Source organism: Acidovorax sp. A1169 (assembly GCF_030704685.1).
Classification (GTDB): Bacteria; Pseudomonadota; Gammaproteobacteria; order Burkholderiales; family Burkholderiaceae_C; genus Acidovorax.
Genome location: NZ_JAUZDX010000008.1, coordinates 115,109 through 168,848, shown reverse-complemented (window position 1 = coordinate 168,848; position 53,740 = coordinate 115,109). Strand labels below are relative to the sequence as shown.

Genomic DNA, 53,740 nt, shown 5'->3' with positions numbered 1-53,740 from the left:
GATGGCGATCTCGTTGATGATCAGTGCATGGCTGGGCAGGGCTGCGGGCGCGGCAAAGGCCAGCAGCCACAACACAGGCTCCCAGGGCCGCATGCGGCGGCTGCGCAGCAGGACGTTGGTGGACGATGCATCCATCACTTGCCCCCCTTGCGCACGAACAGGCCCTGGGGCCGCCATATCAGGATCAGGATCATGAGGCTGTAGACGATGAAGGCTCCGAGCTTGGGGATGTAGTACTTGCCCGCCACGTCGGCAATGCCGAGCAGCAGCGCGGCCAGCAACGGCCCGGTGATGGAGGAGGTGCCACCCACGGCCACCACGATCAGGAAATAGATCATGAACTTGAGCGGAAAGCTCGGGTCCAGCCCCAGCACTTCGGCCCCGAGCGCACCGCCCAGGCCCGCCAGACCCGAGCCGAAGGCGAAGGTGGACAGGAACACGATGTTCACGTTGATGCCCATGCCGGCAGCCACGCGCTGGTCGTCTACCGAGGCGCGCAGGCGGCTGCCGAAACGCGTGCGTGTGAGCACGTACTGCAAACCCACGGTGAGCGCGGCGCACACCGCGATGATGAACAGGCGGTAGTGCCCCATGCCCAGCATGAAGGCCCCGCTGCCCAGCTCCGTGCGGCCCTTGAGCCAGGCGGGTAGCTGGATGATCTGGCCCGTGGAACCCACGAAATAGTCCACCGTGGCCACGGCCATGAACACCAGGCCGATGGAGAACAGCACCTGGTCCAGATGGGCCTTGTGGTACAGCGGGCGGTACAGCGTGCGCTCGAGCACCGCCCCCAGCAGCGCCGTGCCCACGAAGGCCAGCGGCAGGCACCACAGAAAGGGCACGTTCAGCCGCTGCATCAGCAGCACGGTGATGTAGCCGCCGGCCATGGCAAAGGCCCCGTGCGCGAGGTTGATGAAGTTCATCAGCCCCATGGTCACGGCCAGCCCCACCGCCAGGATGAACAGCAGCATGCCGTAGGCAACGCCGTCGAAAAGAATGGTCAGCATGCAATCACTTCAATAGAACACAGCACGGGCACGGCGCCGTCCGCTGGCCAGAGGAACACCCATCTTCGATACTGGCGTGCCCGACGCCAGCGCCACCGTGGAACTGGCTTCGCCAGGCCAGGGGTGACGTCCCCCTGTAGGGGAATGGCGCGCAGCGTCTCAGGGGGTTACTTGGTTTTTCCGGGATCCTTGACGTCCTTGATCACGTCGAACTCCACGTTGTAGAGCTGGCCGTTGACGCGCTCGACCTTGCGCAGGTACACGTTCTGCACGATGTCACGGGTCTGCGCGTCGATGAACACCGGGCCGCGCGGGCTCTCGAAGACCTGGCCCTTCATGGCGGCCAGCAGGGCGTCGCCGCCGCCCGCGCCCTTGGTGGTCTTGAGCGCTTCGTAGATCACGCGCATGCCGTCGTAGCCGCCCACGGCCATGAAGTTGGGGCGCAGGCCCTTGTTGGCCTTCTCGAAGGCCTCGACGAACTTCTTGTTCAGCGGCGAAGGGTGTGCGGCCGAGTAGTGGTGCGAGGTGACCACGCCCAGCGCGCCGTCGCCCATGTCGTTGAGCTGGTCGTCATCGGTCACGTCGCCGGTGGCGATGAGCTTGATGCCGGCCTTGTCCATGCCGCGCTCCAGGAACTGCTTCATCACCGCGGCGCCCGCGCCCGAGGGCACGAAGACGAACAGCGCATCGGGCTTGGCATCGCGCACCTTCTGCAGGAAAGGGGCGAAGTCGGGGTTGCGCAGCGGCACGCGCAGTGCCTCGGTGACCTGGCCACCGTTGAAGCTCAAACGCTGGTTGAAGAATTTTTCGGCGTCGATGCCTGGGCCGTAGTCGCTGACCAGGGTCACGACCTTCTTGATGCCGTTCTTGGGCGCCCAGTCGGCCAGGGCCACCGACACCTGGGGCAAGGTGAAGCTGGTGCGCACCACGTAGGGCGATGCCTCGGTGATGCTCGAAGTGGCCGCGGCCATCACCACCAGCGGGGTCTTGGCCTGCGTGGCCAGCGGCGCCGTGGCCATGGCCGAAGGCGTGATGCCCATGCCGGCGAGCACGTTGACCTTGTCGTTCACCACCAGCTCCTGGGCCAGGCGGCGCGTCACGTCGGGCAGGCTGGTGTCGTCCTTGACGATGAGCTGCACCTTCTTGCCACCGACCGTGTCGCCGTTTTGCGCCATGTACAGGCGCGCGGCGGCCTCGATCTGGCGGCCGGTAGTCGCCTGCTGGCCCGTCATGGGCAGGACCAGGCCGATTTTGAAGACGTTGTCCTGGGCCGCGGCCGGCAAGGCCGCCAGGCCGCCGGCCAGGGTCAGGGCGGCAGCGGCCGAGGCGCGCAGAAGGTGGCGTTTGTGCATGGTGCTTTGTCTCCTGTGGAATGTCGTTGTGAATGTCGTTGTATACAGCGTGTGCTGGCCGGAGTCTGGTACGGCGCAGGGCAACGCACAAGCGGGATTTCGGACTTTTAGATATCGCCGATTGTGATAACTTGCAACAGTTATAGGTCAGGCGCTTTCCCTGATGAGCTGCACCCCGGGCAAACCCTGACCCTGTGATGCCTGCACGGCCGCAAGCAGGTTGCGCCGCGTGATGCGCGAGTGCTCACGCATGATGGCCTCGGCCCGCGCGCCCTCGCGCCGATCTATGGCGTCCAGCACCTGTCGGTGCTGGTCCTGCGCCACCACCAGCATGTCGCGCGCGGCAGGCGAATGCGTCTGCACCACCACGAAGGCCGAGGGCGAGGCGAACGGCAGGCCCTTGACCCGGTCGAGCTCGCGCACGATGACATCGCTGCCCACCATGCGGCTGAGCAGGTGGTGAAAGCGCGCGTTGAGCGCCACATAGGCCGAAAAGCCCTCATCGTCGAGCGAGCGCGGCGCCAGCACGGCGTCGATCTCGTCCAGGCACTGCACGCTTTCGGCCATCACGCCCGCGTCCACGCCGCGCTCGGCCGCCAGCCGCGCGGCCAGCCCCTCCATGGTGCCGCGCAGTTCGATGGCATCGGCCACATCGGTCTCCGAAAAGGTGCGCACCGCATAGCCGCCGCCCGGCAGGCGGTGCAGCAAGCCCTCCTGCTCCAGCCGCATCAGTGCGGCCCGGATGGGTGTGCGCGAGACCCCGAGCATCTCCACCAGCGGCAACTCGGCAATGCGCGCACCACCGGCCAGCTCGCCGGCCAGGATCATCTCGCGCAGCCGCAACTGGGCCTTGACCGACTGCGAGGCGCCAGCTTCGGACGCATCGCCAAGGGCGGCAAGGGCCTGGGGTTCGGGATGGTTCATGGTCGATGCAGGGCAGGAGTTCTGGCGTAAAGCCGAATGTATACAGAAATCTACCAAACCTCCATCCCACAGATACCCCGCCCCATACAAAACAACACCTTATGGGATATGTCAGTGCGCTATAACTGAATTATGGCTTTTTTATGTATACAGAAATCAGGCTTTTTCGCACAATTCACCCACGAACACAGCGATCCGCAGGCTGCCTGTATACCAAACCTGCTGCGCAAGACATCCTTCCCCCACGGAGAGAGACAAGCATCATGTTTCCCAAGAACGCCTGGTACGTCGCCTGCACCCCCGACGAGATTGCCGACAAGCCCCTGGGCCGCACCATCTGCGGCGAGAAGATGGTCTTCTACCGCCCGGCACCCGACCAGGTCGCGGCGCTCGATGACTTCTGCCCCCACCGCGGCGCGCCTCTGTCGCTGGGCACGGTCTGCGATGGCCAATTGATGTGCGGCTACCACGGCCTGCGCGTAGGCTGCGATGGCAAGGCCGTTTCGATGCCTGGCCAGCGGGTGCAGGGCTTTCCGCGCACGCGCAGTTTTCCGGTGGTCGAGCGCTACGGCTTCATCTGGGTCTGGCCCGGCGATGCCGCACAGGCCGACCCCGCCAAGGTCCACCACCTCGCATGGGCCGAGAGCCCCGAGTGGGCCTACGGCGGCGGGCTGTACCACATCGCCTGCGACTACCGGCTGATGGTCGACAACCTGATGGACCTGACGCACGAGACCTATGTGCATTCCAACAGCATCGGCCAGAAGGAGATCGACGAGGTGCCATGCAAGACCCGCGTCGAGGGCGACGAGGTCATCACCAGCCGCTTCATGGAAGGCATCCAGGCACCACCGTTCTGGCAGATGGCGCTGCGCATGAACGGCCTGCCCGACGACCAACCCGTGGACCGCTGGCAGATCTGCCACTTCACGCCACCGAGCCACGTGCTGATCGAAGTGGGCGTGGCGCTCGCCGGCCACGGTGGCTACGAAGCCCCGGCCGACAAGAAGGCGTCGAGCATCGTGGTGGACTTCATCACGCCCGAAACCGAGACCTCGATCCACTACTTCTGGGGCATGGCGCGCCACTTCAAACCCGACGACCCGGCCCTCACCGCGCAGATCCGCGAAGGCCAGGGCAAGATCTTTTCCGAGGACCGCGAGATGCTGGAGCTGCAGCAACTGAACCTGCTGCGCCACCCCGAGCGCAAGCTGCTCATGCTCAACATCGACGCAGGCGGCGTGCAGTCGCGCAAGGTGATCGACCGCACCCTGGCGGCGGAGCAGGCAGCATGACGACCGCGCAGGAAACCTTGCAGGTGCGCGTGGTGCGCAAGCAGGCCGAGGCCGAGGGCATCGCCAGCTTCGAACTGGCCCGCACCGATGGCGCGCCGCTGCCGGCCTTCAGCGCCGGCTCGCACATCGACGTGCATGTGCCCGGCGGCCTCACACGCCAGTATTCGCTGTGCAACAGCGCAGGCGAGCAGCACCGCTACCGCATCGCCGTGCTGCGCGACGCAGCCTCGCGCGGCGGTTCTGCCGGCATGCACGATGCCGTGCACGAAGGCGACGTGATCACCATCAGCACGCCGCGCAACCATTTCGAACTGCACCCCGCGCAGCGCACGCTGCTGCTGGCGGGTGGCATCGGTGTGACACCGCTCTTGTGCATGGCAGAGCGCCTGGCCAACACCGGCGCCGACTTCACGCTGCACTACTGCACGCGTTCACTGGCACGCACGGCGTTCACCCAGGAGATTGCAGCATCCGCCATGGCGCCCCATGTGCAGGTGCACACCGACGAGGGCGGGCCCGAGCAGAAGCTCGACCTCATGGCCGTGCTGGCCGACGTCGCGCCGGACGCGCGCCTCTACGTCTGCGGCCCCGCCGGGTTCATCGACCATGTGGTGAACACCGCCAAGAACCTGGGCTGGCCGGCGGACCGCATTCACCTCGAATACTTCGGTGCGCCGGCACAGGACACCTCAGGCGACGGCGAGTTCGAGGTGCGCATCGCCAGCACCGGCAGCACTTACACCATACCGGCCGGTATCTCCATCGTCGATGCGCTGCGCCCCCAGGGCGTGGACATCATGACCTCGTGCGAACAGGGCGTGTGCGGCACCTGCCTCACGCGCGTGCTCGAAGGCGAGGTGGACCACCGCGACATGTACCTCACCGACGAGGAGCGGGCCAGCAACGAGCAGTGCATGCCCTGCTGCTCGCGGGCCAAGGGCAAGCTGTTGGTGCTGGATCTCTAGAAACTACTCAGCTTCGGCCGTGCGGATGGTATCGCGGCCATGGCGGTCCTTGGCGCGGCCCAGGTCCGTGTCGAGCGCGCGCGCCAGCTTGTCGGTGGCGCCGATGAAGGCGTTGGCCATCTTGTCGGCCTCGTCCGTCACGGTCACGGGCTGGCGGCCGGTCACACGTGCCTCTATGCGGCAGCGCTTGTCCTTGGCGCCGGATTTGCCGGCATCGACATCGGACAGGAATACCTCCAGCCGCGTCACATGGTCCTGGAAGCGCGCCAGGCGGGTCTTTGCTTCGTCTGTCACCCATTGGGCCAGGGATTCGCTGCCGTTGATGTGGTCGTCGGTGTTGACTTGTACTTGCATGCAGGGCTCCTTGGGGTGGTTGCGAGAAAAAGGCGGCGGCGACAGACCGCAGCCATGGCCCCATGGTGGCACCAAAGGCGCCACAGCGCGAATCGGCCGGGTAAGAACCTGTGAGACACAGGTTCTTACAACTTGTCCAACGCAACGGCAGTGGGCCAGGGTGCGCCCGCAGGCAGGGCCGCCGCTTCGGCCACGCGGGTACGCAGGCGCAGCGCGGCCGGGTCGCCGGGGCAGCGCTGCAGCAGTTGGTCGAGGTGTGCCGCAGCCGTGGCCGCATCGCCCGCCTGGAAGGCATCCAGAGCGGCCGCAGACAGCGCGCAGACCTCGCTGTCGGCACAGAGCGTGAAAACACGCACCGACTCGGCCCGGCCCTTGACGATGACCTCGTCGAGCACGCGAATCGGCAGGGTGGTCGGCAGTTGCCGCGCCGTGGCTTGCGACAGCAGGATGCCTGTGCCGAAGGCCTTGTTCGCGCCCTCCAGGCGCGCAGCAAGGTTCACCGCATCGCCGATCACCGTGTACGAAAAGCGCTGCTGCGAGCCCACGTTGCCCACCACCACCCGACCGGTGTGCAGGCCGATGCGCATCTGCAGCGGCGGCAGGCCGCGCGCGCGCAGGGCGGCCACCAGCGGCTCTATGGCCTGCTGCATCTCCAGCGCAGCACGCACCGCATGCTCGGCGTGCTGCGCATCGTCCAGCGGCGCGCCCCAGAAGGCCATCACGGCGTCGCCGATGAACTTGTCCACCGTGCCGCCGCTGCCGTGGATGATGGGCGTCATGGCGTCGAAGTAGCCCGAGAGCAGTTCCACCGTTTGCTCGGCGCTGAGCTGTTCCGACAGGGTGGTGAAGTTGGCCAGGTCGGTGAACATGATGGTCACCTCGCGCACCTCGCCGCCCAGGCGCATCAGCCCGGGCTCGGCCACCAGGCGTGCCACCACGGCGGGCGGCACGTACTGCGCGAACATGGCGCGGGTCTGCTGGGCTCTTTGGCGCACCGTGGCGAAGATGACCAGCGCGGTAGCGCTCGTCAACCCCAGGGCCGCAGCGATGGGCATCAACGGCGGCCACCACAGCCGTGCGTAGGCGAACAGCAGCCACGAAGCGAGCCCCATGGCCGCCACCAAGGCCGCCATCAGCACGATCGCCCAGCCCGTGTGCAGGCGTCGACCGGCCCATATCACCAGAGGGATCATCAGGAGCACCAGCACGGGCGTCCAATGGCCAGGTGCGCTGCGCAGGCCATCGCCCGCAAGCAGGTTGTCCAGTTGCGTGGCCTGCAGCTCCACGCCGGGAAAAAGGCGGTCGCCCCCGACAGAACCGAAGGGCGAATTGAACAGGTCCGCGCGCGCATTCTCAAGCTCCGAAGCGCTCAGCGCGGACCGCCCGACCAGCACGATCTTGCCCTTGAAAAAGCCAGGCGGCAGCAGCCCGGGCTCCAGCGCCTGGTAGTAAGAGCGCGTGTCAAAGGTGCCGCGCGGGCCTCGGTAGGCCAGCCACTCGGCGGGCCGCAGGTCGTGGGCCCCAGCGTCCGCCACCCGGCGCGCCAGCTGCATGGCCAGGCTGTCGGACTCGCCGAAGGCGCGGCGCACCACGAAGTCGTCGTCGGGCTGCACCAGCGCGCTGCCCGCCCGGCCGCCGGCGGCCAACAAACGCTGCAGCGGCGGCACATCGGTCCACAGCGTGGCATTGGCGCCGTCGACCTGTTCCCGCGCCGAAGCCAGCGCCACGGGCGCGGCAACGGCCACCGCGCGCTCCAGCGCTGCGTCCTCCTCTTCGCTGGTCGGGTCGGCAAACACCACGTCCATGCCGATCGCGGCAGCTCCGTCGGCGTGCACGCGCTCGATCAGGCGCGCATGCAGGCTGCGTGGAAAAGGCCAGTGCTGCTGCAGCTCCTGGAAGGTGGGCTCATCGATCGCGAGGATCACCACGGGATAGGTGCCCCGCTGGGGCGCCGAAAGCGCTGTGAGCACGTCGAAGGTCTTGAACTCCAGCGCATGCCAGGGCCGGGTGTACGTGGCAGCCCAGGCGAGCAGCAGCACCAGCGCGCTGGCGGCGAGCGCCAGGGCCGCTTCGCGCCATGCGCCCCTAGAAACGGTAGCGCGCATCGATCACGTACCGCACGGACTGGCGGTCGGAACGGTCTCCGAACAGGTTCAGCACCCCCGCGCCCACCACCCAGTGCTTGTCCTGCGTTTCCCAGTAGCCCGCGATGTCCAGGTTCCAGCCCGGCGGGCGGCGTGTGAGGTTCTGCTTGTCCTCGAAACGCTCGGACCGGTAGACCGCACGGGCGCTCAGGTACACGCGCTGCGCGCTGGCCCAGGTAGCCCCGATCACCGCCGTGTGGCGCGGTATGTAAGGGATGCGCAGGTCGCGCACCAGGCTGTTGCTTGTGCTGTCCAGGTACTGGCTGCGGCTGTGCTGGAACAGGTACTTGGCATAGCCCGACCACTGGCGGCTGAACATGCGGTTCACGCCAGCGCCCAGGGCCTGCAGGCTGCCCTCCTCGAATCCCGGGGTGCCTTCAAGCGCATCGGTGGTCGACAGGTTGATCATCTGCGCGTTGCGCATCTCCTCCAGGAAAGGCATGCTGGGCGTGCGCAGATCCACGCCGATCACGCCGGGGTTGCGCACGCGCAAATGGTCGGCGCGCAGGCTCACGAAGGTGCGCTCGTCGACCTCCATGCCCAGCTGCGCCGCCGTGCGCCGATGGCGCCCGCCCGCCTCCACCAGGCGGTCTTCGACCGGAATGCCGGCCGTCTCCACGCTGGTGAGCGTGGACGCACTCAGCGGGCGCAGCCAGTCCTGGTAGGCCATGCGCAGCGTGCTGCCCGCCGCCGGGGTGAACACCAGGCCCACGCGCGGGGTGACCACCCGCTCCGTGTCCGCGCGGCGCGCCTGACTCGATTCGCTGACGTCCCGCACCAGCAGGCCCACCGCATTGCCACCGCGCACCCGGTGGCGGATCTGCTGCAGCCCCAGCGCACCATCGAGCAGCAGGCCCGGCGTGAACTGCTGGCTGCCGGCCAGGGTGAGGCCGGTGTAGCGCCGGTCGATCTCGTTGACGCCGGCAAACACCATGATGTCGGGAGCCACGGCGCTGTCCCGGCGGATCAGGGGGCCGTAGCCGCTCACCACGCTGGATTGCTTTTCCGCCACATGCTCCAGCGTCACGCTCAGGCGCTGGCCGGGCTCCGGGTCCACCGTGTGGCGCAGCTGCAGATCGGTGAAGGCCTTGTCCGGCGAGGCCTTGAGGCCCATGAGGGCAGCCAGCGGCTGGAACAGGAACAGGGTGGGGTAGTTCTCGGAGCGCATGTGCTCCGTGCTGCGCCCCAGCTTGAGCCAGGTCTGCTGCACCGGGCTCCAGCGGTAGGACAGCCCCGCCATCCCCAGGCGCACCCGGTTGCTTCCTGTAGTCTGCAGCACGTCGGACCCATCGCCCCAGAGGTCCAGCCGGTTGCGCCCCTGCAGCGACACGTCGAACTGGTTGGCATACACGAACAGGTTCAGGCGCTCGGTGGGCTGCATGCCCAGGCCCAGCGTCAGCACGTCGGCCCCCACGTCGGCGCCTCCCGTGGAGTCGTGAAACGCCGGTACGTTGAACACCCCCACGTCGATCGGAAAGCGCTTGCCGCGGGCGTTCTGCGCCTTGAAGAACCAGGACACCGGCACCTGGCTGTTGTCCATGCCATTGAGCGTGAGCGAGGGCGCGCGCATGCGGTAGAACTCGCGGTCCAGCATCATGCCCATCGCCCCATGGCTGCCCGGCCGCTGCAGCAGCGAGGAATGCAGCTGGCTGGCGCCAAAAGCCATGGGGTCGGTCAGAAAGCCCTGGAACAGCGCCGAGTTCTTGTTGAACTCGCCACGGTAGCGGTCCGCCAGGAACAGGTGGCTGCCGCCCCAGTACGGCGAGAAGCTCTTTTGCGCCAGCTCCAGCGCCCAGTCCTCCATGCCGAAGAAGGCCAGCGAGGCACCCAGGTTGGCGCTGCCCTTCTGGTCATTGGCCACCTGGTTGAGCGACTTGAGGTAGGGCATGCGCTGCACGGCCGCGCGGGCGGACTCGACGGCATCGCCGGGCTGGAACAGATCGGTCTGGATCTGCGCCAGCAGCAGGTAGGGCAAGGGATCCTTGTCGTCCAGCGCACTGGCCTGGCGCAGCGTGGCCAGCGCATCGGGCGTGCGTCCGAGCTGGTAGTAGGCCACCGCAGTCCAGACCTTGGCACGCGCATAGCGCGGCTCCATCACGCCGGCGCGCAGGAAATCGCCGAGCGCAGCCTGCGGCCGGCCCTGCTTGAGGTGCATCAGTCCCTGCCCGGTGAGCGCAACATAGTCGGCAGGGTTGTCGCGCAGGGCGACTTCAAACGCCTGCCCTGCCTCGGTGAACTGGTTGACAAAGGTTTCGAGCGTGCCCCGCTCGCCCTGCGCCCCTGGCGTCTGCGCATCGAGTGCCAGCGCCTGGCCCAGTGCCTTGCGTGCAGGGCCGGTCTCCTCGCGCTCCACATGCGCGCTGCCCAGTCCCTGCCAGACCCGTGCGTCGCCGGGCATGCGCGCCGTGGCCTCGGTGTAGGCCGCAATGGCCGCCGGCCCATTGCCCTGGCGGCGCGCCAGCTCGGCGCGCACCAGCGCCAGGCCCCCGTCGCTTGCGTCGCTGGTTCCTGCCAGCGTGGCCTGCGCTTCTTCGACCCTGTCAGTGAGCAGTTGCACGCGCGCCAGCTGGGCCAACAGGGCCGGATGCGCGGGCCAGTGCCTTGCAAGTGCCGTGCGCAGGGTGTTCACGGCCGCAGGTCCATCGCCGTCGAGCAGTTGCAGATCCGACTGCATGAGCCAGGCGGCCAGCACGGGCGGCTCGCCCGCGCCGTCGACCTGCTGCGCAAGCTGGGCGCGGGCGGCCTGCAGGTCACCCGCCTGCAGCGCCGCGGCGGACTCCATGGCGGCTGCCCAGACGGCGGGCACCTGGCTGCGCACCTGGGCCAATGCGGCGGCTGCAGCGGCCGCATCGCGGGCAGCCAGCGCGCGCCGCACCGGGTCCAGCGCGGCAGGCATGCCACCATCGGTACTACCCTGCGCCGCGAGCGAAGGCAGCGGATCGGCGCGCAGCGCATTCACCCACTGGATGCGGTCGCGCGGCTGGCTCAGCACCATCTTCACTGGGGCCTGGCCCACATCGGCGTAGGCGGCCTCGTTGGCGGCCACCGACACCTGCCCCTGGGCATTGCCGAACTCCACCGTGCCCGAGAGCACGGTGATCAGCGTGCGGCCATCGCCACCGACTTCGATGTCCCAGTCCGTACCGCGTATCGCGGCCGTGGCGGCGGGCGTTTCCAGCATGAGGCGGCTGCCGTCGGCGCGGCGCGTATGCGTCCAGGCCCGGCCGGCGCTGAGCATCAGAGTGGTCACCGGCTGCGCAGGCGTGGCCACCGCCTTGACCTGCAGCACCGTGTTCTGGTGCAGGCGCAACTGGGTGTCGTCGGCAAACAGCAGGGCCATGCGTGCGGCTTCGCGCGTGCGCACGAAGTCGCCGGGCGCCAGCGCCTGGGCCTGGCGTGCCGGCTTCCAATCCGGCGTGGCCGCAGCGCGCTGGTCGCCCGGGCCTTGCAGGCCCACGATCTCGGCCGCCGCGCCCGGCGGCACGGCGGCATGGCCCGGGAGCCAGGCCAGGGCCAGGAACGCGGCCAGCGCGGAAAGCTGCATCGAAGGGTGGCGCATGGAGGTGCCTTGTTTTCCTATGGAGCGGGCAGCGGCCGACGCAGGTGCGGCCACGAACGGGCAGACCGCAGCCTGTCACACCCGGTTACCGAAATTATCGGGAGTGCGGGCGGGCCGCAGCACACCAGGCACCAACGGCAAGCTGCCATTTCATGAAGAAAGCCACATTTCATAGCACCGTGTGGCGCAGCCACAGGCGTGCACGGCCCTTTCCTACAGACGGCGCTGGGAGCGGGTGCTACAACGTAAATACCTATTGCCTTGCATGCACAGCCCTCTGTGAGCATGCCTATGGAGCTCCCACCCATGTCCGCCGCCCCCCGCCTCAAGATCGGCCTGTCCGCCTGTTTTCAGCATGCCGACCCCACCCGCTCCCTGTTCACCAACAAGACCCTGCAGTATGTCGAGCAGTCCATCGCGCACTGGCTGATGTCTGCCGGGGCCATGGTGGTGATGGTGCCCTGCCCCACGGGCGAGACCGCGCGCGGCGACGTGACACTGGCCCACTATGCCGATTGGCTCGATGGCGTGGTGATGCACGGCGGTGCGGACGTCTGGCCGGGCAATTACGGCGAGGAGCCCCTGCGCGAGGAATGGGTAGGCGACCGCGTGCGCGACCTGTACGACCTGGCCGTTGTCAAGGCGTTCGCCGAAGTGCGCAAGCCCATCTTCGGCGTTTGCCGGGGCCTGCAGTTGATCAATGTGGCCTTCGGCGGTGCGCTCTACCAAGACATCGAGTTCCAGCACCCCGGCGCGCAGCAGCACCGCAACGCCACCACCTACGACCAGCATTTTCATGACATCGAGATCGTGCCCGGCTCACGCCTTGCGCAGTTGTACCCCGACACCCCCCGCGCACGGGTCAACAGCATCCACCACCAAGGCATCAAGCGGGTGGCACCGGACTTCGAGGTGGAGGCCCTGAGCGAGCCGGATGGCGTGCCCGAAGCCATTCGCCTCAAACCCGCCCCAGGGCGCGGCTACATTGCTGCCACGCAATGGCACCCGGAGTTCCACAAAGTGGGCTCGGACACACTGGACGACACCGCCATCCTTGAGGATTTTCTGGCCGCATGCACCAAGGCCAAGGCGCAAGCGCCGGCGGAGCACCATGTCTCACCCTTGCGTGACCGCGCCACCCGGTTGCTGCAGCGGGCGTTGCGCAGGGACCGGCAGAAGGCCGGAGAGTAACGCCCGTGAGGCTGTGCCTTGCACGCGCGGTGGGACAGCACCGGTGGTCGCAACGGCAACACCGTCCCATCGCTACCAGCAGTAAAAAGTAGCCAAAGCGCCCAATTTTCCTCACTGGGCGAAGCTTGCGAAACGCCGGCATCTTCGGCCCCAGCCCAACATCCTGGATACTGGGAGCTTGTTGAGCCCTTATCCAGCGAGAAGCGAGCCCGCACCATGAGTATCTTTGACCGCTTTCTGGGCGGCATGCGCAAGACGACGGACCGTCCCGACGCACCCCTTGCACGTGCCGCAGACCCCCTGGAGCGGCGCAAGCACAGGCGTGTCAATGCGCGAAAAGGCACCAGGGTGCTGATCATCGACGACTCGCCGACCGTTGTCGCCGTCCTGCGCAAGACGCTGCTCTCGGCAGGCTATGAAACGCGCGAGGCGCTGGATGCCGAGCGGGGCCTGGCCCTGATCGCCGCGGAACCGCCCGATCTGGTCTTTCTCGACATCATCCTCCCGGGCATGAACGGGTTCAATGCGCTGCGCACCATTCGCAGGCTGCCCGCATCGCAGCACATCCCGGTGATCATGATCAGCGGCAACGAGCACGCTACCGAGCAGTTCTATGCCAATCGGATCGGTGCAGACGATTTCATGAAGAAGCCGTTCTCGCGCCATGAGATTTTCGCCCGCATCGAGGCCTTGCTCGACGCGCAGCTCACTCCCCGGCGCAGCGTTGGCGCGCCGGGCGGCGCCGCGGCCGACGTGCCACCCGCCCCTTTCTGATACCGCAGCAGCCCTGCGCGACCCCGCTTTGTGCTGGCCGGCTGACCACCCGCTACAGCCGGCCCAATAACCCTGCGCTGTTCAAAACACGCAAATCACTGTAAATTCATACAGTGATCTTGCAATCCAAACTGGCCATCTTGGCCGACGCCGCCAAGTACGACGCCTCCTGCGCGTCGAGCGGTGCTGCGCCGCGCGATTCCGTAGGCGGGCGCGGCATGGGGTCCACCGAAGGCATGGGCATCTGCCACAGCTATGCGCCCGACGGGCGCTGCATCTCGCTGCTCAAGATATTGCTCACCAACTTCTGCCAGTACGACTGCCTGTACTGCGTGAACCGGGTCAGCAGCAATGTGCCGCGCGCCCGCTTCACAGTGCAGGAGGTGGTGGACCTCACACTCGATTTCTACCGGCGCAACTGCATCGAGGGGCTGTTTCTCTCCAGCGGCATCATCCAGAGCCCCGACTACACCATGGAGCAGGTGGTGGAGGTGGCGCGCGTGCTGCGCGAGGAGCACGACTTTCGCGGCTACATCCACCTGAAGACCATCCCCGATGCCTCGCCCGAACTCATGGAGCGCGCCGGCCGCCATGCCGACCGGCTGAGCATCAACGTGGAGCTGCCCACGCCCGAAGGGCTCACGGCCCTGGCGCCGCAGAAGGACGGGGCGGCCATTGCGCGCTCGATGGCGCGCATGGCGGTGCACATCGAGGACGCGCGGCAGGCGCGCAAGGAGCAGACTGCCGCCAAGCTGGTGTCGATGCCCGCTTCGGTGCGCGCCCGCCGGGCCCCGGCACCGCACTTCGCGCCGGGCGGCCAGAGCACGCAGATGATCGTCGGCGCCGACGCCACCGACGACCGCACCATCCTGGCCACCAGCGCCGGGCTGTACGGCGTGCACCGGCTGAGGCGCGTGTACTACTCAGCCTTCAGCCCCATCCCCGATGCGGCGCGCGCGCTGCCGCTGATTGCACCGCCCACCGTGCGCGAGCACCGGCTGTACCAGGCCGACTGGTTGATGCGCTTTTACGGCTTTGCACACAACGAGATCGTGCCCGCAGGCCAGGACGGCATGCTGGCGCTGGACATGGACCCCAAGCTCGCCTGGGCGATTGCGCACCGCGAGCGCTTTCCCGTGAACCTGAACACCGCGCCGCGCGAACTGATGCTGCGCGTGCCCGGCTTCGGCGTGCAGACGGTGGACCGCTTGCTGGCCGCGCGCCGGGTGCGCCGGCTGCGCCACGCCGACCTGGCGCGGCTGCACGTGTCGCTCAAAAAAGTGCTGCCCTTCGTGGAGGCTGCGGATTACCGGCCGGGCCGTACGCTGGATGCGGCCGATCTGGCCGCCCGCATGGCTCCGCCGCCGGCGCAGCGCAGCCTTTTCGATTGAGGCAAGCCACCATGGCACTGCACACCATCACACTCGCACATGCCACCGACTGGCCGGGCTTTCGCAAGGCCGCACGCACGCTGGTGCAGGCCGGCGTGCCGCCACAGGAGGTGGAGTGGTTCACCACGCAAGGCGCAGAGCAGGATCTGTTCGCGGCCCCCGCGCCATCGGGCCTGCCCCTGAATGCGCTGCCACGCCAGGCAGGAGGCCCGGCGCCGCAGGTGCCCGAGGACTTCCTGCGCCTGTGCGAACGCCTGGTGCTGCACCGCAACCCGGCGCGCTTTGCGCTGATGTACCGGCTGCTGTGGCGCCTGTCGCACGAGCGCGGGCTGCGCCACGACCCGCTCGATGCAGACCGCATGCAGGCCCACCACATGGTGCGCGCCGTGGCGCGCGACATGCACAAGATGCACGCTTTCGTGCGCTTTCGCCCGGTGACCGACGGCGAGGGCCGCACGGTGCAGGTGGCCTGGTTCGAGCCTGACCACTTCATCACCGAGGCCAATGCCGGCTTCTTCGTGCGGCGCTTCACGCAGATGCACTGGGCCATCCTCACGCCCGATGCCAGCGTGCGCTGGGACGGCACGCAATTGCACACCGGCCCCGGTGGCCAACGCAGCGATGCGCCGCCGCCCGACGCCGGCGAGGCCCTGTGGCTCACCTACTACCGCCACATCTTCAACCCCGCGCGCCTGAAGACCGACATGATGCGCAAGGAGATGCCGCAGCGCTACTGGCACAACCTGCCCGAGGCCGCGCTGATCACCGAGCTGACGCGCGGTGCCCACGAACGCAGCGCGCGCATGGTGGAGGCCGAGGCCACCACGCCGCGCAAGGCCATCGCGCCGCTCATTCCATCGCACGCGCACGCATTGCGTTGAACTGAGGCGCCGGCTCGGCCGCGGTCCAGCGCCAGGGCAGTGCGTTCGCGCGCCAGATGCCGCCCAGCACCTGCAGCCGCAGCACGCGCTGCGCGCCGGGCCAGCGTGCGCGCGAGGCCTCGTCCCAGAGCAATTCGGCGCGGGCGGCTACGTGCAGCAGGCCACCGTCCTCGTAGTCCACCCACAGCAGCCCGGCCTGCGGGTGCAGCGCGAGGTTGCCCAGGGTGTTGAAGAACAGGTTGCCGGGGTAGTCGGGCAGGGTGAGCACCAGGCCCTCGGCCGTGTGCTCGGCATGCACGAAGCCCGCCTCGCCACCGCGGTGCGACACGTCCACGCCTTCGTTGCGCCGTGCGCCCGGGCGTGCAGCCGAGGCACTGGCGATGAACATCGTGTCGCTGCGCGCGATCAGGCCCAGGGCGGCGGCATCGAGCCCCGCACCCAGCACCTGGGCCGGTGCCGTAGGTGTCACCACCGCGCGCAAACCCGGAGCGCGCGCCTGGATGTACTTGGGGCAGTTGCCGAAGCTCTGCACCACGCCCACTTCCAGCCCGTGGGCACCGAATGCACCCACCCGTCCGTTCATGCGGTTGCGCCGGCGGGTATGCGGCTCCAGTCCGAGCACCCCCACCGGCGCACCGGGCACCAGCCGGGCCAGCACGGGGTCTGCCGCATCGGGCGCCACGGCCATGTGCATGGACCCGGCATCGGGCGTCTGCACGAACCCCGGTGGCCCGGCCACCATGGTGGCCCAGGGCTGGCCCTGGTCGTCGAGCGCGCCCAGCAGCAAGGTGGGCAGCTTCTCGAACAGCTCGCGGTGCTGGTCGGGCATGTGGTCACGCAGCACCACGGGCCCCACGGCGGCCATGCGCTCGCGCACGCCCACGCGCTCCTGCAGGGCCTGCTCGCCCACGTGGAAGGCGGCGGCGGGCGCGGCGCTCATGCCGGCACCACGGTGTCAGGGGCTGGCAGGCGGTCGGCCAGGGGCACATAGCCCGGCAGGGCTTGCACCCGCGCGACCCAGGCGGCGATGCGCGGGTAGCCGGCCAGCGAGAGCCCGCCGATCGGTGCCTGCGAGGTGTAGCTGACCATGGCGATGTCGGCCAGCGTGGGGGCTGCGCCACCCAGCAACCAGTCACGGCCTTCGAGCGCGGGCTCCATGAAGTCGAACAGCCGGCGACCGATGGCCAGCGCCGCCTCGCTGGGCTCGCGGCCCGTGATGGCTGCGAAGCGTGCGCTCGATGCCCCGGGCGCCAACATGCCGGCCGCCAGGCTGAACCAGCGCTGCAGGCCGGCCTGGCCCACCGGGTCCTGCGGCATCCAATGGCTGCCAGGTGCATAGCGCTGCACCAGGTAGACCAGGATGCCGTTGCTGTCGGACAGCACAACATCGCCATCGACCAGCACCGGGATCTGGCCCAGCGGGTTGCGCGCCAGGTGGGCGGCCTGGCGGTTCTCGCCGGCGATCACGTCCACATGGACCAGCGCATGGGGCAGGCCGAGCATGGACAGCATGAGCTCGACCCGGTGGCTGTGGCCCGAGATGGGCATGCGATAGAGCGTGAGGGGTGCAGAGGGTGCCATGGCGGGATGTCCTTGTCAGAGGGGGAAAACACAGAGGACCCAACGATATCCATTGCAAAATCCGCGGTGAATAGCCATAGTGCGGCAATCAAAATTGCGGATATCGCAACAATGGACCATTTGGACACCCTGCGCTGCTTCATCGCCGTGGCCGACGCCGGGGGCTTTGCCGCCGCGGCGCGGCGCCTGGGCGTGTCGGCCACCGCCGTCACGCGCGCGATTGCGGCGCTGGAAGCGCGCCTGTCGGTGCTGCTGTTTCAGCGCAGCACGCGCACCGTGCGGCTGACCGAGGCGGGCGAGCGCTTCCTGCTCGACTGCCGCCTCATCCTCACCGACCTGCAGGAGGCCGAGCAGGCCGCCGGCGGCGGGCAGGCCGAGCCCCAGGGCCTGCTGGCCATCACCGCGCCGCAGATGTTCGGCATGCGGCATGTGGCGCCTATCGTGCAGGCCTTCCTGCACGCCCAGCCGCGCGTGCAGGTGCGCACGCTGTTCGTGAACCGGCTGGTGCACCTGCTCGAGGAGGGCATGGACGTGGCGATCCGCATCGCCCACCTGCCGGACTCGGGCCTCACGGCTGTGCAAGTGGGCTCGCTGCGCCGGCTGGTGGTGGCCTCGCCCGCCTACCTGGCGCAGCACGGCGAGCCGCGCCACCCCGATGAGTTGGCGGCTCACCGCGCCATCGGTTTCTCGTTCGATAACAACAGCGTCTCGCCGTGGAAGTTCAAGGAGGGCGTGGTGGGCCAGCCGCATTTCAGCTGGATCAGCAACAGCAACGAGGTGGACATCGCCGCGGCCGAGTCGGGCCTGGGCCTCACGCGCTGCCTGGCCTACCAGGCGGCGCAGGGCGTGCGCGCGGGCCGGCTGCGCGTGGTGCTGGCCGCGCACGAGCCGCCGCCCGTGCCCGTGCACATCGTCTACCCGGCGGGGCGGCGCGCGCCGGCCAAGGTGCGGGCCTTCGTGGAGTTTGCGCGCGAGCGGCTGTCAGCCGAGCCCGTGCTGCAGGGACGCGGACTCACCCGCAACAGCTGACGTGCGGGTGCCCACGCCAAAGCCCTGCCGGTAGCGCGAAGGCGCCGGCAGGCGCTGCAGACGGAAATGGCGGCGCAGCGATTCGGGCGAACCCAGGCCCGCCAGGTCGGCCACCGCGTCGATGGGCATGGCCGGGTGGGTTTCGAGCAGTTCCTTGGCGATGGCCACACGCTCGCGCACCAGCCAGTCCTGCGGCGACAGGCCCGTGCCCTCCTTGAAGCGGCGCTGCAGCGTGCGCCGGCTCATCTGCGCAAACGCCGCCATGGAATCCACCGTGTGCACTTGGCGCGCGTTCTCCCGCAGCCAGTCGAGCAGGCGCGCGATGCTGCTCACCTCGGCGCTGGGCATGGGCCGCGGCACGAACTGCGCCTGCCCGCCATCGCGGTGGGGCGACATCACCAGCCGCTGCGCCACCGTGTTCGCCACACGCGCGCCATGGTCGCGCCGCACCAGGTGCAGCAGCATGTCCAGGCCCGCGGCGGAGCCCGCCGAAGTGATGGCCTGGCCTTCGTCCACATACAGCGCCGAGACGTCCACCGTGATATCGGGGAACTCGTGGGCCAGGCGCTCGGCGTAGCGCCAGTGCGTGGTGGCGCGCCGGCCCGCGAGCAGCCCCGCATGCGCGAGCACGAACACCCCCGAGCAGATGGAGCAGACCCGCGCACCGCGCCGCCAGGCGCGCTGCAGGGCGCGCAGCAGCGCCTCGGGCGGGCGCTCGGCCGCATCGCGCCAGCCGGGCACCACGATGGTGTCGGCGCGCGACAGCATGGCCAGGCCATGCGGCGCCTGCACCTGCACACCGCCCATGGCGCGCAGAGGGCCGGGCTCCACCGCGCACACGGCGTAGCGGTACCAGTCCACCTCCTGCAGCTCGGGCCGCTCCAGCGCGAACAGCTCGACCGCACAGCCGAATTCGAAGGTGCACAGGCGGTCGTAGGCGAGGATGGCAACCAGGTGGGGCATGGCGCGATGTTACCGAAGATTGTCATGACGGCCACTGGCCGTGGAAGGGCCCCATGGCGACACTGGAACCCTCTGAAACGCCACCCAGGAGCCTGTTGCCATGACCTCTTCCCCCAGCGCCGTCGCCGCCGTTCCCGCCGCCCCCAGTGCCGCAGCGCTCGTGCACTTCGAATCCGCCTTCACCTTCGAGGCCGACTGCTGGGACGTGCACGACGCGATGGACCGTGGCGTGCAGGACTTCGTGCTGCTCGACGTGCGCAGCCATGCGCTGTACGAGGCCGGCCATGTGCCCGGCGCCGTGAGCCTGCCGCACGCCAAGATCATCGAATCGAAGATGTCTGCCTATGCGCCCGGTACGCTGTTCGTCGTCTACTGCGCGGGCCCGCACTGCAACGGCGCGCACCGCGGCGCCGTGCGGCTGGCGCGGCTGAGCCGGCCGGTGAAGCTGATGATCGGCGGGGTGACGGGCTGGCTCGACGAGGGCTTCAGCCTGGAAAGGGGCGCGCAGGGCAGTTGAACGCCCCGGCACTTCAGCCCGGCGCGTAGAGCACGTCCGAGCGCAGCACGTACTTCGTGCCCTCGGTGACGGCCCGGCCTTCGTGCCAGGTGTCGTGGACGAAGAGCAGCGCCGCACCGGTGGCGGGCTGCACCACGAAATCCCTGAAATCGGTGTCCCCGCCCGCAAAGCCCGCATTGAGGTAGACCAGCATTGTGAGCCGGCTGGTCATGCCGGCCTCGGTCCAGGGCCCGTCCTTGTGCATCTTGAAGCGCTGGCCTGGGGCATAGCGGTAGAAACGCAGCTCCCTGGGCAGGCCTTGCGCCGCTTCTCCACCGAGCAGCGGCAAGGCCACACCCTGCATCTGCTGCCACAGGCGCGCTACCCAAATAGCAGACTCGACCAGCACCCGGTCGTTGTTGCGCACCAGGGGCATGGCCTTGGGACCACCGGCGGTGCGCACGCCGGCGGCCTCGAAGCCCTCGCGCTCGGCCAGCGCGATGAGTTCATCGCACTCGCCAACCGACAGGAAGCCGGGGATGGAAAAGGCCCTTTCCGAATGGGCAACCGCCTGCAGCGCTGCCATCGCAGGGCTCAATGGTGGTGGCCGTGGTCGCCGTGCACGTGGCGGTGGGCAATTTCCTCGGCGCTGGCGGCGCGCACGCTCGCCACCTTGCACGAGAAACGCAGCGCCTGGCCGGCCAGCGGGTGGTTGCCATCCAGGTGCACTTCAGGGCCCTTGATCTTGACCACATTGAACACGGCGGGCTGGCCATCGCTGCCCACGCCCTGCAACTGGCCACCGACCTTCACACCCGGGGGGAACTCGGACTTGGGGATGGTGCGCACCAGGCCTTCGTCGCGTGCGCCAAAGGCGTCTTCCACGGCCAGGTCCAGCGTGGTGCTGAAGCCGGCGGCCTGGCCTTCGAGGGCGGCCTCGACCTTGGGGAAGATGTTCTCGTAGCCGCCGTGCAGGTAGGACAGGTTGCCCCCGTCCAGGGGCTTGCCCTCGGGCGTGGCGACCTTGTAGCTGATGGTGACGGCAGTGTCTTTGGCGATGTTCATGGATGGCGCGCTTTCATGCAAGGAAAAGCAGGGGGCGGCAGTGCCGCGGCCCTGCGGATCGGAATGCGGGATTGTCCACGACCCGGACCACCCCTGCCCAAGCAGGGGCGGCGGCCCTCAAGCGGCTGCGGGAACCTCGTCCTCGGCCTGGCCCGGGTAGCGTGCAAAACGCCGCGCCTCGGTGCCGTGCACCGGGTCGCTGTCGGGCCAGGGCCAGCCGCCGAACTGGGTGCGGCGGTAGTCCTGCATGGCCTGCATGATCTCCTGCTGCGTGTTCATCACGAAAGGGCCGTACTGCGCCACGGGTTCGCCAATGGGGCGGCCCTGCAGCACCAGGCACTCGGCCACGGTGGCGCCGGTGTTGGTCAGCAGCCATTCCTGGCGGGCATCGATCTCCAGCGCGGCATGCCCCGGCACGTCCTGCGGGCCCACGCGCAGGCCATCGCCCACGAAGAAGTAGAGCATGCGGCGCGTGCCCTCGCCCAGCGCGGCCGGCATGGGCCACTGGGCGCCGGGGTCCAGGCGCAGCGTCCAGATGGCCACATCGGAGCCGGGCTGCGAGGCCCAGGACTCGGGTGGCGGCGCCAGCGGCGCGGGCGCGGCGGGCAGGGCGCCGGCCACCACGGTGGCAGTGGTCGTGCGGCCGGCCTCGTCGTGGTGCACCAGGCGCGGGATGTGCTCGTTCCAGAGCATGGTGAAGTGCGGCTCCACCATCTTGTGGCGCGCAGGCAGGTTCAGCCAGATCTGGAACAGCTCCAGCGGGTTCGGCTCGGTGGCGCTGAGCAGCGGAAACATCTCGGAGTGCACGATACCCTTGCCGGCCGTGACCCACTGCACGTCGCCGCCGCCGAAACGCGCGGCGGCACCGAGCGAGTCGGAGTGGTCGATGAGCCCCTTGCGCACCAGGGTCACCGTCTCGAAGCCGCGGTGCGGGTGGCCGGGAAAGCCGGGCACGGTCTCGCCGTGGTACATGCTCCAGCCGTCCTTGCGGCTGAAGTCGCTGCCGATCTGGCGGTCGTCCACCGGCACGGCCGGGCCGAAGGCCGCGTTGCCGGCGGGGTAGGCATCGTCGTGGTGGGCGCAGAACAGGAACGGGTCGAGCGTGGGCCACAGCGGGCCGAGCGGCTGGCTTTGCAGGATGGGCGTGGGGTGGTTGTTCGACATGGGGCCTCCTTCGGTGGTGCGCCGTCGTGATCGTGAGCGGCATGCCCGCAACAGATGGGGTCATTGCAGCGCCACAGAAGTGCCACGGGTGGAACGGTGCGGTGCATGCCGCAGGACAATCAGCGGGCTGACCGCGCGATTCTAGGGACAAGCGCGCCAGCCCGCTGGCAGCGCCCTCACTTCACGCGAACACCGTTTGCGCGCCCTCGGCGGGCACCGCAGCGCCCGCCCGCCGCCACGCCATGTCGGGTGCAGGCTCAGGCGGTCTTGCGGCGGTATGTCGCCTTCATGAACTCCTTCCAGCTGCCATCGGGCTGCTGGGTGGAGGAGGTCAGCGTGCGCTCGTCGGGGCCCAGGATGGTGATGGTGTCGCGGTATTTCGCGGTGCCGCCGTCGCCGGCAAAACTCGGGCCTTCGGTCTCGAGCGGGAGCACCTTTTCGGTGGCATCGAGCGTGCCGCGGTAGGCCCACATGTGGGTCATCATCGAGCCGACCCAGGTGCCAATGAAGACCGCCTTCTCGGGGTCGTAGCCCAGCGTGATCATCATGCGCGCGTCGCCGCCGCCGGGCATGGAGCCCGTGCCTTCGCCCAGCACCCACAGGTCGCCGAGCTGGCGCACGTGCTCGGTGCCGGTGGTGCTCATGGGTGGCTCACCGGGCCCAGCGTCGCAGGTGGATTCACAGGTCCAGTCGCCGAGCAGTTGCTGCAGCCAGCGGTGCTGTGCCTGGGGTTCGGGATTCATCATGGTGGGTCTCCTGGAGGGTGCGGCTTACATTGCCAGTCCGTCATGGTGGTGCACGGGGATGGCGTCGAGGTCCACGCCGTCGAGCGTGCGCAGGTTCACGGCCGCCATCTTGTGGCCTGCGGGGTGCGTGCCTTCGCCATGGGTATGGGTGCCGCAGGCCGGGCAGAAACGGTGCTGAATGACGTGCTTGTGGAAGGTGTAGCTGGCCAGATCTGCCTCGGGCGTGGTCAGCCGCAGCTGCCCATGCGGCACGAACCACAGCAGGGAGCCCCGCCTCCGGCACATGGTGCAGTTGCACGCCAGGGCGCTGTCGATGGTGCCTTCCACTTCGAACGCCACCTTGCCGCAGTGGCAGCTTCCCTGGTAACGCATGGGTCCGGCTCCGGGGGTGGGGGCGCCCGTCATTGGGGCACCACCACCATCCACGACACGCCGAAGCGGTCGGCGACCATGCCAAAGGCGGGCGAGAAAAAGGTCTTGCCCAGCGGCATCTGCACTTGGCCACCTGCGGCGAGTGCGTCGAAGAGGCGTTTGGCCTCGGCCTCTGTTTCCGGGCCCAGCGACAGCGAGATGCCCTGGAAGCTGGCCTTGCCGGAACCCATGCCGTCGGACGCCATGAGCTGGGTGTCGCCCACGTTGAACGAGGCATGCATGACCATCTCGGGCTGGGGCCCTGCACCGGGGCTGCCGTCGGCAGAGCAGCCGGCACCGGCAGCGGGTTCGGGGTTGTCCTTGTAGCGCATGAGCATGGTCACCTCGGCGCCCAGGGCCGTGCGGTAGAACGTGAGCGCCTCTTCGCAGCGGCCTTCAAAGAAAAGATACGGTTCGACTTTCATGGCGGATCTCCTTGGGTAGGTGGGTCAAAAGCGGATATCCGCGCATTGTGGACACCGTTCACAAAACAATACCAAAGATAATGGACAGTGTCCACATTGAAATCCCGATGTCCGTAACCACCCGCAACAGCGCCCTACCAGGCGGCCCTTCCTCGCCGCGCAGCACCTACCGCCATGGAGACCTGCGCCGCGCCCTGCTGGACGCGGGCATCGAGCTGGCCCGCCAGGGCGGGCCCGATGCCGTGGTACTGCGCGAGGCCACGCGCCGCGCAGGTGTGGCACCCAATGCCGCCTACCGCCATTTCGCCAACCGGCAGGACCTGCTGGCGGCGGTGCGCGCCGCGGCCGTGGCCGCCGTGGCCCAGGCCATGGAGGCCGAGATGGCCGAGGTGCCCACGGGCGGCACGCCCACCGAACAGGCCCATGCCCGAGTGCGCGCCGTGGGTGCCGGCTACATGCGCTTTGCCCATGCCGAGACGGGGCTATTCCGCACCGCGTTCGGCGGCCAGTTCAGCGTGGAGCAGAACCCCGACCCCGCCATGGGCGGCCTCACGGGCCTGAACCCCTTCGAGCACCTGTCGGCCGCGCTGGACGACCTGGTGACCGCTGGCGCCTTGCCACCCGAGCGCCGGCCAGGCGCCGAGTACCTGGCCTGGTCTACCGTGCACGGCATGGCGCTGCTGAGCATCGACGGGCCCTTGCGCGGCACGCCCGCCGACATGCTGCAGCTGCTGGGCCAGCGGCTGCTGGACATGGTGGAACGCGGTTTGTAGCGCGGCTCAGCGCAGGCCGTAGAGCCCCGCCGTGGCTTCGATGCGCTCCACCAGGGCGCGCCGCAGCGCGGCCGGGCGCAGCACCTCGACCTCCGGCGACTGGCGCATCAACTGGCCGCAGGCGTGGGCCACCGATTCGATGGGAATCGTGAGCGCCACCCGCCCGTCCTTGCGGCGCGAGGGCGAGGCGGCGGCCACCGCGCGCGCAACGGCACTGCTCAGTGCGGCAAGGCCCTTGAGCCCTGCCGGCGTGGCCAGCAGTTCGGCCTCGCCGGTGTACAGGCCCGATTCGAAGCGGCGGATGGACTCGCCCCAATACCTGGGCAGGTCAAAGCGCGCCGGTCGCCGCACAGGCGCGGTGAGCGCCGCCGCCGCGCGGATGTTGGACACGCGGTAGGTGCGCGGCCCGCCATCCGCCGAGGCCTTGCCCACGGGCAGTGCCACCAGGTACCAGACGCCGGCCTTGAGCACCAGGCCCAGCGGCCCCACGGCGCGCTCCACCGTGTCGGCCCAACTCTCGTAGCGCAGGGCCAGTTGCTGGCCGCTCCAGACGGCGGCAGCGACGGTGGCCAGGTGGGGTGTAGGCTCGCTCTCGCGGTACCAGTCCACCGGGTCGAGGTGCAGGCGGTCGCTCACGCGCTGGGCGTCTTCGCGCCAGGGTGCAGGCAGCGCGGCCAGCAGCTTCAGGCGCGCACCCTCCACGTCGTCGCCCAGCCCCAGGTCGCCGGCCGGGCCGGGCAGGCCGCTGAGGAACACGGCCTGTGCCTCAGATGGCGTCAGCCCCGTGAGCGTGGTCTTCCAGCCCGGCAGCAGCGCAAAGCCGCCGTGGCGCCCGCGCTCAGCAAAGATGGGAACGCCTGCCGCCGTGAGCTGGTCCACGTCGCGGTACAGCGTGCGCACCGAGATCTCCAGCGCATCGGCAAGCGCCTGCGCGCTCATGCGCCCCCGGGTTTCGAGCAGCATCTGGATGGACAACAGGCGGCTGGCGCGCATGGCGGCGATGAAAAGAATGCAGAGGTGTGCAGTATGCAGTGAATACCTGCCATGCCTTGGCAGGTATTGCGCCGCAGACTGCGGACTTCTCTCTTTTCGCTTGACCCAAGGAAACCCCGCATGCCCACCACCCCCTCGATTGCCGACTGCGCCACCGTCGAACTGCGCCAGTACACCCTGCACCCCGGCCAGCGCGACGTGCTGATCGACCTGTTCGACCGCGAGTTCCTCGAAAGCCAGGAGCGCGAAGGCATGCGCGTGATCGGCCAGTTCCGCGACCTGGACCGGCCGGACCTGTTCGCCTGGTTGCGCGGCTTTGCCGACATGGCCGCGCGCCAGCGGGCGCTCGAAGCGTTCTACAGCGGCCCCGTGTGGGCCGCGCACTGCCATGCAGCCAACGCCACCATGGTCGATTCGGACAACGTGCTGCTGCTGCGTCCCGCATGGCCGGGCGCTGCGGCAGACCTGCCAGCCGAGCGTGCCGCTCCCGGCGCAAGCGGCCCTGCCCCGGGCCTGCTCGATGCCACCGTGTTCTACCTCAAGGAGCCGGCAACGCCCGCGCTGCTGGACCACTGCCGCGAGCGCATGGACCCCACGCTGCGCGCGGGTGGTGTGCGCCATACCGCTTGGTATTCCAGTGAAGCGAGCCCCAACACCTTTCCCCGCCTGCCGGTGCGCGAGGGCGAGCATGTGCTGCTGGGCCTGGCGCTGTTCAGCGATGCGGCAGCGTTCGATGCCTTTGCGCAGGGAGGTACCTGGCAGCGCGAGGTGGCGCCGGGCCTGGCCCCCTGGCTGGCGCGTGCGCCCGAAACCCATCGGCTGCAGCCCACGGCGCGTTCGGCCCTGCACGCATGACGCACACCCATCCCGGAGACACCCATGCCGATCACCCCGCCCACTGGCGATGCCCATGATTTCGACTTCCTGATGGGCCCCTGGCGCATCCGCAACACCCGCCTCGTGCAGCGGCTCGCTGGTTGCACCGACTGGGAGACCTTCGACGCCGCGGACACTGCACGGCCCCTGTCCGGCGGCATCGGCAACTGCGATGACTTCATCCCCGAAAGCTGGAATGCCGGCTACGTCGGCATGGCCTTGCGACTGTTCAACCCTCAGGCGCGGCGCTGGAGCATCTACTGGCTCGACAACGTGACGGGTGGCCTGGACACGGCCACCGGCCTGTTGAAACCACCTGTGGTGGGAGGCTTCGCAGGCACCGATCAGGGCCTGTTCGTCGGCGATGACATCTTCGAGGGCCGCCCGGTATGCGTGCAGTTCCGGTGGAGCAAGAACCTGGAGACCCACGCGCCGCGCTGGGAACAGGCCTTCTCCGACGATGGCGGGCAGACCTGGGAGACGAACTGGACCATGGAGTTCTCGCGTCCCCCCCGCCTGAACCACTGGCACGCTGGCAGGGTCAGCGCGCCTTCTGCATCACCTCGGCCAGCCAGTCCATGCCCCTGATCCTTGCCAAGGCGCTGCGCGGCAGCAACATCACCGTGAATGCCGGCGCCCCCGGCCCCACGGCCACCGCCCTGTTCCTGGACGGCGGGAGGGGGACGCCCCCAGTGCGGCGGGGCGGCCCTTGCACGGGGGCACTTGCCTTGGCCGCGCCAGTTCCACACGCTGCCGACGGCAAGTAACTATGTATGGGTTCAGGCTGCGGCTTGCACCGGGAAGTCCGTGGAGGCTGCCAGGTCACGCCAGGCGGCCGTCTCCTTCTCCACGAAGGCGTGCTTGTCGGCAATGCTCTGCAATGTGTCGGTGCCCAGTGGCAGGCGCAGCGGGGGCGTGGGGCTGGCCACCAGCTGCATCACGGCCTGGGCCAGGCGCACGGGGTCGCCGGGCTGGTTCAGGTTGATGCGGCGGGCCGCCTCGCGGACCGCACCGGCGCTCTCTGCGTAGTCCTCCAGCACCAGCGGGGACACCGACAGCGAAGCCGTGTCGAGGAACTCGGTGCGAAAGTAGCCCGGCTCCACCACCGTGGCATGGATGCCCAGTGGCGCCAGTTCGGCGTGCAGCGCCTCGGTGAGGCCTTCCACGGCGAACTTGGTCGAGCAGTACACGCCGAAGCCTGCTGAAGAGCGCACCCCGCCCAGCGACGAGATGTTGATCACGTGGCCAGCGCGGCGCGCGCGCATGGCGGGCAGCACGGCGCGCGTCACGTTCAGCAGGCCGAACACATTGGTCTCGTACAGGCGGCGCACCTCGTCGGCGGTAGCCTCCTCCACCGCCCCCAGCAGGCCGTAGCCCGCGTTGTTGACCAGCACGTCGATGCGGCCGAAGCGCTCCAGCGCCGCGCCGACGGCGTGGCGGGCCTGCGCCTCGTCGGTCACATCGAGCGCCAGGGGCAGCAGCGCATCGCTGGAGCCCAGGCGCTCTGTGACGGAGTCGGCGGAGCGCGAGGTGGCCACCACGGCATCGCCCTGGGCCAGTGCAGCCTCGGCAATGCGGGCGCCGATGCCGCGCGAGGCGCCGGTGACCAGCCAGATGCGGGGAAAGGAAGAAGAGGAGGAAGAGGAAGACGTGTGTGCGGTCATGGCAGTAGTCCTTGAAAAGATGGAATTTCGGGGTTCTGGCAGGCGCCGTGCGTTGCCATGGGGATGAACTTTAGGCACACCATTGCCATCGCACTAGCCCATAATCATTGACTTCATTCGCAAGCAATACTTGTCAATAAATGGCCATCAACGAACTGCGCGCCATCGCCACCTTTGCCAAGGCGGCCGAGCTGGGCAGCCTGCGCCAGGCGGCTTCGGCCCAGGGCATCACGCCGCAGGCGGCCAGCCTTGCGCTGGGGCAGCTCGAATCGCACCTGGGCGTGCGGCTGTTCCACCGCACCACGCGCAGCCTGAGCCTGACCGAAGAGGGGCGCCAGTTCCTCGAAGCGGCGCAGCCCGGGCTGGCCACGCTGCAGCGGGCCGTGCACGGCGCCCGGCGCGGGCGCGAGGAGATTGCCGGGCCGCTGCGCATCACTGCGCCGCGCTCCATGATGCTGGAAGTGATCTGGCCCGTGCTCGACGAATTCGTGCGCCGCTACCCGCTGGTGGAACCCGATGTGCAGCTCGACGACCGCATCGGCAACTGGGTGGAGGACCGGGTGGACGTGGGTTTTCGCTCCGGCTACCCGCCCGAGGGCGGGGTGATCGCCCGGCGCCTGCTGTGGCTGCAGCTGGTGGTGTGCGCCACGCCGGCTTACCTGGCGCGCCATGGCACGCCCACGCGCATCGAAGACCTGGCGCAGCACCGATGCAGCGGCTTTCGCCACCCGACCACGGGCAAGCCCATGCCCTGGGAGTTCCGCGTGGGCGAGGACATCGTCGCCCACGCCATTCCACCCGCCTTCTGCGCCAACGACATCGAGCTGGAGGCGCGCGCCGTGCTGGGTGGACATGCCATCGGCCAGTTGGTGGGTGCCACGGCCGCCCCGCTGGTGCGCAGCGGGCAACTGGTGCCGGTGCTCACCGACTTCGTCCCGCAGCACCTGGGCCTGTACGTGTACTACGGCAGCCGCGCGGCGCAGCCGGCGCGGGTGCGCGCCTTCATCGACCTGGCGGTGGAAATGCTGGCCGACAACCCGGTGTTCAGCCTGAGCGCGCAGGAACTGGCCGCAACAGCCCGGAAACCCCGGCGGCGACAACAACCTGCCACCTGAACCGGCGTTGCACACGGTTCTTTCGCTGCGGGAAGGGGCAATTGTTCACGGTTTGGCAAACAGTCCGTTGTGAAAAACGGTATTTATCGTTTCGGGCTTCCACAATATATTCGGTTCACTCCCCCCAGGCACGAACCGGACAACGCCCCATGACCACCTTTGCCGCCACGGTCCAGACGCAGATCAAGGCCTCGCCCGCGCAGGCGTTCGGTCACATCGCGCCCATCGACCCCACCACGCTGTTCACCGGCTACGGCCCCCTGCCAGCGGTGACGGGCACGCGCGACCAGACGGGTGCCTGGGATGCGCCGGGGCAGACGCGCACAGTGGCCATGTCCGATGGCAGCAGCGCGCAGGAGGGGCTCAAGCACTACCGCCCGGCCCAGTATTTCGCCTACACCGTGAGCGGCTTCACGGGCGTGCTGCGCTGGCTGGCGACGGGGGCGGACGGCGCCTGGTGGTTCGACCCGCAGGCCGGCGGCACGCAGACCACGGTGCGCTGGCGCCATGCCTTCCATGCCCGCTCGAAGTGGGCCGCACCGGTGCTGTGGCTGCTGGCCAGCGTGCTGTGGCGCGGCTACATGCGCAAGGCGCTGCACCTGGCCAAGGCGCAGATCGAGACCGCGCCCCGGCCCCCCGTGGGAGCACTGTCGGCCTGACCAGCCGGGCCTGTCAGTTGGCCTTGGCTTCGAAGAAGGGCTTGCCCTGAACGGCTGACGGGCTGACGGTGAAGGTCTTCACCGGCTCCAGGCCCTTGTTCTGGCCTGGCTTCAACGGACGCGTGACACCGGGCTTCAATGCAGGATCGATGCAGCCACTGCGCACCGCCTTGAGCACCTCGGGGTTCAAGGGCCGGCGCTGGCCCAGGCGGCTGCCGGACAGGAACAGCATCTGGCCCTTGAGCTCGGCCCGCTGGTCCATGAGGGGCATGGCCTGCAGTTCGTCGAAACCTACGCGCACTGAGTTGCCGCTCTCCAGCCGGTACTGCACCACTTTCACGAACGCAGGCTTGCCGGGGCTCTCTTGCACCAGGTCACCCAGGTAGAAATAGCGCACCGACTCGGCCGGCATGGCGGGCAGCTTGTAGCTTTCGGACCAGTTGCTGTTGCCCTCGGTGAACAGGGGGCGCAGCGTGGTGGGAACCTTGTCGTCCGCCGACACAGCGAACACCGGCGCGCGGGCATTGGACAGCGTGTAGCCATGGAAGTCGAACTCCACCATGGCGCCCTGCGCCTCCACCTTGCTGGAGAACGCGGGGAACAGGGTCTGCTCCTGCCGTACCTGTTGCAGCCGGATACCGCCGCCCTCCGCCTTCCAGCGGCCTGCGGCCAGCAGGTCCAGCGCGCCGCCTGTGAAGGCAAAGCAGTAGGTGTTGTCGTCCAGCAGCGCCAACTGGGCCACGGTGTCCACCGAACCGCCGCGGTACTCGCCCACGTAGCCGGACTCGGCGGGTGTGACGGCATGGGTGGCGAAAGCGGCCATCAGGGCGGCCGACACCACTGCGGTGGTACGCGCAGGGCGCAAGGGGCGAAGGAGGTGGTGCACGGGAAGGTCCCAGGTGGAATGGTGGGCCACTATATAGGCCCGGGCGCCTGCGCCGCAACACCACAGCCGCGCCAGGAAGACCACGGCCGAAAAAGCTGCGCGGCCCAGGCCAATACCCCCTCAGAGGGAAATCGCCAAGCGTCTCGGACGGCGCCTGTTCACGCGGCGAACCCGCCATCGATCAGCAGGCTGGCGCCGGTGACCATGCCGGCTTCAGGCCCGGCCAGATAGGCCACCATGCCAGCGATCTCGGCCGGGTCGGCGTGGCGGTTGACCGCCATCATGCCGTGCATGTCGCCGGCCATGGGGCCGTCAGCGGGGTTCATGTCGGTGTTCACCGGGCCGGGCTGCACGTTGTTCACGGTGATGCCGCGCGGACCCAGGTCGCGCGCCAGGCCCTTGGTGAGCCCGACGATGGCGGCCTTGCTCATGCCGTACACGCTGAAGCCGGCCCAAGGCAGGCGATCGGAGTTGGTGCTGCCGATGGTGATGACGCGGCCATAGGCACCGCCCTGGCCCATGTGGCGCACGGCGGCCTGGGTGGCCACGAACACGCCGCGCACGTTGACGGCGAGGGTGCGGTCCAGGTCTTCCAGCGTGACGCTGCCGACCTCGCCCATCACCGCCACACCGGCGTTGTTCACCAGGATGTCCAGGCGGCCCAGTTCACGTGCGGCGCCATCGATGGCAGCCGTGAGGACCGCCGCATCGGCGCTGTCCGCCTGCAGGGCCAGCGCGCGGCCGCCGGCAGCCTCGATCTCGGCAGCCAGGGCCTTGGCGGGTGCTCCGTTGCTGGTGTAGGTGAAAGCGACGGCAGCGCCATCACGCGCCAGGCGCCGCACGATGGCGGCACCGATGCCGCGCGAACCGCCGGTGACGAAGGCGGCCTTGCCAGCCAGGGCGCCGGTGGTGGAAACAGGGGAGACAGAAGAAGCGACAGACATGGTGAAACTCCGGTAAGTGGACCAGTGAATGCACTGGCAACACCTGCAGTGTCTGAGAACCATTGCGTTACCAGTAGCCATGAATGGGCTGTACCGATTTCAACTGACAGTTGAAAATACCAGGCATGCAACCGCTCAGCCACCTCGAGTCCTTCGTCAAGTCCGCCGAGTCCGGCAGCTTCTCGGCCGCTGCCCGGCTCATGGGCCTGACCCCTGCGGCCGTGAGCAAGAACGTGGCGCGGCTGGAGGCCAAGCTCTCCGTGCGCCTGTTCCAGCGCAGCACGCGGCGCCTGGTGCTGACCGAGGGCGGCCTGCGCCTGCTGCAGCAGATCAGCACGCCGCTGGCCACCCTGGCAGACGCCGTGGAGCACGCGGCCGAGACAGACCGCCAGCCTGCGGGCACGCTCAAGGTCAGCATGGGCCAGGCCTTCGGCCGTGCCTACCTAGTGCCGCTGCTCGGCGAGTTCCTCGCGCGCTACCCGGCCATCCAGCCCGACTGGCGCTTCGAGAACCGCCAGGTGGACCTGATCGGCGAGGGCTTCGATGCCGGCATCGGCGGCGGGCTGAACCTGAACCCCGGCATGGTGGCGCGCACGCTGGGCACCATCCACATCGTGGCCGTGGCGTCACGCGCGCAGTTGCAGGGCCGCAAGGCACCGCGCCATCCCTCCGACCTGGCGCAGTGGGACGGCATTGCGCGCCGCTCGATCCAGACCGGGCGCATCCCCGTCACCACGCTGCGCAACAAGGCGGGCGACGCGGCTGCGGCCGAGCTGCGCCCACGCATCGTCTTCGACGACCCCGAGGCCATGTGCCAGGCCGCGCTCATGGGCCTGGGCGTGGCCCTGCTGCCCATGCCCTTTGCCCAGCCCTGGCTGGCCAGCGGTGACCTGGTGCGGCTGCTGCCGGGCTGGTGGTCGGATGCGGGGCCCACCTCGCTGTACTACCCGGACAAGAAGCTGCTGCCCGCGCGCACGCGGGTGTTCGTCGAATTCATCATCGAGCAGTTCAGCTTGCGCGGGTTTGCGCAGCGGGTGCGGGGGGATTGACCTCCCGCGAGGGTCCGGCGCCAAGCTGTTGCTGGCAGGCGCTGCTCTGCGCAGGGCGGCAAGCCCTGGGCGGTTACGGCACCGGCTTGTTCACGAACGCGATGGACAAGCCCCTCGGCGTGACGCTAATGGCCCCAGGCTGCATCCCCAGGCCGTCAAGCACGCCCAGGTCTTGCGGGCGCAGCCGGTGCAGCACCACCTCGCGCAGCGACTGCTCGGCCAGGGCCGGGCCATAGCTGTTGAGCATGGCCACCACCTCCGGCCGCAAGCTGGGGAAATCCAGCCGCCCCACGCGCAATTGGTGGGCACGCAGGCTGCGGTCGCTGGCTTCGTAGCGCAGGGCGAACTCCACCTCCAGGGTGCCGCCATGGCTGCGCCGCAGCGCAGGGCCCGCGGCCTTCAGCGCGAATGCGGCGCCCAGGCGATTGCTCTCGGGAAGCAGCGACAGGCGTGGCACCTGCACATCCACGTCCACCAGGCCCGCCATGGGATAGCGCAGCGGAAAGCGCTGCGCCACCGCCTCCTGCAATTGCTCGGCAGAGACGGTGTACGCCGGCTGGGCCTGGGCGCCGCGGACGGTCACCAGCACAAGGCCGCCAAGTGCGCCATGGCGCGCCCCTGCGGCAAGAAAGGATCGGCGATGCATTCGTTGGCTCCTTGGGGGTGTGGCAGTGCAGCGGTTGGCAATAATGGCCAGATGAAACCCGCAGCGCCCGCCCATACATGCCAGGTTTTCGGCTCGCCCTGGGAAGGTGTGTACAGCACGCACATCGAAAGTTCCCGCCACTATGGCAGGCATTGGCATGCCGTCTATGGCCTGGGGTTGCTCGACGATGGGGCACAAAGCTCGGCCAGCGGACGCGGCCCGGTGGATGCCTATGCAGGCGATTTGATCACCACCAACCCCGGCGAGGTGCACGACGGCCAGCCGCTGGGCGGCCCATCGCGCCGCTGGCGCATGGTCTACCTGGAGCCCCAGGTGCTGCACGCCATGGCCGGCGACCTGGCCACGGCGCCGCCCCAGGGGCTGGCCCTGGCCCGCCCGGTGATCCAGCACGATACGGCGCTGCGCGACGCCCTGCACCAGTTGCTGCAGCGGCTGGCGCACGGCGGTACCACGCCGCAGCACAGCACGGGCGTGGCCGCCCTGGCTTGCGAGGAAGCCCTGGTGCACACCTGTGCCCTGTTGCTGTGCCGCCATGCCACTGCGCAGCGCCTGCATGCAGCCGGCGCCGACGTTTCGGCCGAGGTGCGCCGCGTGCGCGACTGCCTGGCGGATACTTCGCAGGCACCGCCGACGCTCACCCAACTGGCCGCCATGGTGGGCCTGGGCAAGTACCAGTTGCTGCGCCGCTTCACCCAGGCCTATGGCCTGCCGCCCCATGCCTGGCTGCTGCAGCAGCGCGCCGAGCGTGCCCGCAGCCTGGTGCTGCGCGGCGCCAGACTGGCTGATGCCGCAGCCGATTGCGGCTTTGCCGACCAGAGCCACATGACGCGCATCTTTGCGCGGCAGTTCGGCTTCACGCCCGGGGCCTGGCAGCAGGCCATGGCGGGAAAGCCACGCCGGCCGCTGCCGCAATAACGTTCAAGACCCTTCGCGCACGGGAATCCACACTGCCTGCAGTTTGACAACACGGGCAAGGCGGTATGCGATGGGAATCTCGGAATCATGGAAAGGCCAGCTGCTGTGCAGCCTGGCCATGGTGCTGGTGGGCAGCACGGTGGTGGTCAGCAAGGTCATCGCACAGGACATCGAGCCATTTGCAGCCACCGTGCTGCGCCATGCCCTGGCCCTGCCGGTGTTCCTGGCGCTGATGCGCTGGCACGGCCAGCGGCTGCCACGCGTGGGCCGGCGCGATGCGCTGCTGCTCACCGTGCAGGCGGCGGCGGGCAGCGTGGGCTACTCGGTGCTGCTGATCCTCGGGGTGTCACTTGCCAGCGCCGCGGATGCAGGCATCGTGGCGGGCACGCTGCCTGCGGCGGCCGCCCTGTTTTCGGCACTGCTGCTGGGCGAGCGGCCGGGCCTCAGGCTGGTGCTGTCCATTGCGCTGGCCACCGCCGGGGTGATGGCCGTGGCCCTGGCGCCTGAGAGCGCGCCCCCAGGAGGCGCCAGCACCCGGCTGGCGGGCATTGCCCTGGTGCTGGCGGCCGTGGCCTGCGAGGCGGTGTTCATCCTGGCCAACAAGCGGTTGTCGCAGCCCATTGCGGCGCTGGCCCTGTCCACGCTGATGTCGGCGGGAGGGTTGCTGCTCTCGGCCCTGTCGGCATGGTTGGTGGCACAGGCATCGCCCTCCACCTTCACGGTACCTGCGCTGGCCGGGGTTCTGTACTACGCCTGGGTGCCCACCGTGGGCGGCTTTCTGCTGTGGTACGCGGGCAGCGCCCGCACCAGTGGTGTGCGCGCATCGCTGGCTACCGTGTGGCTGCCGGTAGCGGCGCTGCTGCTGTCGGTGGTGTTCCTCGGTGAATCCATACGCAGCTGGCAGTGGCTGGGCCTGGGCTGCGTGGTGGCGGCCCTGCTGCTGGCCTCGCTGCCTGCGGCGCCGGGGCCCGGGGATTGAAGACGCGCGCTCAGCGCCCTACAACGGACCAGCCTGCATGCAGGTTGGTCTTGTCGTTCTCATACTCCCAGGCGGTGCCGCAGCGGTCGCACTGGTAGCGGGTGAACGTGACCTGGCCATGGTCGCGGTCTTCCTTGCGGTTGCCGCGCTGCACCAGCTCGGCGTGGCCGGGGGCGCGGCGCCAGTTGCGCTGGATGCCCTTGCAGGAATCGCACAGCTCCATGGGCTTGAGTTCGGTCTGCCGTTCGTGGGGTTTGTTCATGGGAAAGCCTTGCCGTTCTTGGAATGGGGGGTGGTAGAAAAGTGGGGCACCGGGGCAGGGCCAACCCCGCTATTGTCCCACCGCACCGGCGCCTTGCAGCATCTTGGCCATGCGCGCATTGGCCAGAACCACGCCACGGCGCTCCACCTGCTGGCGCATTTCCACCGCAAAACCACATTGTGCGAAGAACGGCTCGGCCGTGAGGCTCACGTCGGCCCACAGGCACGCAATGCCGCGCAACGCTGCCTGGGCGTGGATGTGGGCCATCAGTGCACGCGCCACGCCCTGGCCCGCATGGGCCGGGGCAACGAAGAAATGATCGATGTAGCCCGTAGCCTGCAGGTCGGAGAAACCGGCGATGTCCGTGCCCTTGTCCGATGCCGCTTCCGCGACGAAGGGCTGGTTGGCCTGAAGCCGTGCGGTCCACTGCTCCAGGTCGTACGCCATCGGCGCCCAGGCATCACGCTGCTCCTGGGAATACTGCCCGCCGGTCAGTCCATGCACGGCGGCATGGAACAGGGCACGCAATCCAGGTGCGTCGCCCGGGCGGAAGTGGCGGATGTGGACGGGCATGGCGGCGAGGGCTGGCAAATGGCAGGGGGCGCCGATTGTGCCCGAGGCCGTTTCCTAAGTCGGTGTCGCCATGCGCAGGCGGCGCGCCGTTTCTTCTGCGCGAGCGTCCTCGATCTCGCGCAGCACGCCCTGCATGTCCACATCGGTGTGCTCTGGCGCATAGATGCCGGTGAGCGGCGTCTCGTTGGTCAGCAGCCCGCTCTGGTACAGGCTCCAGATCTCGGGCCCGTACTGGGTGGCGAGCAGCTCGGGCGCGAACTGGCCGAAGAAGTCGCGCAGGTTGGCCACGTCGCGCATCAGCATGCGCGGCGCATGGTTGTTGCCGGCCGCGTCCACGGCCTGCGGCAGGTCGATGATGACCGGGCCGTCCGTGCCTTCCTCGCCATCGGCACCGGGCAGGTGCGCCAGCAGGATGTTGAACTCCGACAGATCCCCATGCACCACGCCCGCGCAAAGCATGCGCACGACCTCGGCGATCAGCGTGGCGTGGTGCGCGCGGGCCTGCTCGGGCGTGAAGGCCACGTCGTTCAGGCGCGGGGCCGCATCGCCGTGGGCGTCGGTCACCAACTCCATGAGCAGCACGCCGTCGTGGAAGTTGTAGGGCTGCGGCACGCGCACCCCGGCAGCGGCCAGGCGGTACAGGGCATCCACCTCGGCGCTCTGCCAGGCGGCCTCCTGCTCCTGGCGGCCGAACTTGCTGCCCTTGGCCATGGCGCGGGCCGAGCGCGAGTTCTTCACCTTGCGGTTCTCGGTGTAGTCCACCGCCTGGCGGAAGCTGCGGTTGTTGGCCTCCTTGTAGATCTTGGCGCAGCGCGTGTCGTCGCCGCTGCGCACCACGAAGACCATGGCCTCCTTGCCGCTCATGAGCTGGCGGACCACGGTGTCGATCAGGCCTTCCTCGATGAGGGACTGGAGTCTGGGGGGTGCTTTCATCGGGCCTGTGCTGAAAATGGGATACCGCCCCATTGTCGCCGGGCAGGCAACAGCCCTTGCTCCCGCCGTCCCAACGGCCCCTCGGAGCGGCCTGGCCGTGCACGACAATCGCTGCACACCGCCCACCGCCAGACACCTCCAGGACACCACGCCGTGCACCATTTCGCGATCCCCGTTTTCACCCCGGCATGGCAGGGCGCTGTGCTCGCAGGCCTGTCGGCATTGGCCTTGGCATCGCATGCGGCACCGGGCTTCCGGGAGGGGGCGTATGCCCAAGCGCCCGGCACTGCGGCAGTCTGCGTCAGCCGCAAGCAGATGGACAAGCTCTCGGCCCCGACCTGGAAGCTGGCGATGAAGGAACGCGGCATGGACTGCACCGTCACCGAATCGGCGAAACCCATGGTGGGCCACGAGACCTGGAAAGCCGCGTGCACGGACCCGCGCAGCAAGGACGCCCGGCACCTGTACCAGTTCACCGTGCATGCCAACAGCGAGCAGATCGTCATCGACAGCCGGATGGCAGACGCTGCAGGTGACCTGAAGATGAAGAACGCGTTTCTGGGCACCTACCAGGGCGCCTGCACGGCCAGCAACCCGCCGCTGGACGAATGGGCGTACCTCGATGGCACCTACGGCCTGGGAACCCCTGCACAGGCCGATGGCGCGCGCAAGGCGGTGGCCATCGAGCTGATCCGCTGCGGCAATGTGTTCAACGGGCTGTCGCTCACGGTGGCCAAAGGCAAGCAGGAGGGCATGCGCACCGCCGCCGCGGCCATGCTCGAAGCTGCCGTGGAGCTGTACCCCGCAGAAGGCAGCTTCCATAGGGACGAGCTCAAGAAGTCGGCCCCCCTCGTCTCGGCCGAACTTGTCGGATCCTCGGCAGAAAAGAAGTTTGCGCAGTACCAGTCGTGCAGCGCCTACCTGCAGCCCGACGGCATTGCCCAGTCGGTCAAGGAGCGCAGCGCCGCTGCAGGCGCCACGAAGTAAAGGCTGGCGAGTCAGGACCGCGCTGGAAGGCGCAGCGTGTCCAGGCGCTGGTGCAACTCGTCGCCCAGGTCCACGGGCAACTGGTGCTTGGACTGCAGGTAGTGGTTGGTGTACACGTCGAGGTAGGCCTCGAGCGTCTGCGCCGCGTGGGTCTCACCCGCCAGCTCCATGCACAGCGCGGCCACTTCGGAAGTGCAGAAATGGTCCTCGCGCGTGGAGCGGCGCAGGCGGTAGCGCGAGAGCTGCTCGGGTGCGAGGCTCAGCACCGGAAACGCATCGATGTACGGGCTCTTGCGGAACATCTTGCGCGCCTCGGGCCAGGTGGCGTCGAGCAGGATGAACAGCGGGCGCCTGCCGCCCTGCACCGGCTCCACCGCCGTCACCACGCGCTCGGGCGCCACGAACTCGCCAGGGAACACCACGCAGGGCTGCCACTGCGGATCGGCCAGCAGGGTGAGCAACTCCGGGTCCACTTCGGTACGCGCCCAGCCGAAGGCCCAGGTGTCGGCCACCACGTCGGCGATGAGCCAGCCGGTATTGCTGGGCTTGAGCGGTTCAATGTCGGCCATCAGCAGGCACACGCCCGGCCGCGTCGTCTGCAGCGGACGCAGGGCACACAGGCAGTGGCTGGGCACCAGGCGGCAGCCCGTGCAGCGCTCGCCGCGCGGTCCACCCCGGGCCAGAAAAGGCTTGGCCGCACGCGCCAGGCGCGCCGAACGCAGGCGCGACACGGCGTGCGGCAGCGCCGGCACGGGCATGGCAGCCGTCACTGGCCCCCCGCGTGCTCAAGCGCAAACAGCGGCAGCTCGGTCTTGGGGCTCAGCCACACACCGCCACCCAGCTCGGTGAAGCCTTCGGCCAGCGTGCGGCGGTACAGCTGCGCAGGGTGGCGGAACATGCGCGGGTCGGTCAGGGTCTCGTCCACGATGTCCTGCTCCCAATCTTCGCGCGTGACGGCCTCCACGTACAGGGCGCCGCGGCTGAGCCGGGCCAGGTTGCGCAGGGCCGTCTGCACGTCGCCCTCGTTCAGATAGGGCAGCACGCCCTGGCAGATCACCAGGTCGTAGGGCGTGCGCGCCTTGTAGTCGACCACCGAACCCTGCTCCCAGCCAAAGCGGCCGCACAGGTACTCGCTGAATTCCACGCCGTGAAAAGTCGCTTGCGGAAAATGCCGTGCGACCAGGTCGCGCCACAGTCCGATGCCGCAGCCCACGTCCAGCACGCGTTTCACCGGCACGCGCAGGTACTGCAGGTAGCTGCAGACGAAGGTACCGAGCCGCTCGGTGTGCGCCGGGTCCACCACACTGGTCTTCTTGTTGAAGTAAAAGCGCTCGTAGTAGGCCGCATCGAAACCATCGGCGTCGGCGCTCTGGCCTGCACTGCTTGCAGATGTCACTGCCATTCCTTGTTCCTTGGCGGAGGAACCGCCTTGCGCTGGAGTATCGCCGAGCGTGGCCACCCGCCGTGGTTCGCACCCCCTGCGCCACGGCACAATGGGACACAGCCCTTCACGGACCACGCCTGACCCCCGATGCACCTGATCCATTGCCGCTCCCAGCACCTGCCCATTGCGAGGCACTGCACGCTCTTGTTGCTGGTGTGGTCGCTGATGCTGCTGGCCGCCTGCTCCAGGCCACCGCCTGCGAACGCGGCCCATGCCTTCTCGTGCGAGGACGCACGCCAGCTGCGGGTCTGGCGCGCCCGCATCGGAGACAATTTCGCGGCCGTGGAACACCTGACCAGCACACACGATCCCGAGGCTGCGGACCCTCTGGCCACCGTGCGCCGGATGCGCGACCTGCATCTGCAGTTGCGCCAGTATTTCCTGACCGAACCCATGCCCGACTGCATGCAGCACGCCGTGCGCATCTACGTGGACGGACTGGAGCCCCTGGAGCGCAGTGGCGACCGGGACAAGGACCTGCTGACCTCGATGCGCAACGTGAGCACCACGGTGGACCGCTTCACCGAAGCGGTGAGGGCGGCAAAGCCGCAATGGGCCCAGGAGGCACAGAGAGCGGCGTCCATGCCGCGCTGACCCGGGGCCTGTTGCAGGCTACTTGCCCGGGGAGGCCGTCCAGACGGGATTGAGCAGGCGTTCCAGCCGCGCGTAGGAGGCTTCGAGCCGCACCAGCGCCTGGTCGATAAGCTCGTTGGTCATGGTGATCTTGGTGCCGTTGGTCTCCACGGGCTTGCCCTTGGAAACCGCCACCAGCGAATCGCGGAACTCCTTGTCCCGGGCCAGCACGGAGTCGGTGGCCAGGTTGCGCATGCGCATCATCTCCAGGCGCGTCTTGAGGGCCGACTCGTAGCTCTTGTCCACCACCGGCTTGCGCTGCTTGATGCTGGCCTTGTAGCTCACCACGGTGGCGCGCTCGAGCTCGATGTTGTTCTTGAGCGCAAAGGCCACGCGCTCCATGGCGCTGCGGCTCACTGCTGCTTCGGGGTCCTGGAGACCGGACCAGAATTCACGGTGCACCTCTTCGGTCAGCACGGCACCGTCCTTGAACATGGACATGATCACGGTCTGGCGCTCGGCGTCGGTCTGCGCCGCCATGGCCACCGGAGACAGGGCGGCAAACGACAGGGCAAGGACCAGGCCGGCACGCAGGCATTGCTTGCGAAAATTCATTCGGAGATTCTTTCGAGAGTCGGTCAGCGAGAAAGTCGTGCACTATGCCACCGCTGCAGTGGCTGCGAGCGCGACTCAAGTATCCGCGTGTAACGAACTCCCGCGCAGCCGATGGCCCTCACGCAGCAGGCTGCAGGTACTGCCCAACCAGTTGCCGCTGAGCCGCAGCATCCACCCCGAGCACGTCCACCAGGTAGGTCTGCACGCCGCCATAGTCCTGGTCCACCATGTGCAGCGCAGCGTCGAGAAATTCCTCCTGCACACGCCACAGCACGGCCAGCACCTCCTCGGGCGCGTGGCTGCCCATGCCGGCGGGGCGGCGGTAGAGGTTGTTGGTGAGCAGGTAGTCCTGCATCACAGTCTCGCGCGGCACGCCCAGGGCCATCAGGATGAGGGCGGCGGCAAAGCCGGTGCGGTCCTTGCCGGCGGTGCAGTGGAACACCGTGGGTGCGTCGCTGGCCAGCAGCAGGCGGAACAGCTCGGCAAAGCGCGGTGCGTTCTCGTGCACGAAGCCGCGGTAGGTGTCCTGCATGAGGACCACCGCGTCCTGCGCGGTGAGCGCACGGCCGGTGGCCTGCAGCTCCAGCGCGCGCTGCACCACGGTGGGCTCGATCACCAGCGGGTGGTAGGCCACGCCGGGGATCGCATACGCATACGCCGCTCCCTCGGCCTTGCCGCGAAAGTCGATGGCGCGGGTCACGCCCAACTCGGCCAGCAGGGCCTGGTCCGCAGGGGTCAGGCCGGCCAGATGGTCGGAGCGGAAGATACGGCGCCATTTCACGGTCCGGCCATCCTGCCCGGTGTAGCCGCCCAGGTCGCGGAAGTTGGTGGCGCCGGCCATGGGAAGAGAACGGGCGGGGTCTTGTTGCATGGCAGGTCGGACAGGAAGGACTGGGGATGGTGTCCGAGCTTATACGACACCCAGGCCCCTTGCCTGTCGCGCAGGCAGTAGCCCTGCGGCCCAGGACCACGGCCTGAGAGGGCGGCCTTTAAAGTGCGCAGCGGCTCGCGTAGCGCACCACCGTCACGCCCGCGCGCGCCTGGCGCACCGAGGGCATCACCAGCACGCAATCGTCGTACGGCGTGGTGACAGGCACACCATCGTTGTCGCCGATCACCGTGCCGGCCTTCTCGATCACCTCTAGACCCGTGTAGGGCTCCACGAAGCGGAAGGCGCTGCTGGTGGCCACCACCGGCCCGGTGACTTCGAGCGCCCACTGGCGCGGCGCATCGGGCAGGCGCCAGCCGGGCAGTTGCCGTGCCAGCGCATCGGCATCGAGCACACCCGACTGTTCGAAAAAGCGCACGCACTGGTCCTGCGCCACGGCGCGGCTCGCAGGGTCGCCATGGAAGCCGCATTCGATGAGCAGCGAGCGGGTGTCGCCGCCCTGGCCTTCTCCCGTCCCGTCGGCCAGGCCGAAGCGCCCGTAGTCGCGCATGCGCACGCCATCCTTGTGGCCGGCATCGACCACGATGTGCTCGGGCGAGCGCATGGCACGCGCCAGTTGCAGGTTGCGCGGCTGTATGCCGGTGAGCAGGAGCGGCGCCGAAGGCTCGTGCATGGAATGGATGTCCAGCAGCCAGTCGGCCTGGGCCACGAAGGGCCGCAGGGCCGCAGCCCGGCGGCGCTCGATGGTGTCACCAGCGTCGATGCGCTCGTCGAGCCATTGGCGGTTGAGGTCTTCGTCGGTGAAGCGCGAGGCGTCGTGGCTCAGCGGGTCGAAGCGGTCGAAGGCTTCGAGGTTGCAGAATGCCAGCGTGAGCTTTCCGCGCACGGGGCGCAGCCCCGCTTCCAGCAGGCCCTTGAGGGCCCAGGCGCCGCACAGCTCGTTGCCGTGCACCAGGGCGCTGACCATCACGTGGCGGCCGCTCAGGCCCGAATCGAAGTGCCAGACGCCTTCGGTACCGGTGTTGCCCGCGCGCCAGGCGCTGATGTCGGGCGCAGGCAGCGCGAAGACCAGGGGCTGCGGGGATGTCGTCACTGCAGTCATGCCCATCATTCCTCGATCTTGGCGAACTCGACGATCTTCTTGTACTTGGCCACCTCGGCCGCCAGGTACTGGTCCATGTTCACCGTGGTGGCGGCCACGGTGGAGCCGCTGGCCTCCAGCTTCTTGCGGAAGTCGGGCGACTGCAGCGTGTCGTTGAGTGCCTTCTTGATCTTGTCGAACACGGGCTTGGGCAGGTTGGCCGGGCCCAGCAACGCGAACCACACGCCGATGTCCACGTTCTTGAACTGCGGCGATTCGGCCAGGGCCGGGATGTCAGGGGTGGTGGACGAGCGCTTGGCCTCGGTGGTGCCCAGCGCGATGACCTTGCCGCTCTTGATGTGGGGCAGGCCACTGGAGAGCACGAAGACCCCGAACTCGAGGTTGTTGCCCAGCAGGTCGTTGGTCAGCGGCGCCACGCCACGGTAGGGGATGTGCGTCATGAACAGCTTGCCCTGCTCCTTGACCATCTCGCCGGCCAGGTGCAGCGAGGTGCCCACGCCCGAGCTGCCATAGCTGAACTTGCCAGGGTTCTTGGCGACCTTCTGCGTGAACTCGGCCAGGTTCTTCACGCCCGCGCCGGGCGACGCCACCAGCACCAGGGGCTGCGAGGCGACGAGGCCGATGGCCGTGAAGTCCTTGACGTCGTACTTGACCTTCTTGGTCACCAGCTTGTTGATGGCGATCTCGTTGCTGGCACCGACCAGCAGGGTGTAGCCGTCGGGCGCGGCATTGGCCACCTTCTGCGCGCCGATGGCACCGCCCGCGCCGCCGATGTTCTCGATCACGACGGGCACGCCAAGCTTCAGGCCCAGCTCCTGCGCCACGGCACGCCCCGTGAGGTCGGTGCTGCCGCCGGGCGGATAGCCCACGACGATGGTGATGGGCTTGGAGGGGTAGGCGTCCTGCGCCAGGGCGGGCACGGCGGCAAAGCAGGAGGCCAGGGCGCACAGCAGTGCGGTGCGGCGCACGAAACGGGCGGGGGTTTTCACAGTGGGACTCCTCATCGGGTGGGGGTTTGGGCTCGGTATGTAAGTCATTGTGAGAATGCAGCCCTGTCACGATGGTGCCGATATGGCACTAGACCGTGCCGTTTTGGCTTTCGCCAGTCTTGCTCAACGCTGGGCAAATGCCTGCCAGAACGCCTCAGCCAGCGGTGTCAGGCGGCGCTTGGGCCGGTACAGGCGCACATCGAAACGCACCTCCATGCGCGCATCGCCCGCCAGCGCAAGGCGCTGGGCCTTGCAGTCCGCATGCACCAGGGACCATGGCAGCCAGGCCACACCGACCCCGCGCAGCGCGTACTCGTACAAGGCATCGGGCGAGTCGCACTCCACCACGCGCTGCAGCCGGGGCGCATGGGGGTGGTTGGCCAGGTGATCCTCCACGAGCCGGCCCAGCGCAAGCTGGGGCGCATAGGCCAGGTAGGCCGTGGCCGGGCCTTCTGTGCCGAAGCGGTGCTGCGGCTGGCCCTGGGTGGTGGCGCGCGACACGGGCACGAGCCGGTCGCTGGCCACCGTCACGTGGCTGAACTGCCGGGCATCAAGCCGCACGGCCAGGGCGGTGTGGTGGTAGACCAGAGAGAAGTCGGCCTCGCTGCGTTCGAGCTGGGCCACTGTTTCGGCCAGGGAGCCGGTGCGGATGCACAGCTCGCTGGCGTGCAATGCGCGTGGCAGCCGCACCAGCCAGTCGGCCAGCAGGGTGCGCGCCAGGGTGCGGCCCGTGACGATGGTCACGGTGCGCGCCGTGCGCCCGGCCATGCTCTGCATTTCTTCATGCGACTGGGCCAGACTGCGGGCCATCTGCCCGGCCGTCTCCAGGAAGCGCTTGCCGGCGACCGTCAGCGTCACCGGGCCACCGCCCTTTTCCACCAGGGGCGTGCCAGCCCATTCCTCCAGCGCACGGATGCGCCGACCGAAGGCGGGGTGGGTGACATGCCGCAACTCGGCCGCGCGCGTGAAGCTGCGCTCCTGCGCGAGCACGATGAAATCCTCCAGCCACTTCAGTTGCATCGAGGGCTCCTTGCCGTGAACGCTGCGCGCGTGGGCGCACGGGCCTGCCGCGCGCCGGGGGTCATCAGCCCCGGGCCGCTTCCAGCACGGCCCGGGTGCGCACGGCTTCGGCGCGGGCGGCACTGGCAAAATCCTCGCCGCCCGAGGCGTAGAGGATGGAGCGCGACGAATTCACGATGATCGGCCCGCCCTCGCGCAGGCCGGCACGCACGGTTGCCACCGCGTCGCCACCCTGGGCACCGACGCCCGGGATCAGCAGCGGCAGCGTGGGCGCTATGGCGCGCACGCGCTCGATCTCCTGCGGATAGGTGGCACCCACCACCAGGCCGAGCTGGCCGTTGCGGTTCCACGGGCCCTGGGCCAGGCGCGCCACGTGCTCGTACAGCAGGGGCTGGCCTTCCACGCTGGCCAGGCGCTGGATCTGCAGGTCGTCCCCCCCGGGGTTGGAGGTGCGGCACAGCAGGAAGGCGCCCTTGCCGTGGTAGGCCAGGTAGGGCTCGATGGAATCGAAGCCCATGAAGGGCGACAGCGTGACCGCGTCGGCACCGTAGCGCTCGAACGCCTCCTTGGCGTACTGCTCGGCCGTGGAGCCGATGTCGCCGCGCTTGGCGTCCAGAATGACCGGGATATGCGGCGCGTTGGCACGCATGTGCTGCATCAGGCGTTCGAGCTGGTCTTCTGCCCCGTGGGCGGCAAAGTAGGCGATCTGGGGCTTGAAGGCGCAGGCCAGGTCGGCCGTGGCATCGACGATGGCGGCGCAGAAATCGTAGATCTTGCGCGCATCGCCCTTGAGCGCGGCGGGAAAGCGGGTGGGCTCGGGGTCCAGGCCCACGCACAGCATGGTGTTGTTCTGTGCGGATGCGTCGCGCAGCATGTCTAGAAAGGTCATGGGGCCCGATTTTAGGCGGCCGGGCCCGGTGAAGGGCAGGCCAGGGTGCCCGGATGCCTGCGTGCCCGCCGCCCAGGCGCAAAAAAGGCCGTCGAAACGGCCTTTATCAGTGCACGATAAGTGCAACCAGATTCATTAATTTGTAACTGCGCGTTTTTCCAATATCTCGAAAGCCGGCAGCGTTTTGCCTTCCAGCACCTCCAGAAACGCGCCCCCGCCGGTAGAGATATAGCCCACCTGCTTCTCGATACCGTATTTGGCGATGGCGGCCAGAGTATCTCCACCCCCGGCGATGCTGAATGCTGGCGATTCGGCAATGGCAGCGGCAATCGCGCGCGTGCCATTTTCGAAGGCAGCGAACTCGAACACCCCCACCGGGCCGTTCCAGACGATGGTGCCGGCCGACCTGAGTTTTTCGGCCAGGCGGGCGGCCGTTTCGGGTCCGATGTCCAGGATCAGGTCGTCGGCAGCGACGTCGGCGGCCGCCTTGACCGTGGCGGGAGCATCGGCGGAGAAGGCCGTGGCTGTGACCACGTCGGTGGGGATCGGCACGTCGGCGCCACGGGCCTTCATCGCAGCCATGACGGCGCGGGCTTCTTCCACCAGGTCGGGTTCGGCCAGGCTCTTGCCGATGGGCAGACCCGCGGCCAGCATGAAGGTGTTGGCGATGCCGCCGCCCACGATGAGCTGGTCCACCTTGTCGGCCAGGGCCTTGAGGATGGTGAGCTTGCTCGACACCTTGGAGCCGGCCACGATAGCCACCAGCGGGCGCTGGGGCTGGGCCAGGGCCTTGGTCAGCGCGTCGATCTCGGCCGACAGCAGCGGGCCGGCGCAGGCGATGGGCGCGAACTGGGCAATGCCGTAGGTGGTGCCCTCGGCGCGGTGGGCGGTGCCAAAGGCGTCGTTCACGAAGATGTCGCACAGGGCGGCCATCTTGCGCGCCAACTCTTCCTTGTTCTTTTTCTCGCCCACGTTGAGGCGGCAGTTCTCCAGCAGCACGATCTGGCCGGGGGCCACGGTGACACCGTCGACCCAGTTGGACACCAGGGGCACCTCGCGGCCGAGCAGTTCGCCCAGGCGCGCGGCCACAGGGGCCAGGGTGTCCTCGGGCTTGAACTCGCCTTCGGTGGGGCGGCCCAGGTGGCTGGTGACCATCACGGCAGCGCCTGCGTCCAGGGCCATCTGGATGCAGGGGATGGAGGCGCGGATGCGCGTGTCTTCGGTGATGGCGCCACTGTCGTCCTGCGGCACGTTCAGGTCGGCACGGATGAAGACGCGCTGGCCTTGGGCCTTGCCCTGGGCGCACAGATCGGAAAAGCGGAGGATGTTCATGGGAAAAGGATTCCTGGATGGGGGCACTGAGATCAGGGCCGCCATTTTAGGCGGGCGGCCCATCCGCCCCTGCCGCCTCCCTGGCCTACCAGCCCCAGCCGATGTGCAGCGGCAGGTACACCACCATGCCCACCACGATGGTGCCCAGGATGCCGCGCTTCCAGAAATAGTAGGCACTCGCCAGCAGCACCGCCGGCAGGCGTGCGTCCTGGAAGGTGTCGAGCAACTCCCCATGGGTCATGAGGATCTCGGGCGCGATCACGGCCGTGAGCGCGGCCAGCGGCGCGTACTTGAGGCCGCGCTTGAGCCAGTCGGGCAGGGGTAGCTCGCGCTCGGGAATCATGAAGAAGGCGCGCGACACCACGGTGATGGCGGCCAGCCCGATGATGGCGATGGTGATCTCGATCCAGTGGCCGCTCATGGGTGGCGCTCCTCGCGCAGGGGCACCACATCGCCATCCTTCATGTGCTGGCGCTCCTCGGGTGGCATCACGCTGTTGGCGGGCACCAGCAGCATCTCGGGGTGGCGGTCCTTGCGGCGCCGGTCCACCGCCTCCATCATCAGGCCCACGGCCACCGCAGCCGCAATGGCCACCAGGATGTTGAGCTTGAGCGGCAATGCAAAGGCGGCCACCGCGGCCGTAGCCGCCACGCCGGTGGCCAACCAGGTGGCGCGGTCGAACAGCAGCGACAGCAGCACGCCCAGCAGCGCCAGCACACCCGCAAAGCCCAGGCCCCAGGACAGCGGAACGGCATTGGCCAGCAGGATGCCGGCGATGGAAGGCACCTGCCAGGCGATCCAGTTGGTGGTGGCCGCCCCCCAGAAGTAAGGCATCTGCTCGGGCTGGGGCCTGGGCTCGGGAAAGCGCTTCATGAAGGCCACGTTGATCACGTCGCCGCTGAAGTAGCCAATGGCCAGGCGCTCGCGCAGGGGCCGGTGGGCAAAGTAGCTGCGCCACATGCTGCTGAAGATGACGAAGCGCAGGTTCACGCACGAGGCGGTGAGCCAGATCACCCACAGCGGCGCCCCCACGGTGAGCAGCGGGATCACGGCCAGCTGGGCGCTGCCCGCATAGACCACCAGCGACATGAACAGCGCCAGCGACACGGACATGCCGCTCTTGACCATGGCCACGCCGGTCACCAGGCCCCAGGCTGCAATGCCCAGCGAGGTGCCCGCCATGTCCACGGCGGCCAGGCGAAAATGGGGGTCGCGGACCGTGCGGGAGACCTTCTGCGCCAGCGCGCTCATGGCGCACCGCTGGCGTCGGAGGCACCGCCCAGCACAGCGCCGGGCCGCAACTCGTCAAAACCGCGCAGGAAATCGGCGGTCGCCAGACGCTTGCCGCCTGCGCGCTGCAGAGTGGTCAGGCGCAGACAGCCCATACCGCAGGCCACAGTGACACCGGAGGCATCGGCGGCCAGGACCTGCCCGGGCACGACACCTGCGGGTGCATCCGTCGCCTCGGGCGAGGCAGCCCACAGCTTGATCGCTTCAGCCCCCAGGCGGGTGCTGGCACCGGGGAAGGGATCGAAGGCTCGGATGCGCTGGTCTATGGCCTGGGCCGGCAGCGACCAGTCGACGCTGCTCTCGGCCTTCTCGGTCTTGTGCGCATAGGTCACCCCCTCGGCAGGCTGGACCACAGGGGTCAGGCCACCGCAGGCGGCCATCTCCAACGCTTCCACGATCATCCGCCCACCCAGGTCTGCGAGCCGGTCATGCAATGCAGCGGTGGTGTCGGTGGCGGAAATGGCCGTGCGTTCGGTCAGCAGCATGTCGCCCGTGTCCAGGCCGGCATCCATCTGCATGATGGTGACACCGGTCTCGGCATCCCCGGCCTCGATGGCGCGGTGGATGGGCGCCGCACCACGCCAACGCGGCAGCAGGCTGGCGTGGATGTTCAGGCAGCCCAGGCGCGGCAGGTCCAGCACCCACTGGGGCAGGATCAGCCCGTAGGCGGCCACCACCATGGCGTCGGCGCGGGCGGCCAGCAGGGCCTCGCGCGCGGCGGCGGCATCCTCGGGGTACTTGCCGTCCAGCCGCAGGCTCCTGGGCTGCGCCACGGCGATGCCGTGGTCCAGGGCGCACTGTTTGACGGGGGATGCCTGCAGTTTCATGCCCCGGCCGGCGCGGCGGTCAGGCTGGGTCAGGACCAGAGGGACGGTGAAGCCGGCCTTCAGCAAGCGCTCCAGGGCCACGCGGGCGAACTCGGGCGTGCCGGCAAAAATGACGTTCATGGGGCTTTCTGCAACACAGACGATCAGTCTCGTCCTTTGTCGGTATTGGGAATGTCGTCGGTGAAGCCGATGCGGCGCACTGTGCCTGCAGGGTCCAGGTGGACGTGGGCAAAGCGCGGATCGGACCCCTGCTTGAAGCGGTAGGTCCAGATGTCACCGTCCCAGCGGGCCACCCGCTCCACGCGCAGCGGCGGGCCAAAGGTGCGCTGCAGGTCGACCCGGGTCCATTGGTCCAGCGGGATGCTCTCCAGCCGGGCCTGGGTCAGGACCTGCTCGGTGCGCACCAGGCGGCCAGCGGCGTCGAAATCGAGGTTGTACACCTCGGTGCCGGCGGGCAGCTGCGAATACAGCAGGCGCTCGCCCTGCGGCAGGGCGTGGACAGCGGTGGGTTGACCCAACCGCGCCACGACCTGGGCGCGCGGGGTTCCCAGCGGCTCGCGGGAGGGCACGGCACAGGCCAACAGCCCCGCCGCCAGGGCCAGCGCAGCGGCGCCGCGCAGCACGCGAGGCGCCACCACAGCCATCAGCGGGTCTCCCGCTGCTGCTTGACCATCTTGGTCTTGATGCGGTTGCGCTTCAAGGGCGAGAGGTATTCGACAAAGACCTTGCCCAGCAGGTGGTCCATCTCGTGCTGGATGCAGACCGCCAGCAGGCCCTCGGCCTCGATGGTGCGCGACTGGCCCTCGGCATCGAGCGCCTTCACATGCACCGCATCGTGGCGCTCGACCCCGTCGTAGATGCCGGGCACCGAGAGGCAGCCCTCGTCGTTGACGTGCTTTTCGGCACTGGCCCAGACGATTTCGGGGTTGATCAGCACCAGGGGCTCGTTACGCCCTTCGGAGACGTCGATGACCACGAGGCGCTCGTGCACGTCCACCTGGGTGGCCGCCAGGCCGATGCCATTGGCGTCGTACATGGTGGCCAGCATGTCGGCCACCAGGGTCTTCAGGCGCGCATCCACGGCTTCGATCGGCCGGGCGACCTTGTGAAGCCGGGGGTCCGGATAACAGAGAATGGGGAGAATTGCCATGGAATCGGGTAATAGATGTCGCTATTTTCGCCACTTTTGCCCCATGCTGCAGATACTCAACTCAATAATCGTTGCCGAATCAAGGGCTTGAGCAGAGAATCTCAGATGGTTTGTAACGTATTTGTCCGGCTGCCTGCATGTGCTGTGCAGCGCGGACGCCAGTGAGGGGGCGTTTCACAATGCATCAGAAAAGGAACAACATGACGGCATTCACCAGCGCGCGGCTTACCGCCCTGGGCGCCCTGACCGTGGCCGCAGGCGCTTTGCTCGTCGCACCGGTCCAGGCGCAAAATCACCCCGTTTCCGGCCAGCAGCGTGCCAAGGCGCAGGAGGTGTCGCAGCGCGGCATTCCCGTGGCCGATCTGGCACCCAATGCGCCCGACGTGTACGTGGTCAAGCGCGGTGACACCCTGTGGGGCATTTCCGGCCTGTACCTCAAGAGCGCCTGGCGCTGGCCCGAACTGTGGGGCATGAACATGCAGGCCCTGCCCAACCCGCACCTGATCTTCCCCGGCCAGACGCTGTACCTGGACAAGGACGGTGGCTTTGCCCGCCTGCGCACCACGGCACCGGGCGGCATCGGATCCTCGGACACCGTTCGCGTATCCCCCAGCACCCGCAGCGACAGCCTGTCCAGCACGGCACTGCCGACGCTCAAGCCGCACCTGATCGAGCCTTTCCTGGTGGAGCCGATGGTGGTGGACGCCAGCGTGCTCCAGCGCGCCCCGCGCGTGATTGCGACCGTGGAAGAGCGCGTGCTGATGGCCAGCGGCGACCGCGCCTATGTGCGCGGCGACGCGGCCACTCCGCTGACGATGGAGCCGGGCGAACCCCGCCAGTTCCGTGTGTTCCGTGATGCCGTCGCCCTCAAGGACCCCCAGACCGGCGAGGTTCTGGGGTATGAAGCCCAGTACCTGGGCAAGGCCGAACTGGTGCGCGGCGAAAGCTTCGAGAAATCCTCCAACGGCAAGGGCGGCATCCAGACCGACTACGTCCCCGCCACCGTGGACCTGACGGGCGCCAAGGAAGAAATCCGTGCCGGTGACCGGCTGCTGCCCGCACCCGCACGCGAATTCATCAGCTATGTCCCCCGTGCACCCCAGGACGGTGTCGAGGCCCGCGTGGTGTCCATCTACGGTAGCTCCGCCTCCGGTACATCGGCTGGCTCTGCCGGTCAGAACCAGGTGGTGGCCATCAACCTGGGCACGCGCAACGGCATGGAAGTCGGCCATGTGATGCGGCTGATGACCAAGGGCGACACCATCAAGGACAAGACCGATCCCAAGCTCCCCATGGTCAAGCTGCCCAGCGAGATCAATGGCCTGGCCATGGTGTTCCGCACCTTCGACCGGGTCTCGTACGCGCTGATCCTGGAGATCCGCACCGGCGTGCGCGTGGGCGACCGGCTGGTCAGCCCGCAGGAGTGAACTGAGCGGCGTAGCCGTCCTTCCCCACCCGGGTGCAACTGCCCGGGTGCGCGGGAGGATGGCGCCGCAACCGTGAAGCCACCCAGGCCACGCCATGCCCATGGACCACGATGAGTTGCAGGCCTGGCTCAGGCTGACGCTGTCGCGCGGCGTGGGCAATGCCGCCGCGCGCCTTCTGCTGGCCCGGTTCGGTCTGCCGCAGGCCATCTTCGAGCAATCGGAAGCGGCCTTGCTGGAGTGCGTGACCCCAGTCCAGGCCAAGGCCTTGCGCGCCATTCCGCCCACCCTGGCCGACCTGGTGGAAACCACCTGGGAATGGCTGCAAGATGCACCTGAGCCCGGGGCTGCCGCCCGGACCTTGCTTACCCTGGGTGATGTCGGCTATCCCCGCATCCTCCTGAACACTGATGATCCCCCGCTGCTGCTGTACCTGATGGGCCCCGCGGCACGCCTGTCGTCCGAACGGCCGCTGGGCGAACGGCCTTGCCTGGCCGTGGTGGGCAGCCGCAATCCGACGGCCCAGGGCGCGGACCATGCCCGGCAGTTCGCCAGGGCCTTGCACGGTGCCGGCCTCACCATCGTCTCCGGCCTGGCGCTGGGGGTGGACGCGGCGGCCCATGAAGGCGCACTGGAGAGCGCAGGCCAGGATGAAGACCACCCCGCGACCATCGCCGTGGTGGGAACGGGCCTGGATCGGGTCTACCCGGCAGCCAACCGGGCGCTGGCACACCGCATCGCCCGGCAGGGACTGCTGGTGAGCGAGTACCCACTGGGCACACCACCGCTGGCACCCAACTTCCCCAAGCGCAACCGCATCATTTCGGGGCTTTCCCAGGGTACGCTGGTGGTCGAGGCGGCGCTCGCCTCGGGCTCGCTGATCACGGCCCGGCTGGCGGCGGAGCAGGGCCGCGAGGTGTTCGCCATACCGGGCTCCATCCACTCGCCCCAGTCGCGCGGGTGCCACGCACTCATCCGCCAGGGCGCCAAGCTGGTGGAGTCCGCCCAGGACGTGCTGGAGGAATTGAGCCTGCCCGCTGCTGCCACCGCCCCGGCGACCGCTTCGGGCCCGCAAGGCCTTGGCCGCGAGCACCCGCGGCAGGACAGCCCCCTGCTGCAGGCCCTGGGCTATGACCCCATGGGCCTGGATACCCTGCTGGCCCGCACCGGCATGGATGCGGCGGGTCTGCAGGTGCAACTGCTGGAATTGGAACTGTCGGGCGATGTGGCTCGCTTGCCGGGCGGCCTGTTTCAGCGCATGGGCACCGCCTGACCCCAGCGCCGAAGCGGCGGGGCAGACAGATCAGCCCAGCAGGCGTTCCGGATTGGCGTCGAGCTTGGCCAGCGCGTCGCGCGTGGCGCGGGTGGTGATGCCTTCCTCGTCCTGCGCCACGAGCAGGCCCGCCTGCAGGTAGGCGGCCAGGCGCCGCAGCTGGATCAGGTAGCTGCTGCCATCGACCGCAGCGAACAGGTGCAGTTGCTTGCGCTGGCTCTGCCAGGCGTACTGCACCTGGGCCGAAGAGCCGTTGTGGTCGAGCGTGTACCAGGTGCCGGGCTTGAGTTCCTGGGCCCAGACGACCATGCCCTCGTCCACGGGGGCCCCGTTGTCGGCCACCACGTGGATGGACGAGGCATCGATGCCCAGCATCATCTCGATGTTGTCGGCATTGAGCGGCATGTCGCCCAGCGTGGCGTCGTTGATGAAATCCTCGAGGTTGGCCAGGCGCTTGGCCATGGCGTCGATGTGCGCCTGCGGGATCGACGCGGTCTTGGACAGGAAGGCATCGGCCAGCGTGTCGGTCAGCGTCTTGATCAGCGCGTCCTGCGGCGCATCGTGGATGCCCATCAGCGCCAGGCCCTGACGCAGGCGCTGCAGCAAGCCGGGCAGGTTCTGGATCACCTGCGCCCGGTCGCTGCGGTTGGGCTTGGCACTGGCGGCCCACACCAGGTCGGCAGCCGTGCGTTTGAGGGTGATGGTGTCGGCATGCTGGGCGCCATCGCGCACGGCCGACAGGGCCAGCACCTCGGCCCAGGTCTTGAACAGGAATTCGCGGATCTCGTCGCGCACCGGCATGTCCTTGAGCATGGTGCGCAGCTCGATGGTGTACTGGATGGCCAGTGTTTCCTTCTGCTCCACCTGCTGGGCCACGGAGACCAGGCGCGAAGTGGCCTGCTTTTCGGTGAGGAACTTGGAGAGGAATTTC

General features: G+C 68.5%; 59 protein-coding genes and 1 pseudogene (2 of these 60 cut by a window edge). 21 read left to right on the top strand and 39 right to left on the bottom strand.

The annotated features are described in order from the left end of the window. The 4 genes from QYL93_RS15410 to QYL93_RS15395 all read right to left on the bottom strand — a co-directional run. Positions 1-135, bottom strand: partial view of a branched-chain amino acid ABC transporter permease gene (locus QYL93_RS15410; RefSeq protein WP_305744456.1) — the 5' end (the start) only. 834 nt of this gene lie to the left of the window's left edge; 135 of the gene's 969 nt are visible here — the first part of the coding sequence; the start codon lies at positions 133-135; the stop codon falls past the left edge of the window. Continuing rightward, positions 135-1,007: a branched-chain amino acid ABC transporter permease gene (locus QYL93_RS15405; protein ID WP_305744455.1), complete on the bottom strand. Its 873-nt coding sequence runs from the start codon at positions 1,005-1,007 to the stop codon at positions 135-137. The genes QYL93_RS15410 and QYL93_RS15405 overlap by 1 nt, the downstream gene beginning before the upstream one ends. A gap of 167 nt (positions 1,008-1,174) precedes the next feature. Continuing rightward, positions 1,175-2,359, bottom strand: a complete 1,185-nt coding sequence (locus QYL93_RS15400) for an ABC transporter substrate-binding protein (protein ID WP_305744454.1) — start codon at positions 2,357-2,359, stop codon at positions 1,175-1,177. 147 nt (positions 2,360-2,506) lie between these two features. After that, complete coding sequence (locus tag QYL93_RS15395; RefSeq protein ID WP_305744453.1) at positions 2,507-3,283, bottom strand: GntR family transcriptional regulator; 777 nt, start codon at positions 3,281-3,283, stop codon at positions 2,507-2,509. 263 nt (positions 3,284-3,546) lie between these two features. Between QYL93_RS15395 and QYL93_RS15390 the strand changes: the two genes are divergently transcribed. Then, entirely contained in the window at positions 3,547-4,578 is a 1,032-nt protein-coding gene (locus QYL93_RS15390) for an aromatic ring-hydroxylating dioxygenase subunit alpha (RefSeq protein ID WP_057200713.1), read from the top strand. Next, complete coding sequence (locus QYL93_RS15385) at positions 4,575-5,543, top strand: PDR/VanB family oxidoreductase (protein ID WP_305744452.1); 969 nt, start codon at positions 4,575-4,577, stop codon at positions 5,541-5,543. The genes QYL93_RS15390 and QYL93_RS15385 overlap by 4 nt, the downstream gene beginning before the upstream one ends. A gap of 3 nt (positions 5,544-5,546) precedes the next feature. Here QYL93_RS15385 and QYL93_RS15380 read toward each other — a convergent pair whose 3' ends face one another. From QYL93_RS15380 to QYL93_RS15370, 3 genes are all read right to left on the bottom strand, one after another. Then, positions 5,547-5,897, bottom strand: a complete 351-nt coding sequence (locus QYL93_RS15380; RefSeq protein WP_057200711.1) for an HPF/RaiA family ribosome-associated protein — start codon at positions 5,895-5,897, stop codon at positions 5,547-5,549. 125 nt (positions 5,898-6,022) lie between these two features. Beyond that, positions 6,023-8,002, bottom strand: coding sequence for an adenylate/guanylate cyclase domain-containing protein (locus QYL93_RS15375; RefSeq protein ID WP_305744451.1), 1,980 nt, complete (start codon positions 8,000-8,002; stop codon positions 6,023-6,025). Beyond that, a complete protein-coding gene (locus QYL93_RS15370) occupies positions 7,983-11,600 on the bottom strand; it encodes a TonB-dependent receptor domain-containing protein (protein WP_305744450.1) in 3,618 nt (1,205 codons plus the stop codon). The genes QYL93_RS15375 and QYL93_RS15370 overlap by 20 nt, the downstream gene beginning before the upstream one ends. Positions 11,601-11,906: 306 nt before the next feature. Between QYL93_RS15370 and QYL93_RS15365 the strand changes: the two genes are divergently transcribed. From QYL93_RS15365 to QYL93_RS15350, 4 genes are all read left to right on the top strand, one after another. Beyond that, positions 11,907-12,791, top strand: a complete 885-nt coding sequence (locus QYL93_RS15365; protein ID WP_305744449.1) for a gamma-glutamyl-gamma-aminobutyrate hydrolase family protein — start codon at positions 11,907-11,909, stop codon at positions 12,789-12,791. Positions 12,792-13,007: 216 nt separating this feature from the next. After that, a complete protein-coding gene (locus QYL93_RS15360; RefSeq protein WP_305744448.1) occupies positions 13,008-13,565 on the top strand; it encodes a PleD family two-component system response regulator in 558 nt (185 codons plus the stop codon). Between the two features lie 113 nt (positions 13,566-13,678). Continuing rightward, complete coding sequence (locus tag QYL93_RS15355) at positions 13,679-14,956, top strand: putative DNA modification/repair radical SAM protein (protein ID WP_305744447.1); 1,278 nt, start codon at positions 13,679-13,681, stop codon at positions 14,954-14,956. Between the two features lie 11 nt (positions 14,957-14,967). Further along, positions 14,968-15,837: a TIGR03915 family putative DNA repair protein gene (locus QYL93_RS15350; RefSeq protein ID WP_305744446.1), complete on the top strand. Its 870-nt coding sequence runs from the start codon at positions 14,968-14,970 to the stop codon at positions 15,835-15,837. On the opposite strand, the gene QYL93_RS15345 is transcribed toward QYL93_RS15350, so the two are convergent. Continuing rightward, positions 15,806-16,777, bottom strand: a complete 972-nt coding sequence (locus QYL93_RS15345; RefSeq protein ID WP_305744445.1) for a pyridoxamine 5'-phosphate oxidase family protein — start codon at positions 16,775-16,777, stop codon at positions 15,806-15,808. The genes QYL93_RS15350 and QYL93_RS15345 overlap by 32 nt on opposite strands. Further along, a complete protein-coding gene (locus QYL93_RS15340) occupies positions 16,774-17,418 on the bottom strand; it encodes a glutathione S-transferase family protein (protein ID WP_305744444.1) in 645 nt (214 codons plus the stop codon). The genes QYL93_RS15345 and QYL93_RS15340 overlap by 4 nt, the downstream gene beginning before the upstream one ends. Before the next feature lie 111 nt (positions 17,419-17,529). Here QYL93_RS15340 and QYL93_RS15335 point away from each other — a divergent pair, with 111 nt between their 5' ends. Then, entirely contained in the window at positions 17,530-18,447 is a 918-nt protein-coding gene (locus QYL93_RS15335; protein WP_305744443.1) for a LysR family transcriptional regulator, read from the top strand. Here the strand turns inward: QYL93_RS15335 and ftrA are convergent. After that, positions 18,400-19,410, bottom strand: coding sequence for a transcriptional regulator FtrA (gene ftrA, locus QYL93_RS15330; RefSeq protein ID WP_305744442.1), 1,011 nt, complete (start codon positions 19,408-19,410; stop codon positions 18,400-18,402). The two genes, QYL93_RS15335 and ftrA, sit on opposite strands and share 48 nt — an antisense overlap. A 100-nt stretch (positions 19,411-19,510) precedes the next feature. Here ftrA and QYL93_RS15325 point away from each other — a divergent pair, with 100 nt between their 5' ends. Continuing rightward, positions 19,511-19,927, top strand: coding sequence for a rhodanese-like domain-containing protein (locus tag QYL93_RS15325; RefSeq protein WP_305744441.1), 417 nt, complete (start codon positions 19,511-19,513; stop codon positions 19,925-19,927). Positions 19,928-19,940: 13 nt separating this feature from the next. On the opposite strand, the gene QYL93_RS15320 is transcribed toward QYL93_RS15325, so the two are convergent. From QYL93_RS15320 to QYL93_RS15295, 6 genes are all read right to left on the bottom strand, one after another. Further along, the gene (locus tag QYL93_RS15320; protein ID WP_305744440.1) at positions 19,941-20,492 is read right to left on the bottom strand and encodes a 2OG-Fe(II) oxygenase; all 552 of its coding nucleotides are present in this window, start codon (positions 20,490-20,492) and stop codon (positions 19,941-19,943) included. An 8-nt stretch (positions 20,493-20,500) separates the two neighbouring features. Then, positions 20,501-20,971 (bottom strand): peptidylprolyl isomerase, encoded by a 471-nt coding sequence (locus QYL93_RS15315; protein WP_305744439.1) that lies wholly within the window; start codon positions 20,969-20,971, stop codon positions 20,501-20,503. A 117-nt stretch (positions 20,972-21,088) separates the two neighbouring features. Further along, on the bottom strand, positions 21,089-22,135 hold the full coding sequence (locus QYL93_RS15310) for a pirin family protein (protein ID WP_305744438.1): 1,047 nt from the start codon (positions 22,133-22,135) through the stop codon (positions 21,089-21,091). A 257-nt stretch (positions 22,136-22,392) separates the two neighbouring features. Beyond that, the gene (locus tag QYL93_RS15305) at positions 22,393-22,881 is read right to left on the bottom strand and encodes a DUF1579 domain-containing protein (protein WP_305744437.1); all 489 of its coding nucleotides are present in this window, start codon (positions 22,879-22,881) and stop codon (positions 22,393-22,395) included. Between the two features lie 24 nt (positions 22,882-22,905). Next, the gene (locus QYL93_RS15300) at positions 22,906-23,253 is read right to left on the bottom strand and encodes a GFA family protein (protein WP_305744436.1); all 348 of its coding nucleotides are present in this window, start codon (positions 23,251-23,253) and stop codon (positions 22,906-22,908) included. 29 nt (positions 23,254-23,282) lie between these two features. Then, the gene (locus QYL93_RS15295) at positions 23,283-23,717 is read right to left on the bottom strand and encodes a VOC family protein (RefSeq protein WP_305744435.1); all 435 of its coding nucleotides are present in this window, start codon (positions 23,715-23,717) and stop codon (positions 23,283-23,285) included. Positions 23,718-23,824: 107 nt separating this feature from the next. Between QYL93_RS15295 and QYL93_RS15290 the strand changes: the two genes are divergently transcribed. Then, positions 23,825-24,490: a TetR/AcrR family transcriptional regulator gene (locus QYL93_RS15290; RefSeq protein WP_305744434.1), complete on the top strand. Its 666-nt coding sequence runs from the start codon at positions 23,825-23,827 to the stop codon at positions 24,488-24,490. Positions 24,491-24,496: 6 nt separating this feature from the next. On the opposite strand, the gene QYL93_RS15285 is transcribed toward QYL93_RS15290, so the two are convergent. Then, positions 24,497-25,483: a YafY family protein gene (locus QYL93_RS15285; RefSeq protein WP_305744433.1), complete on the bottom strand. Its 987-nt coding sequence runs from the start codon at positions 25,481-25,483 to the stop codon at positions 24,497-24,499. Positions 25,484-25,603: 120 nt separating this feature from the next. Here QYL93_RS15285 and QYL93_RS15280 point away from each other — a divergent pair, with 120 nt between their 5' ends. The 3 genes and pseudogenes from QYL93_RS15280 to QYL93_RS15270 form a co-directional block, all read left to right on the top strand. Next, entirely contained in the window at positions 25,604-26,338 is a 735-nt protein-coding gene (locus QYL93_RS15280; RefSeq protein ID WP_305744432.1) for an NIPSNAP family protein, read from the top strand. Between the two features lie 24 nt (positions 26,339-26,362). Next, on the top strand, positions 26,363-26,947 hold the full coding sequence (locus QYL93_RS15275) for a hypothetical protein (protein ID WP_305744431.1): 585 nt from the start codon (positions 26,363-26,365) through the stop codon (positions 26,945-26,947). Further along, positions 26,947-27,033, top strand: a pseudogene (locus QYL93_RS15270) (3-ketoacyl-ACP reductase); the annotation flags it as partial. The gene QYL93_RS15275 and the pseudogene QYL93_RS15270, both read left to right, overlap by 1 nt. A gap of 105 nt (positions 27,034-27,138) precedes the next feature. Here QYL93_RS15270 and QYL93_RS15265 read toward each other — a convergent pair. Beyond that, on the bottom strand, positions 27,139-28,023 hold the full coding sequence (locus QYL93_RS15265; protein WP_305744430.1) for an oxidoreductase: 885 nt from the start codon (positions 28,021-28,023) through the stop codon (positions 27,139-27,141). Between the two features lie 140 nt (positions 28,024-28,163). Here QYL93_RS15265 and QYL93_RS15260 point away from each other — a divergent pair, with 140 nt between their 5' ends. Beyond that, entirely contained in the window at positions 28,164-29,138 is a 975-nt protein-coding gene (locus QYL93_RS15260; RefSeq protein WP_305744429.1) for a LysR family transcriptional regulator, read from the top strand. 149 nt (positions 29,139-29,287) lie between these two features. Next, positions 29,288-29,797 (top strand): SRPBCC family protein, encoded by a 510-nt coding sequence (locus QYL93_RS15255; RefSeq protein WP_305744428.1) that lies wholly within the window; start codon positions 29,288-29,290, stop codon positions 29,795-29,797. Between the two features lie 13 nt (positions 29,798-29,810). Here the strand turns inward: QYL93_RS15255 and QYL93_RS15250 are convergent, their stop codons facing one another. Both QYL93_RS15250 and QYL93_RS15245 read right to left on the bottom strand, forming a co-directional pair. Beyond that, positions 29,811-30,683, bottom strand: coding sequence for a hypothetical protein (locus QYL93_RS15250; protein WP_305744427.1), 873 nt, complete (start codon positions 30,681-30,683; stop codon positions 29,811-29,813). Between the two features lie 158 nt (positions 30,684-30,841). Further along, positions 30,842-31,627, bottom strand: coding sequence for an SDR family oxidoreductase (locus tag QYL93_RS15245; protein ID WP_305744426.1), 786 nt, complete (start codon positions 31,625-31,627; stop codon positions 30,842-30,844). 125 nt (positions 31,628-31,752) lie between these two features. Between QYL93_RS15245 and QYL93_RS15240 the strand changes: the two genes are divergently transcribed. After that, a complete protein-coding gene (locus QYL93_RS15240; protein WP_305744425.1) occupies positions 31,753-32,676 on the top strand; it encodes a LysR family transcriptional regulator in 924 nt (307 codons plus the stop codon). 73 nt (positions 32,677-32,749) lie between these two features. On the opposite strand, the gene QYL93_RS15235 is transcribed toward QYL93_RS15240, so the two are convergent. Further along, a complete protein-coding gene (locus QYL93_RS15235; RefSeq protein ID WP_305744424.1) occupies positions 32,750-33,322 on the bottom strand; it encodes a DUF1439 domain-containing protein in 573 nt (190 codons plus the stop codon). Positions 33,323-33,373: 51 nt separating this feature from the next. On the opposite strand from QYL93_RS15235, the gene QYL93_RS15230 reads away from it, so the two are divergent. Next, on the top strand, positions 33,374-34,258 hold the full coding sequence (locus tag QYL93_RS15230) for an AraC family transcriptional regulator (protein WP_305744423.1): 885 nt from the start codon (positions 33,374-33,376) through the stop codon (positions 34,256-34,258). 70 nt (positions 34,259-34,328) lie between these two features. Next, the gene (locus QYL93_RS15225) at positions 34,329-35,237 is read left to right on the top strand and encodes a DMT family transporter (protein ID WP_305744422.1); all 909 of its coding nucleotides are present in this window, start codon (positions 34,329-34,331) and stop codon (positions 35,235-35,237) included. Positions 35,238-35,247: 10 nt separating this feature from the next. Here QYL93_RS15225 and QYL93_RS15220 read toward each other — a convergent pair whose 3' ends face one another. The 3 genes from QYL93_RS15220 to QYL93_RS15210 all read right to left on the bottom strand — a co-directional run bounded on the left by QYL93_RS15220 (position 35,248) and on the right by QYL93_RS15210 (position 37,005). Continuing rightward, positions 35,248-35,499: a hypothetical protein gene (locus tag QYL93_RS15220; protein ID WP_057200676.1), complete on the bottom strand. Its 252-nt coding sequence runs from the start codon at positions 35,497-35,499 to the stop codon at positions 35,248-35,250. 69 nt (positions 35,500-35,568) lie between these two features. Then, a complete protein-coding gene (locus QYL93_RS15215) occupies positions 35,569-36,072 on the bottom strand; it encodes a GNAT family N-acetyltransferase (RefSeq protein ID WP_305744421.1) in 504 nt (167 codons plus the stop codon). Positions 36,073-36,126: 54 nt separating this feature from the next. After that, on the bottom strand, positions 36,127-37,005 hold the full coding sequence (locus tag QYL93_RS15210) for a PA4780 family RIO1-like protein kinase (RefSeq protein ID WP_179682989.1): 879 nt from the start codon (positions 37,003-37,005) through the stop codon (positions 36,127-36,129). Positions 37,006-37,158: 153 nt separating this feature from the next. On the opposite strand from QYL93_RS15210, the gene QYL93_RS15205 reads away from it, so the two are divergent. Next, positions 37,159-37,992 (top strand): hypothetical protein, encoded by an 834-nt coding sequence (locus tag QYL93_RS15205; protein WP_305744420.1) that lies wholly within the window; start codon positions 37,159-37,161, stop codon positions 37,990-37,992. Between the two features lie 11 nt (positions 37,993-38,003). Here QYL93_RS15205 and QYL93_RS15200 read toward each other — a convergent pair whose 3' ends face one another. Next, positions 38,004-38,750, bottom strand: coding sequence for a tRNA-uridine aminocarboxypropyltransferase (locus QYL93_RS15200; RefSeq protein ID WP_305744419.1), 747 nt, complete (start codon positions 38,748-38,750; stop codon positions 38,004-38,006). A gap of 8 nt (positions 38,751-38,758) precedes the next feature. After that, positions 38,759-39,394, bottom strand: coding sequence for a trans-aconitate 2-methyltransferase (locus QYL93_RS15195; protein WP_305744418.1), 636 nt, complete (start codon positions 39,392-39,394; stop codon positions 38,759-38,761). A gap of 129 nt (positions 39,395-39,523) precedes the next feature. Here QYL93_RS15195 and QYL93_RS15190 point away from each other — a divergent pair, with 129 nt between their 5' ends. Continuing rightward, complete coding sequence (locus QYL93_RS15190) at positions 39,524-40,030, top strand: hypothetical protein (RefSeq protein WP_305744417.1); 507 nt, start codon at positions 39,524-39,526, stop codon at positions 40,028-40,030. An 18-nt stretch (positions 40,031-40,048) separates the two neighbouring features. Here QYL93_RS15190 and QYL93_RS15185 read toward each other — a convergent pair whose 3' ends face one another. From QYL93_RS15185 to def, 12 genes are all read right to left on the bottom strand, one after another. Further along, the gene (locus QYL93_RS15185) at positions 40,049-40,624 is read right to left on the bottom strand and encodes a hypothetical protein (protein ID WP_305744416.1); all 576 of its coding nucleotides are present in this window, start codon (positions 40,622-40,624) and stop codon (positions 40,049-40,051) included. A gap of 118 nt (positions 40,625-40,742) precedes the next feature. Continuing rightward, the gene (locus QYL93_RS15180; protein WP_305744415.1) at positions 40,743-41,495 is read right to left on the bottom strand and encodes a tyrosine-protein phosphatase; all 753 of its coding nucleotides are present in this window, start codon (positions 41,493-41,495) and stop codon (positions 40,743-40,745) included. Between the two features lie 118 nt (positions 41,496-41,613). Further along, complete coding sequence (locus QYL93_RS15175; protein WP_305744414.1) at positions 41,614-42,615, bottom strand: succinylglutamate desuccinylase/aspartoacylase family protein; 1,002 nt, start codon at positions 42,613-42,615, stop codon at positions 41,614-41,616. A gap of 5 nt (positions 42,616-42,620) precedes the next feature. Further along, entirely contained in the window at positions 42,621-43,619 is a 999-nt protein-coding gene (locus QYL93_RS15170) for a tripartite tricarboxylate transporter substrate binding protein (RefSeq protein ID WP_305744413.1), read from the bottom strand. A 108-nt stretch (positions 43,620-43,727) separates the two neighbouring features. Next, positions 43,728-44,624, bottom strand: a complete 897-nt coding sequence (locus tag QYL93_RS15165; protein ID WP_305744412.1) for a LysR family transcriptional regulator — start codon at positions 44,622-44,624, stop codon at positions 43,728-43,730. 64 nt (positions 44,625-44,688) lie between these two features. After that, positions 44,689-45,513: an orotidine-5'-phosphate decarboxylase gene (pyrF, locus tag QYL93_RS15160; RefSeq protein ID WP_305744411.1), complete on the bottom strand. Its 825-nt coding sequence runs from the start codon at positions 45,511-45,513 to the stop codon at positions 44,689-44,691. 135 nt (positions 45,514-45,648) lie between these two features. Continuing rightward, positions 45,649-46,845 carry a phosphoglycerate kinase gene (locus tag QYL93_RS15155; protein WP_305744410.1) on the bottom strand — a complete coding sequence of 399 codons (1,197 nt, stop codon included), beginning with the start codon at positions 46,843-46,845 and terminating at the stop codon, positions 45,649-45,651. Between the two features lie 85 nt (positions 46,846-46,930). Further along, complete coding sequence (locus QYL93_RS15150; protein ID WP_305744409.1) at positions 46,931-47,266, bottom strand: AzlD domain-containing protein; 336 nt, start codon at positions 47,264-47,266, stop codon at positions 46,931-46,933. Further along, the gene (locus tag QYL93_RS15145) at positions 47,263-48,027 is read right to left on the bottom strand and encodes an AzlC family ABC transporter permease (RefSeq protein WP_305744538.1); all 765 of its coding nucleotides are present in this window, start codon (positions 48,025-48,027) and stop codon (positions 47,263-47,265) included. Before QYL93_RS15145 ends, QYL93_RS15150 begins: the two co-directional genes overlap by 4 nt. A gap of 65 nt (positions 48,028-48,092) precedes the next feature. Further along, entirely contained in the window at positions 48,093-49,082 is a 990-nt protein-coding gene (fmt, locus tag QYL93_RS15140; RefSeq protein ID WP_305744408.1) for a methionyl-tRNA formyltransferase, read from the bottom strand. A gap of 23 nt (positions 49,083-49,105) precedes the next feature. After that, complete coding sequence (locus QYL93_RS15135) at positions 49,106-49,606, bottom strand: hypothetical protein (RefSeq protein WP_305744407.1); 501 nt, start codon at positions 49,604-49,606, stop codon at positions 49,106-49,108. Next, entirely contained in the window at positions 49,606-50,112 is a 507-nt protein-coding gene (gene def / locus QYL93_RS15130) for a peptide deformylase (RefSeq protein WP_057200660.1), read from the bottom strand. Before def ends, QYL93_RS15135 begins: the two co-directional genes overlap by 1 nt. 200 nt (positions 50,113-50,312) lie before the next feature. Here def and QYL93_RS15125 point away from each other — a divergent pair, with 200 nt between their 5' ends. Continuing rightward, on the top strand, positions 50,313-51,539 hold the full coding sequence (locus QYL93_RS15125) for a LysM peptidoglycan-binding domain-containing protein (protein WP_305744406.1): 1,227 nt from the start codon (positions 50,313-50,315) through the stop codon (positions 51,537-51,539). Positions 51,540-51,639: 100 nt separating this feature from the next. Further along, positions 51,640-52,809: a DNA-processing protein DprA gene (gene dprA, locus QYL93_RS15120; protein ID WP_305744537.1), complete on the top strand. Its 1,170-nt coding sequence runs from the start codon at positions 51,640-51,642 to the stop codon at positions 52,807-52,809. 30 nt (positions 52,810-52,839) lie between these two features. Here the strand turns inward: dprA and QYL93_RS15115 are convergent, their stop codons facing one another. Continuing rightward, positions 52,840-53,740, bottom strand: the 3' portion of a protein-coding gene (locus QYL93_RS15115) for a DUF1631 family protein (RefSeq protein WP_305744405.1). It continues 1,493 nt past the right edge of the window; 901 of the gene's 2,394 nt are visible here — the last part of the coding sequence; its start codon lies off the right edge, out of view; the stop codon is at positions 52,840-52,842.

Bases quoted from the DNA above. Each gene is read 5' to 3' on its own strand.
- QYL93_RS15300 (WP_305744436.1), bottom strand. From the start codon at position 23,253: ATGCGTTACCAGGGAAGCTGCCACTGCGGCAAGGTGGCGTTCGAAGTG.
- QYL93_RS15210 (WP_179682989.1), bottom strand. From the start codon at position 37,005: ATGAAAGCACCCCCCAGACTCCAGTCCCTCATCGAGGAAGGCCTGATC.
- QYL93_RS15375 (WP_305744451.1), bottom strand. From the start codon at position 8,002: ATGCGCGCTACCGTTTCTAGGGGCGCATGGCGCGAAGCGGCCCTGGCG.
- QYL93_RS15320 (WP_305744440.1), bottom strand. From the start codon at position 20,492: ATGGCAGCGCTGCAGGCGGTTGCCCATTCGGAAAGGGCCTTTTCCATC.
- QYL93_RS15165 (WP_305744412.1), bottom strand. From the start codon at position 44,624: ATGCAACTGAAGTGGCTGGAGGATTTCATCGTGCTCGCGCAGGAGCGC.
- QYL93_RS15325 (WP_305744441.1), top strand. From the start codon at position 19,511: ATGACCTCTTCCCCCAGCGCCGTCGCCGCCGTTCCCGCCGCCCCCAGT.
- QYL93_RS15125 (WP_305744406.1), top strand. From the start codon at position 50,313: ATGACGGCATTCACCAGCGCGCGGCTTACCGCCCTGGGCGCCCTGACC.
- QYL93_RS15380 (WP_057200711.1), bottom strand. From the start codon at position 5,897: ATGCAAGTACAAGTCAACACCGACGACCACATCAACGGCAGCGAATCC.
- dprA (WP_305744537.1), top strand. From the start codon at position 51,640: ATGGACCACGATGAGTTGCAGGCCTGGCTCAGGCTGACGCTGTCGCGC.
- QYL93_RS15285 (WP_305744433.1), bottom strand. From the start codon at position 25,483: ATGCGCGCCAGCCGCCTGTTGTCCATCCAGATGCTGCTCGAAACCCGG.
- QYL93_RS15370 (WP_305744450.1), bottom strand. From the start codon at position 11,600: ATGCGCCACCCTTCGATGCAGCTTTCCGCGCTGGCCGCGTTCCTGGCC.
- fmt (WP_305744408.1), bottom strand. From the start codon at position 49,082: ATGAACGTCATTTTTGCCGGCACGCCCGAGTTCGCCCGCGTGGCCCTG.
- QYL93_RS15200 (WP_305744419.1), bottom strand. From the start codon at position 38,750: ATGCCCGTGCCGGCGCTGCCGCACGCCGTGTCGCGCCTGCGTTCGGCG.
- QYL93_RS15170 (WP_305744413.1), bottom strand. From the start codon at position 43,619: ATGAGGAGTCCCACTGTGAAAACCCCCGCCCGTTTCGTGCGCCGCACC.
- QYL93_RS15385 (WP_305744452.1), top strand. From the start codon at position 4,575: ATGACGACCGCGCAGGAAACCTTGCAGGTGCGCGTGGTGCGCAAGCAG.
- QYL93_RS15225 (WP_305744422.1), top strand. From the start codon at position 34,329: ATGGGAATCTCGGAATCATGGAAAGGCCAGCTGCTGTGCAGCCTGGCC.
- QYL93_RS15220 (WP_057200676.1), bottom strand. From the start codon at position 35,499: ATGAACAAACCCCACGAACGGCAGACCGAACTCAAGCCCATGGAGCTG.
- QYL93_RS15340 (WP_305744444.1), bottom strand. From the start codon at position 17,418: ATGGCACCCTCTGCACCCCTCACGCTCTATCGCATGCCCATCTCGGGC.
- QYL93_RS15150 (WP_305744409.1), bottom strand. From the start codon at position 47,266: ATGAGCGGCCACTGGATCGAGATCACCATCGCCATCATCGGGCTGGCC.
- def (WP_057200660.1), bottom strand. From the start codon at position 50,112: ATGGCAATTCTCCCCATTCTCTGTTATCCGGACCCCCGGCTTCACAAG.
- ftrA (WP_305744442.1), bottom strand. From the start codon at position 19,410: ATGCCCCACCTGGTTGCCATCCTCGCCTACGACCGCCTGTGCACCTTC.
- QYL93_RS15195 (WP_305744418.1), bottom strand. From the start codon at position 39,394: ATGGCAGTGACATCTGCAAGCAGTGCAGGCCAGAGCGCCGACGCCGAT.
- QYL93_RS15345 (WP_305744445.1), bottom strand. From the start codon at position 16,777: ATGAGCGCCGCGCCCGCCGCCGCCTTCCACGTGGGCGAGCAGGCCCTG.
- QYL93_RS15280 (WP_305744432.1), top strand. From the start codon at position 25,604: ATGCCCACCACCCCCTCGATTGCCGACTGCGCCACCGTCGAACTGCGC.
- QYL93_RS15315 (WP_305744439.1), bottom strand. From the start codon at position 20,971: ATGAACATCGCCAAAGACACTGCCGTCACCATCAGCTACAAGGTCGCC.
- QYL93_RS15400 (WP_305744454.1), bottom strand. From the start codon at position 2,359: ATGCACAAACGCCACCTTCTGCGCGCCTCGGCCGCTGCCGCCCTGACC.
- QYL93_RS15135 (WP_305744407.1), bottom strand. From the start codon at position 49,606: ATGGCTGTGGTGGCGCCTCGCGTGCTGCGCGGCGCCGCTGCGCTGGCC.
- QYL93_RS15335 (WP_305744443.1), top strand. From the start codon at position 17,530: ATGGACCATTTGGACACCCTGCGCTGCTTCATCGCCGTGGCCGACGCC.
- pyrF (WP_305744411.1), bottom strand. From the start codon at position 45,513: ATGACCTTTCTAGACATGCTGCGCGACGCATCCGCACAGAACAACACC.
- QYL93_RS15395 (WP_305744453.1), bottom strand. From the start codon at position 3,283: ATGAACCATCCCGAACCCCAGGCCCTTGCCGCCCTTGGCGATGCGTCC.
- QYL93_RS15310 (WP_305744438.1), bottom strand. From the start codon at position 22,135: ATGTCGAACAACCACCCCACGCCCATCCTGCAAAGCCAGCCGCTCGGC.
- QYL93_RS15230 (WP_305744423.1), top strand. From the start codon at position 33,374: ATGAAACCCGCAGCGCCCGCCCATACATGCCAGGTTTTCGGCTCGCCC.
- QYL93_RS15260 (WP_305744429.1), top strand. From the start codon at position 28,164: ATGGCCATCAACGAACTGCGCGCCATCGCCACCTTTGCCAAGGCGGCC.
- QYL93_RS15405 (WP_305744455.1), bottom strand. From the start codon at position 1,007: ATGCTGACCATTCTTTTCGACGGCGTTGCCTACGGCATGCTGCTGTTC.
- QYL93_RS15145 (WP_305744538.1), bottom strand. From the start codon at position 48,027: ATGGCGGGCACCTCGCTGGGCATTGCAGCCTGGGGCCTGGTGACCGGC.
- QYL93_RS15235 (WP_305744424.1), bottom strand. From the start codon at position 33,322: ATGCATCGCCGATCCTTTCTTGCCGCAGGGGCGCGCCATGGCGCACTT.
- QYL93_RS15275 (WP_305744431.1), top strand. From the start codon at position 26,363: ATGCCGATCACCCCGCCCACTGGCGATGCCCATGATTTCGACTTCCTG.
- QYL93_RS15265 (WP_305744430.1), bottom strand. From the start codon at position 28,023: ATGACCGCACACACGTCTTCCTCTTCCTCCTCTTCTTCCTTTCCCCGC.
- QYL93_RS15305 (WP_305744437.1), bottom strand. From the start codon at position 22,881: ATGATGAATCCCGAACCCCAGGCACAGCACCGCTGGCTGCAGCAACTG.
- QYL93_RS15360 (WP_305744448.1), top strand. From the start codon at position 13,008: ATGAGTATCTTTGACCGCTTTCTGGGCGGCATGCGCAAGACGACGGAC.
- QYL93_RS15190 (WP_305744417.1), top strand. From the start codon at position 39,524: ATGCACCTGATCCATTGCCGCTCCCAGCACCTGCCCATTGCGAGGCAC.
- QYL93_RS15390 (WP_057200713.1), top strand. From the start codon at position 3,547: ATGTTTCCCAAGAACGCCTGGTACGTCGCCTGCACCCCCGACGAGATT.
- QYL93_RS15290 (WP_305744434.1), top strand. From the start codon at position 23,825: ATGTCCGTAACCACCCGCAACAGCGCCCTACCAGGCGGCCCTTCCTCG.
- QYL93_RS15365 (WP_305744449.1), top strand. From the start codon at position 11,907: ATGTCCGCCGCCCCCCGCCTCAAGATCGGCCTGTCCGCCTGTTTTCAG.
- QYL93_RS15255 (WP_305744428.1), top strand. From the start codon at position 29,288: ATGACCACCTTTGCCGCCACGGTCCAGACGCAGATCAAGGCCTCGCCC.
- QYL93_RS15245 (WP_305744426.1), bottom strand. From the start codon at position 31,627: ATGTCTGTCGCTTCTTCTGTCTCCCCTGTTTCCACCACCGGCGCCCTG.
- QYL93_RS15240 (WP_305744425.1), top strand. From the start codon at position 31,753: ATGCAACCGCTCAGCCACCTCGAGTCCTTCGTCAAGTCCGCCGAGTCC.
- QYL93_RS15295 (WP_305744435.1), bottom strand. From the start codon at position 23,717: ATGAAAGTCGAACCGTATCTTTTCTTTGAAGGCCGCTGCGAAGAGGCG.
- QYL93_RS15350 (WP_305744446.1), top strand. From the start codon at position 14,968: ATGGCACTGCACACCATCACACTCGCACATGCCACCGACTGGCCGGGC.
- QYL93_RS15215 (WP_305744421.1), bottom strand. From the start codon at position 36,072: ATGCCCGTCCACATCCGCCACTTCCGCCCGGGCGACGCACCTGGATTG.
- QYL93_RS15155 (WP_305744410.1), bottom strand. From the start codon at position 46,845: ATGAACATCCTCCGCTTTTCCGATCTGTGCGCCCAGGGCAAGGCCCAA.
- QYL93_RS15185 (WP_305744416.1), bottom strand. From the start codon at position 40,624: ATGAATTTTCGCAAGCAATGCCTGCGTGCCGGCCTGGTCCTTGCCCTG.
- QYL93_RS15180 (WP_305744415.1), bottom strand. From the start codon at position 41,495: ATGCAACAAGACCCCGCCCGTTCTCTTCCCATGGCCGGCGCCACCAAC.
- QYL93_RS15175 (WP_305744414.1), bottom strand. From the start codon at position 42,615: ATGACTGCAGTGACGACATCCCCGCAGCCCCTGGTCTTCGCGCTGCCT.